The sequence below is a fragment of the Kitasatospora sp. NPDC098663 genome, assembly GCF_044760075.1.
GTDB lineage: Bacteria > Actinomycetota > Actinomycetes > Streptomycetales > Streptomycetaceae > Kitasatospora.
On record NZ_JBIWAP010000046.1, the window covers coordinates 1 to 57,671 of the forward strand.

At 74.4% G+C, this 57,671-nt stretch carries 45 protein-coding genes (1 of these 45 running past the window's edge); 34 read left to right on the forward strand and 11 right to left on the reverse strand.

Annotation, left to right across the window (positions count from 1 at the left end; translation table 11 throughout):
* Window positions 1-251: 251 nt before the first annotated feature.
* From ACIQVZ_RS34585 to ACIQVZ_RS34625, 9 genes are all read left to right on the forward strand, one after another.
* Window positions 252-1,661 (forward strand): histidine kinase, encoded by a 1,410-nt coding sequence (locus ACIQVZ_RS34585; protein ID WP_350885612.1) that lies wholly within the window; start codon window positions 252-254, stop codon window positions 1,659-1,661.
* Window positions 1,613-2,278: a response regulator transcription factor gene (locus ACIQVZ_RS34590; RefSeq protein WP_063347646.1), complete on the forward strand. Its 666-nt coding sequence runs from the start codon at window positions 1,613-1,615 to the stop codon at window positions 2,276-2,278. The genes ACIQVZ_RS34585 and ACIQVZ_RS34590 overlap by 49 nt, the downstream gene beginning before the upstream one ends.
* 201 nt (window positions 2,279-2,479) lie before the next feature.
* Window positions 2,480-4,063: a DUF2637 domain-containing protein gene (locus ACIQVZ_RS34595; protein WP_402455622.1), complete on the forward strand. Its 1,584-nt coding sequence runs from the start codon at window positions 2,480-2,482 to the stop codon at window positions 4,061-4,063.
* Between the two features lie 170 nt (window positions 4,064-4,233).
* A complete protein-coding gene (locus ACIQVZ_RS34600; protein WP_402455684.1) occupies window positions 4,234-5,490 on the forward strand; it encodes a DUF6986 family protein in 1,257 nt (418 codons plus the stop codon).
* A 111-nt stretch (window positions 5,491-5,601) separates the two neighbouring features.
* Entirely contained in the window at window positions 5,602-6,258 is a 657-nt protein-coding gene (locus ACIQVZ_RS34605) for a YigZ family protein (protein WP_350885618.1), read from the forward strand.
* Between the two features lie 124 nt (window positions 6,259-6,382).
* Entirely contained in the window at window positions 6,383-6,697 is a 315-nt protein-coding gene (locus tag ACIQVZ_RS34610) for a cupin domain-containing protein (protein ID WP_402455625.1), read from the forward strand.
* 250 nt (window positions 6,698-6,947) lie between these two features.
* The gene (locus ACIQVZ_RS34615; RefSeq protein ID WP_402455628.1) at window positions 6,948-8,855 is read left to right on the forward strand and encodes a hypothetical protein; all 1,908 of its coding nucleotides are present in this window, start codon (window positions 6,948-6,950) and stop codon (window positions 8,853-8,855) included.
* Window positions 8,856-8,969: 114 nt separating this feature from the next.
* Window positions 8,970-10,679: a restriction endonuclease gene (locus ACIQVZ_RS34620; RefSeq protein WP_402455631.1), complete on the forward strand. Its 1,710-nt coding sequence runs from the start codon at window positions 8,970-8,972 to the stop codon at window positions 10,677-10,679.
* 329 nt (window positions 10,680-11,008) lie between these two features.
* Complete coding sequence (locus tag ACIQVZ_RS34625) at window positions 11,009-11,737, forward strand: ZIP family metal transporter (RefSeq protein ID WP_350885686.1); 729 nt, start codon at window positions 11,009-11,011, stop codon at window positions 11,735-11,737.
* A gap of 79 nt (window positions 11,738-11,816) precedes the next feature.
* Here the strand turns inward: ACIQVZ_RS34625 and ACIQVZ_RS34630 are convergent, their stop codons facing one another.
* Window positions 11,817-12,419 (reverse strand): MarR family transcriptional regulator, encoded by a 603-nt coding sequence (locus tag ACIQVZ_RS34630; protein ID WP_350885626.1) that lies wholly within the window; start codon window positions 12,417-12,419, stop codon window positions 11,817-11,819.
* 167 nt (window positions 12,420-12,586) lie between these two features.
* Between ACIQVZ_RS34630 and ACIQVZ_RS34635 the strand changes: the two genes are divergently transcribed.
* Complete coding sequence (locus tag ACIQVZ_RS34635) at window positions 12,587-12,919, forward strand: DUF2218 domain-containing protein (protein ID WP_402455634.1); 333 nt, start codon at window positions 12,587-12,589, stop codon at window positions 12,917-12,919.
* On the opposite strand, the gene ACIQVZ_RS34640 is transcribed toward ACIQVZ_RS34635, so the two are convergent.
* Window positions 12,892-13,560: a phosphatase PAP2 family protein gene (locus tag ACIQVZ_RS34640; protein ID WP_350885630.1), complete on the reverse strand. Its 669-nt coding sequence runs from the start codon at window positions 13,558-13,560 to the stop codon at window positions 12,892-12,894. The genes ACIQVZ_RS34635 and ACIQVZ_RS34640 overlap by 28 nt on opposite strands.
* Before the next feature lie 489 nt (window positions 13,561-14,049).
* Complete coding sequence (gene gabT, locus ACIQVZ_RS34645; protein ID WP_363586509.1) at window positions 14,050-15,390, reverse strand: 4-aminobutyrate--2-oxoglutarate transaminase; 1,341 nt, start codon at window positions 15,388-15,390, stop codon at window positions 14,050-14,052.
* A 240-nt stretch (window positions 15,391-15,630) separates the two neighbouring features.
* Between gabT and ACIQVZ_RS34650 the strand changes: the two genes are divergently transcribed.
* From ACIQVZ_RS34650 to ACIQVZ_RS34660, 3 genes are all read left to right on the forward strand, one after another.
* A complete protein-coding gene (locus ACIQVZ_RS34650; RefSeq protein WP_402455637.1) occupies window positions 15,631-17,709 on the forward strand; it encodes an ATP-binding protein in 2,079 nt (692 codons plus the stop codon).
* Window positions 17,710-17,862: 153 nt separating this feature from the next.
* Window positions 17,863-19,428, forward strand: coding sequence for a PucR family transcriptional regulator (locus tag ACIQVZ_RS34655; protein WP_350885636.1), 1,566 nt, complete (start codon window positions 17,863-17,865; stop codon window positions 19,426-19,428).
* A 232-nt stretch (window positions 19,429-19,660) separates the two neighbouring features.
* Entirely contained in the window at window positions 19,661-21,103 is a 1,443-nt protein-coding gene (locus ACIQVZ_RS34660; RefSeq protein ID WP_350885638.1) for an aldehyde dehydrogenase family protein, read from the forward strand.
* 111 nt (window positions 21,104-21,214) lie between these two features.
* On the opposite strand, the gene ACIQVZ_RS34665 is transcribed toward ACIQVZ_RS34660, so the two are convergent.
* Complete coding sequence (locus ACIQVZ_RS34665) at window positions 21,215-21,883, reverse strand: NAD(P)H-binding protein (RefSeq protein WP_402455641.1); 669 nt, start codon at window positions 21,881-21,883, stop codon at window positions 21,215-21,217.
* A gap of 84 nt (window positions 21,884-21,967) precedes the next feature.
* On the opposite strand from ACIQVZ_RS34665, the gene dxr reads away from it, so the two are divergent.
* The 5 genes from dxr (at window position 21,968) to ACIQVZ_RS34690 (ending at window position 27,579) form a co-directional block, all read left to right on the forward strand.
* Window positions 21,968-23,197, forward strand: coding sequence for a 1-deoxy-D-xylulose-5-phosphate reductoisomerase (gene dxr, locus ACIQVZ_RS34670; RefSeq protein ID WP_350885642.1), 1,230 nt, complete (start codon window positions 21,968-21,970; stop codon window positions 23,195-23,197).
* A 119-nt stretch (window positions 23,198-23,316) separates the two neighbouring features.
* Window positions 23,317-24,621: a M50 family metallopeptidase gene (locus ACIQVZ_RS34675; RefSeq protein ID WP_402455645.1), complete on the forward strand. Its 1,305-nt coding sequence runs from the start codon at window positions 23,317-23,319 to the stop codon at window positions 24,619-24,621.
* A 143-nt stretch (window positions 24,622-24,764) separates the two neighbouring features.
* Entirely contained in the window at window positions 24,765-25,925 is a 1,161-nt protein-coding gene (ispG, locus tag ACIQVZ_RS34680) for a flavodoxin-dependent (E)-4-hydroxy-3-methylbut-2-enyl-diphosphate synthase (RefSeq protein WP_063347631.1), read from the forward strand.
* A 157-nt stretch (window positions 25,926-26,082) separates the two neighbouring features.
* Window positions 26,083-26,958 (forward strand): GNAT family N-acetyltransferase, encoded by an 876-nt coding sequence (locus ACIQVZ_RS34685; RefSeq protein ID WP_350885688.1) that lies wholly within the window; start codon window positions 26,083-26,085, stop codon window positions 26,956-26,958.
* A 69-nt stretch (window positions 26,959-27,027) separates the two neighbouring features.
* The gene (locus ACIQVZ_RS34690; RefSeq protein WP_063347629.1) at window positions 27,028-27,579 is read left to right on the forward strand and encodes a GNAT family N-acetyltransferase; all 552 of its coding nucleotides are present in this window, start codon (window positions 27,028-27,030) and stop codon (window positions 27,577-27,579) included.
* Window positions 27,580-27,596: 17 nt separating this feature from the next.
* Here the strand turns inward: ACIQVZ_RS34690 and ACIQVZ_RS34695 are convergent, their stop codons facing one another.
* Together ACIQVZ_RS34695 and ACIQVZ_RS34700 are read right to left on the reverse strand one after the other, a co-directional pair.
* Window positions 27,597-28,520, reverse strand: a complete 924-nt coding sequence (locus ACIQVZ_RS34695; protein WP_402455648.1) for an aminoglycoside phosphotransferase family protein — start codon at window positions 28,518-28,520, stop codon at window positions 27,597-27,599.
* 87 nt (window positions 28,521-28,607) lie between these two features.
* The gene (locus ACIQVZ_RS34700; protein WP_402455688.1) at window positions 28,608-29,042 is read right to left on the reverse strand and encodes a ferritin-like domain-containing protein; all 435 of its coding nucleotides are present in this window, start codon (window positions 29,040-29,042) and stop codon (window positions 28,608-28,610) included.
* A gap of 977 nt (window positions 29,043-30,019) precedes the next feature.
* Here ACIQVZ_RS34700 and rimP point away from each other — a divergent pair.
* The 10 genes from rimP to ACIQVZ_RS34750 all read left to right on the forward strand — a co-directional run bounded on the left by rimP (window position 30,020) and on the right by ACIQVZ_RS34750 (window position 43,501).
* The gene (gene rimP / locus ACIQVZ_RS34705; RefSeq protein WP_350885651.1) at window positions 30,020-30,574 is read left to right on the forward strand and encodes a ribosome maturation factor RimP; all 555 of its coding nucleotides are present in this window, start codon (window positions 30,020-30,022) and stop codon (window positions 30,572-30,574) included.
* Between the two features lie 57 nt (window positions 30,575-30,631).
* Window positions 30,632-31,642 carry a transcription termination factor NusA gene (gene nusA, locus ACIQVZ_RS34710; RefSeq protein ID WP_063347626.1) on the forward strand — a complete coding sequence of 337 codons (1,011 nt, stop codon included), beginning with the start codon at window positions 30,632-30,634 and terminating at the stop codon, window positions 31,640-31,642.
* Between the two features lie 145 nt (window positions 31,643-31,787).
* Complete coding sequence (locus tag ACIQVZ_RS34715) at window positions 31,788-32,036, forward strand: YlxR family protein (protein ID WP_350885654.1); 249 nt, start codon at window positions 31,788-31,790, stop codon at window positions 32,034-32,036.
* A 249-nt stretch (window positions 32,037-32,285) separates the two neighbouring features.
* Window positions 32,286-35,480: a translation initiation factor IF-2 gene (gene infB / locus ACIQVZ_RS34720; protein ID WP_402455651.1), complete on the forward strand. Its 3,195-nt coding sequence runs from the start codon at window positions 32,286-32,288 to the stop codon at window positions 35,478-35,480.
* 142 nt (window positions 35,481-35,622) lie between these two features.
* Window positions 35,623-35,919: a DUF503 domain-containing protein gene (locus tag ACIQVZ_RS34725; protein ID WP_063347622.1), complete on the forward strand. Its 297-nt coding sequence runs from the start codon at window positions 35,623-35,625 to the stop codon at window positions 35,917-35,919.
* A 153-nt stretch (window positions 35,920-36,072) separates the two neighbouring features.
* Window positions 36,073-36,513 (forward strand): 30S ribosome-binding factor RbfA, encoded by a 441-nt coding sequence (gene rbfA / locus ACIQVZ_RS34730; protein WP_350885658.1) that lies wholly within the window; start codon window positions 36,073-36,075, stop codon window positions 36,511-36,513.
* A gap of 2 nt (window positions 36,514-36,515) precedes the next feature.
* Complete coding sequence (locus tag ACIQVZ_RS34735; protein WP_380346383.1) at window positions 36,516-37,619, forward strand: bifunctional oligoribonuclease/PAP phosphatase NrnA; 1,104 nt, start codon at window positions 36,516-36,518, stop codon at window positions 37,617-37,619.
* Window positions 37,620-37,653: 34 nt separating this feature from the next.
* Window positions 37,654-38,583: a tRNA pseudouridine(55) synthase TruB gene (truB, locus tag ACIQVZ_RS34740; RefSeq protein ID WP_350885662.1), complete on the forward strand. Its 930-nt coding sequence runs from the start codon at window positions 37,654-37,656 to the stop codon at window positions 38,581-38,583.
* A gap of 287 nt (window positions 38,584-38,870) precedes the next feature.
* Window positions 38,871-42,491, forward strand: a complete 3,621-nt coding sequence (locus tag ACIQVZ_RS34745) for a serine protease (protein ID WP_402455654.1) — start codon at window positions 38,871-38,873, stop codon at window positions 42,489-42,491.
* A gap of 65 nt (window positions 42,492-42,556) precedes the next feature.
* Entirely contained in the window at window positions 42,557-43,501 is a 945-nt protein-coding gene (locus tag ACIQVZ_RS34750; RefSeq protein ID WP_402455655.1) for a bifunctional riboflavin kinase/FAD synthetase, read from the forward strand.
* A 51-nt stretch (window positions 43,502-43,552) separates the two neighbouring features.
* Here ACIQVZ_RS34750 and ACIQVZ_RS34755 read toward each other — a convergent pair whose 3' ends face one another.
* The 3 genes from ACIQVZ_RS34755 to eccE form a co-directional block, all read right to left on the reverse strand.
* Window positions 43,553-45,685, reverse strand: a complete 2,133-nt coding sequence (locus ACIQVZ_RS34755) for a MinD/ParA family protein (RefSeq protein WP_402455657.1) — start codon at window positions 45,683-45,685, stop codon at window positions 43,553-43,555.
* A gap of 129 nt (window positions 45,686-45,814) precedes the next feature.
* Window positions 45,815-46,582: a hypothetical protein gene (locus tag ACIQVZ_RS34760; RefSeq protein ID WP_402455659.1), complete on the reverse strand. Its 768-nt coding sequence runs from the start codon at window positions 46,580-46,582 to the stop codon at window positions 45,815-45,817.
* The gene (gene eccE / locus ACIQVZ_RS34765; protein ID WP_402455662.1) at window positions 46,582-48,027 is read right to left on the reverse strand and encodes a type VII secretion protein EccE; all 1,446 of its coding nucleotides are present in this window, start codon (window positions 48,025-48,027) and stop codon (window positions 46,582-46,584) included. Before eccE ends, ACIQVZ_RS34760 begins: the two co-directional genes overlap by 1 nt.
* Before the next feature lie 179 nt (window positions 48,028-48,206).
* On the opposite strand from eccE, the gene ACIQVZ_RS34770 reads away from it, so the two are divergent.
* The 6 genes from ACIQVZ_RS34770 (at window position 48,207) to ACIQVZ_RS34795 (ending at window position 54,124) form a co-directional block, all read left to right on the forward strand.
* Window positions 48,207-49,904, forward strand: a complete 1,698-nt coding sequence (locus ACIQVZ_RS34770; RefSeq protein ID WP_402455664.1) for a type VII secretion protein EccB — start codon at window positions 48,207-48,209, stop codon at window positions 49,902-49,904.
* Window positions 49,905-50,085: 181 nt separating this feature from the next.
* The gene (locus tag ACIQVZ_RS34775) at window positions 50,086-50,391 is read left to right on the forward strand and encodes a WXG100 family type VII secretion target (RefSeq protein ID WP_350885676.1); all 306 of its coding nucleotides are present in this window, start codon (window positions 50,086-50,088) and stop codon (window positions 50,389-50,391) included.
* Window positions 50,392-50,493: 102 nt separating this feature from the next.
* Window positions 50,494-50,790 carry a WXG100 family type VII secretion target gene (locus tag ACIQVZ_RS34780; protein WP_350885678.1) on the forward strand — a complete coding sequence of 99 codons (297 nt, stop codon included), beginning with the start codon at window positions 50,494-50,496 and terminating at the stop codon, window positions 50,788-50,790.
* A 100-nt stretch (window positions 50,791-50,890) separates the two neighbouring features.
* The gene (gene mycP / locus ACIQVZ_RS34785; RefSeq protein ID WP_402455667.1) at window positions 50,891-52,123 is read left to right on the forward strand and encodes a type VII secretion-associated serine protease mycosin; all 1,233 of its coding nucleotides are present in this window, start codon (window positions 50,891-50,893) and stop codon (window positions 52,121-52,123) included.
* Window positions 52,124-52,253: 130 nt separating this feature from the next.
* Window positions 52,254-52,796 carry a SigE family RNA polymerase sigma factor gene (locus ACIQVZ_RS34790; protein WP_350885682.1) on the forward strand — a complete coding sequence of 181 codons (543 nt, stop codon included), beginning with the start codon at window positions 52,254-52,256 and terminating at the stop codon, window positions 52,794-52,796.
* Between the two features lie 92 nt (window positions 52,797-52,888).
* A complete protein-coding gene (locus ACIQVZ_RS34795; RefSeq protein WP_402455670.1) occupies window positions 52,889-54,124 on the forward strand; it encodes a hypothetical protein in 1,236 nt (411 codons plus the stop codon).
* A gap of 70 nt (window positions 54,125-54,194) precedes the next feature.
* Here ACIQVZ_RS34795 and ACIQVZ_RS34800 read toward each other — a convergent pair whose 3' ends face one another.
* Both ACIQVZ_RS34800 and eccCa read right to left on the reverse strand, forming a co-directional pair.
* The gene (locus ACIQVZ_RS34800; RefSeq protein ID WP_350887449.1) at window positions 54,195-55,607 is read right to left on the reverse strand and encodes an APC family permease; all 1,413 of its coding nucleotides are present in this window, start codon (window positions 55,605-55,607) and stop codon (window positions 54,195-54,197) included.
* Between the two features lie 483 nt (window positions 55,608-56,090).
* Window positions 56,091-57,671: the 3' end of a type VII secretion protein EccCa gene (gene eccCa, locus ACIQVZ_RS34805; protein ID WP_402455671.1), read on the reverse strand. Its footprint extends 2,364 nt past the window's final position; the window shows 1,581 of its 3,945 coding nt (coding positions 2,365-3,945); the start codon falls outside the window, past its right edge; its stop codon occupies window positions 56,091-56,093.

Here is a 57,671-nt window from a genome sequence, read left to right on the forward strand (position 1 = left end):
CGATGGTACTGCAGGGGGGACCCTGTGGGAGAGTAGGACGCCGCCGAACAATCATTCACAGAGAACCCCCATCCGGGAAACCGGATGGGGGTTCTCTGCATTTCCGGGCAATCTCAGGAATCCGCTCGGGCTATGTCCACCCGCAGGTGGTGCTAGGACCACCTCGCAATTGGGGTGGCATGGCCAGTGCCTGGAGCGGGTCGTTCGTGAACACTTGTGGAGGACGATCGAGACCGGCATCAGGAGCTTCCGTGGCAACAGCGAGTCGAACGAGCGGCGCGACGGTGCGCGCGCAGGCCGAGGCGGCCGTCGCGTCGGGTGGGCAGGGGCTGGCGCGGCTGGCCCTCCTGGTGGTGGGCGCGGTGCCGGGGCTGGCGCTGCCGGTGGGGGCGGCGGTGGTGGCGGGCGGGCTCACGGCCTCGGTCTTCCAGGATTCCTACTACCCGGTGGTCCTGTTCGGCCTCGCGCTGGCGGCCGCCGCCGGCGCCCTGGTGGCGGCCCTGTTCGTGCGCCGCACGGCGAGCCGGACGCGCCAGCAGTTGGAGCGCTGGTACGGGATTCGCCTGCCGGCCGTGTACCAGCCCCGGCCCGCGCTGGAGCTGGACGAACGCGGGCACTGGTGGACGGGCTACTCGTACCACCGCTCCCGGACGGTCGCGAAGTACGCGCAGCTGCTGCACTGGGGCGCCCGGGACCGGACCACCCGGTCGGAGGTGGCCTGGCTGGCCGTCAGCCCCGCTCTGGTGGTGGTGCTGGCGGGTCCGGTGGCCGTCCTGATGGTGCTGGGCATGGCCTGCATCCTGACGCCGCTGCCCGTGGACGGGTTCGGGCCGGTGCCCGCACGCCTGGTGTCGGTCCTGCTGAGCGCCGCGCTCGGGCTCGGCATGGTGGCGGTCGGGGTGCTCGTGGCACCGTACGCGGTGCGAGGGTACGCGGAGGTGGCCCGCCGGGTACTGGACCAGGACGGCCGGGCGACGCACGCCCAGCTGACCAGGCGGGTGGCCGAACTGACCGAGACCAGGGCGGACGCGGTCGGCGACCAGGCGGCGGAGCTGCGGCGGATCGAGCGGGACCTGCACGACGGCGCGCAGGCGCGGCTGGTCGCGATAGGGATGACGCTGGGCACGATCGAGCACCTGATGGACACCGACCAGGCGGCCGCCCGGGAGTTGCTCTCCGAAGCGCGGCAGTCCTCGGCCCGGGCGCTGCAGGAGCTGCGGGACCTGGTCCGCGGCATTCACCCGCCGGTGCTCGCCGAGCGTGGACTGGGCGACGCCGTGCGCGCCTTGGCGCTGGACAGTGCCCTGCCGACCGAGGTGTGCGTGAGCCTGCCGGACCGTCCGCCGGCGCCGGTGGAGGCGGCGGCCTACTTCAGCATCTGCGAGCTGCTGGCCAACGCGGCGAAGCACTCCGGGGCGGAGCAGGTGTGGGTGGACATCCTGTACCGGGCCGGGCTCCTGCGGATCACGGTGACGGACGACGGGGTGGGCGTGGCGGATCCGTCCCGGGGCACCGGCCTGCGCGGGATCGAGCGGCGATTGGGTACCTTCGACGGTGTCCTCGCCATCGACAGCACGTCGGGCGGTCCGACCACCATCACCTTGGAGCTGCCGTGCGAGTTGTCCTCGCCGAGGACCTCTACCTCCTTCGCGAAGGCCTGATCCGACTGCTGGAAGCGCACGGTTTCACCATCGCCGCGGCCGTGGAGACGGGCCCCGAACTGCTGGAGGCGTTGCTGACCCACCGGCCGGACGTGGCCGTGGTCGACGTCCGGCTGCCCCCGACGCTCACCGACGAGGGGCTGCAGGCGGCGCTGAAGGCCCGCAAGGAGATCCAGGGCCTGCCGGTGCTGGTGCTGTCGCAGCACGTCCAGCAGCTGTACGCGCGGGAGCTGCTGGCCGACGGAACCGGCGGGATCGGGTACCTGCTGAAGGACCGGGTGTTCAACGCCGACCAGTTCATCGACGCGGTCCGTCGGGTGGCGGCCGGCGGAACGGCGATGGACCCGGACGTGATCGCGAAGCTGATGCAGATCACCTCACGTCGGCCCGGCCCGTTGCTGCGGCTGTCCCCGCGCGAGCGCGAGGTGCTGGAGCTGATGGCCGAGGGCTGCTCCAACTCGGCGATCGCCGCCCGCCTGGCGGTCTCCGACGGTGCGGTGGCCAAGCACATCGCCAACATCTTCACCAAGCTCGAACTGGCCCCCGCCGAGGACGCCAACCGCCGGGTGCTCGCGGTGCTGACCTACCTCAACGGAACGGCCGGGCCGAAGGGCTGACGATCCGCCCGGTCCACGGCGGGCGGGTCGTCAGCCCCGGAGGGTGACACGCCAGGCTGCGGAAACGCTGAAACAGGTGTACGAGTAAACTCCGGTGGGCCGAGCCCGGAGGTCGCTCAGCCGTCCGGCGCCCCGACAAGCGGGAACCGGCAGCCGAGGCAGCGTACGGCAGCAGCCGACATCCAGGGGTTGATAGACGTAATGGCACGCCCAACGCTCACCAAGGCCCATCGGGGCCTGCTCGGCCTGGTCGCGGCCGGCGCCTGCATCATCTCGGGCATCGGCTTCGCGGGCTCGTACAACGCGGTGCGCGAACTGGCCGAGGAGAAGGGCTTCGGGGCCTTCTCCTACGCCTTTCCGATCGGCGTCGACGCAGGCATCGTCGTCCTCCTCTCGCTCGACCTGGTACTGACCTGGCTGCGGATTCCCTTCCCGATGCTGCGGCAGACCGCCTGGGTGCTGACCGTCGCCACCATCGCCTTCAACGCGGCCGCCTCCTGGGGCGATCCGCTCGGCATGGGGATGCATGCCGTCATCCCGGTGCTCTTCGTGGTCGTGGTCGAGGCCTCCCGGCACGCGGTCGGCCGGATCGCGGCGATCACGGCCGACCGGCACATGGACTCGGTCCGGATGATGCGCTGGCTGCTCTCCCCGGTGCCGACCTTCAAGCTCTGGCGCCGGATGAAGCTGTGGGAGCTGCGCTCCTACGACGAGGTCGTCCGGCTGGAGCAGAACCGCCTCGTCTACCGGGCGCAGCTGCGCTTCCGGTACGGCCGCGGCTGGCGCCGCTCGGCGCCGATCCAGGCACTGCTGCCGCTCAAGCTGGCCAAGTACGGGGTGCCGCTGGACCCGACGCTGTTCGACCGTCTGGACGAGGAGGCGCGCGAGCGCGAGGCCCGGGAGGCTCTGGCGGAGAAGGAGGCACCGGAGCTCCAGCGGCAGGACGGCCGCGCCGCCACGGCCATCGCCCCGGCCGAGGCCGCCGCCCCCGTGGCTCCCGTCGCCGCCGCTCCGGCTTCCGCTCCCGCCCCCGCTTCGGCCCGCCCGGAGCCGAACCAGCAGCCGCAGCAGATACAGCAGGTCCAGGCCCAGATCCAAACCCAGCCCGAACCGGCCGCGGCCCCGGTCGCCGTCGCGCCGATGTCCGCCGAGGTGGCCGCGCCGATGCTGGCGAAGCTGGCGGCCGTCCGGCTGCGTGCCGCGCAGGAGCCGGACGGTGTGGCGGAGGCGGCCCCGCAACCGCACCGCGAGGAGCTGAACGTGTGGACCGAGCGCCCGGTGCGCACCACGGGCCACCCGTCCGACGCCGCCCCCGGCGGGCGGGTGCCCGGCCAGGCCTCGCCGTGGTTCAAGCCCCCGCGCCCGGTCGCCGAGGAGCCGGTCCTCCCGCAGCAGCCCCAGACCCAGGTCGCCCAGGCTGCGGGTCTCGCCGCCGAGCCTCAGCCCCGCCACCCCGGGCAGCCCGTCCCGGCTGGGCAGCCCGCCCAGGCCGAGCAGCCCGTCCACGGCGAGCAGTTCGCCCAGGCCGAGCAGCCCCCCGTCCACGACGAGGAGTCCGCGCCGCGCTCGGCTCCGTCCCGGCTGGACCCGGACCTGGCCTACGACGCCCTGGTCAGCTACATGGACAACCACGAGCACCAGCCCGATCCGCAGCGCCTCGCCGAGTGGCTGACCAAGCAGTACGGCGTCACCGGCAACCGCCCGGACGGCTCGGTCCACCCGAAGGACGTCGCCGAGCTCTACCCGCAGCTGCGCGACCGCTACGCCGCCGCCGGGAGGGACTGACCCGGGCCGCCTCGGCCGGACGCTCCGTCGAACGCTCCTCCGTCCACCGCTCGGTCGGCCATTGACGCCCGATCCGGCCGGAGCTACCTTCGCCTCAACAAACTGTTGAAGTGTTGGTCCGGCGTGGAGGAGTGCGGATGTCGCAGGTCGAGGTCGACGGTAACGGACCGATGGGCGGGGCCTCCTTCTCCGCCGCCGCCCGCGCCGCCGTGGAGGCGCTGCTCGCCCCGGTCGACGCCGACCTGGCGCGCCGCTACCCCGGCGACACCGGGACCAGGCAGCCGGTGCACACCGTCTACGTCCCGGCCGACGCCTTCGCCGCCGACACCGTGAGGGAGTGGGGCCGCCAGGCCCTGGAGGCCTTCGACACCCACGCCGGCACCCCCGCCGAGCTGGCCCGCGCCCTCGGCGTGGCCGACGACGAACTGCTCGCCGACGTGCACGCCCGGGTCCGCGCCAAGCTGGAGCGCGAGCCGGTCGAGGACCTGCGGATCGACTTCGAGGACGGCTACGGACCCCGCCCGGACGCCGAGGAGGACGCCGCCGCCGTCCGCGCCGCCGAACTGGTCGCCGCCGCCGTGGCCGAGGGCACCGCGCCGCCGTACCTCGGCATCCGGATCAAGTGCATGGAGGCGGCCGTCCGCGACCGCGGCATCCGCACCCTGGAACTGTTCCTGGCCACCCTGCTGGCCGGCGGCGGCCTGCCGGACGGCCTGGTCCTCACCCTGCCCAAGGTGACCTACGCCGAGCAGGTCACCGCGCTGGTCCGGCTGCTGGAGGACTTCGAGCGCCGTGCCGGGCTGCCCGCCGGCCGGATCGGCTTCGAGATCCAGATCGAGACCACCCAGGCCATCCTCGGCCCGGACGGCCGGGCCACCGTGGCCCGGATGATCGAGGCGGCCGAGGGGCGCGCCACCGGGCTGCACTACGGCACCTTCGACTACAGCGCCTCATGCGGCGTCAGCGCTGCCCACCAGAGCATGGACCACCCGGTCGCCGACCACGCGAAGGCGGTCATGCAGGTGGCCGCGGCCGGCACCGGCGTCCGGCTCTCCGACGGCTCGACCAACGTCGTCCCGACCGGCTCCACCGAACAGGTGCACGCTGCCTGGAAGCTTCACCACGACCTGGTCCGCCGCTCGCTGGCCCGCGCCTACTACCAGGGCTGGGACATGCACCCGGCGCACCTGCCGACCCGCTACGTCGCGGTGTACTCCTTCTACCGCGAGGGCCTGGCGGCCGCCGCCGCCCGGCTCGCCGCGTACGTCGCCAAGGCGGGTGGCGACGTGATGGACGAGCCGGCCACTGCCCGGGCGCTCAGCGGCTACCTGCTGCGCGGCCTGGACTGCGGTGCCGTCGACCCGGCCGAGGTCACCGCGCTGACCGGCCTGGACCGCGCCCGGCTGGACGCCCTGGCCGGGCGCTGACCCCGGGACCGGCCGACGAAGCCCGGCCACGCCCTAAGCTGGCGGTGCCGCCCCGGGACGCCCGGGGTGCGCGCCGCCAGCTGTCGCCGTTTCCGGGAGAACCACCGCGTCATGTCCGCCACGCCGGAACCGACCGCCAGGCCGTACCTCACCATCCGGCGGGCCGGCAGCCACGAAACCGAGATCAAGAAGTCCCGGTTCATCTGCCACCTCGCCCGGGTCGCCGACGAGGAGGAGGCGCAGGCCTTCATCGCCGGCATCCGCAAGCAGTACTGGGACGCGCGGCACAACTGCACCGCCTTCGTGGTCGGCGACGAGCAGCGCCGTGAGCGCTCCAGCGACGACGGCGAGCCCGGCGGCACCGCCGGCGTGCCGATGCTGGAGGTGCTGCGCCGACGCGGCCTCACCGACACCGCCGCCGTGGTGACCAGGTACTTCGGCGGCATCAAGCTCGGCGCGGGCGGCCTGGTGCGGGCGTACGGGAACGCGGTGTCCGAGGCGGTGGACGAGATCGGTCTGCTGGAGCGGCGGCCGGTGGCCCTGCTCGCGGTGACGGCCGACCACGTGCGCGCCGGGCGGGTGGAGAACGACCTGCGGGCGGCCGGGTACACGGTGAGCGACCTGGCCTACGAACCGGCCGGGGTGCGGATCGAGGTGGGCGTACCGCAGCCGGAGGTGCCGGCCTTCCACGCCTGGCTGGCCGAGGCGACCGCCGGCACCGCCGTCGCGGTCCCGGCGGGCCGGACGTACGTCGAGGTGCCCGTCTGATACCGGAGCAGCCGGGCGGCGGCGCTTTCGGCCACCTATTCGGCCAGATCGCGGCCGATTCGTTTCGGAGTCTTGCGGGGCGTGCCTAGCCTGGTCCGGTCGTCGAGCAGGAAGCCGCCCCGAGATGCCCGTCGTCCAGACCGTCACCCTGCCGCCGGGGGCCAGCACCGGCTGGCACTACCACCCGGGCCGGGTGGACGTGGTGGTGCTGTCCGGGACGCTGACCCGGACCCTGCACGACGGCCGGGTCGAGGTCAGCCGGGCCGGGGACTCGCTGGTCGAGGAGGCCGGCCCGGTCCACGTCCACGTGGGGCGCAACCTCGGGGACGAGCCCGTGGTGCTGATCGCGAGCTACGCGGCCCCGGCCGGCTGCCCGTTGGCGGTGCCGGTCGCGGAGCCCGAGTGGAGCCGCAGCGGCGCCCGGCCCGCCGGGGCCTGACCCGCTGAGGCCTGAGCAGGGCCGCCCCTGGGTTGTCCCCCTTCCGCCCGGCGATGAGGGAGGGTCGGACCGGGAGTCGCGCCACGCGGTGCACGGCTTGAGCAGATTCACCCGAACGTATTGACGTGGCCCGGAGTTGGAACTTCCGCTCCGGGCCGTGGCGTTTCCTGGGCAAGGATCCGGCCGAACCGGACGAATAACCCATCGATGGAGGACACCAGACCCCACCCCGCACCACGGAGGTATGCGCATGACCTCAGACCGCTTTTCGTCGCCCGCCGGCGCCGACCTGACCGGCCCCGCGACGCCCTACCGGATGACCGTCACCACCACTCTCCCGCACCGCGAGGCCGTCGCCCTGGCCGACGAGCAGCTCGCCGCCTGGCTGAAACAGGAAGGCTGCGAGGAGCCCCCGCCGGTTCCCCGTGCCCTCACCGGGCCGCCCCCGGCCGGACCGGCCTCGACGGGGACGGCTCCAACCCGACCGAAACCGCCCCAACTGACGGCCCCTGGGCTGACGACGTCCGGATCGGCGCAGTCCCGATCGGCCCCCGCCGCCGAACGACTGCGCCTGGGCGACCGGGTCCTGCTCGACCGCGACCAGGGCCCGTTGCGCAGCGGCCCGGCCGCCGGCCGCTACGACCGCCGCCGCCTGCGCACCCCGACCCCGCACGGCACCCAGCAGCTCACCCTGACCGTGGCCACCGCGGCCGACGGCCCCACCTGGGTCCGGCTGGAGGCCGAGACGCACAGCACCGGCAACGGCGTGCGGACCCCCTGCCGGGTGCCGGTGCCCGAACTCGCCCGCACCCTCCTGCCGCTGCTCGACGCCACCGACGGCCCGGCCGCCGTCCACCCGGCCCCCCGGGTGATCACCGCCGGCGAGGTCGACGGCCTGATCGACGAGCTCTGCGACCCGGAGCGCCGGCTGCCCGTCGTGGTCGCCAGCGTCCCGGTGAACCTCCCGCTCGACCGCTGGGTCGAGGACGTCGTCCGCCCGCTCTGCCACCAGCTGCCCGGCCTGGCCACCGCCTACGTCCTGGACCCGGGCGCCCGGACCGGGTTCAACGTCGCGCTGGAGTACCACAGCGTCTACGGCGGAGCGGTGCGCACCTACCTGCCCGAGGTCGACCCCGCCTCCCGGGGCGACGGTGCCCGGCACCCGGTGCTCGCCCGGGGGCGAATAGAGCAGGACCTCCGCCGTGCGGCCGGGCTGCTCGCCCGCGAGCCTCGCCGGCTCGCCGCCGACCTGCCGCTGCCGCCCCCGCTGGCGGCCGTCCCGGTGCTGCGGGTCGCCCCGGCACCTCCCCGCGCGGCCGCCAGCCCGGCCGGGGACCCGGCCGCCGCCCGCGCCGAGCTGGCCGCGCTCGTCCGGGAGGAGCAGCAGGACCGCGCCGAGCAGCAGGCCAGGGCCGACGAGCTGGAGCGGGTCCGGCGCACCCTGCGCCACGAGCGCCGGGACAACCGCGTGGGTCGGGACAGCCGGGACAAGCAGGACGGCCGCGAGGGTCATGAGGGCCGCGACCGTCCGGAGCTCCGCGAGCGCCACGACGGGCGGGACGGCCGGGACGGCCACGTACGGGCCGGCTCCCGCGGCCTCACCGGGCGCCACTGCATCCTCCAGGGCGCCGCCGGGCACTTCGCCGCCAAGCCGTTCGCCCGGCCCGCAAAGCCGGAGACCTTCACCGAACTCATGGCCAGGATCGACGAGTTCCCTCTGCTGACCTTCACCGGTGACCAGAAGAACGCGCTCGCCCTGGACGGGCTCCGGTGCTCCGGCGCGGGCTGGGCCCGGCTCGCCTGGGACGGGCTGACCGCCCTTCAGGAGTACGCCGAGGCGGCGGTCCGCGGCGCGGCCGGCGGCGACTTCAAACAGTGGTGCGAACACACCCCGGAGGGCTGCCACCACTTCCCGCCCCGCAAGGCGGTGCGCGGGGAGTCCCGGACGGTGTTCAGCCACACCAAGTGGAAGCGCGAGCGGATGCTGCCCGTCCCGGAGAGCGTGGACGTCTCCCGGCGCGCCTTCATGGGCGCGCACCTGCGGATCGGCGGCGGCCGTACCGCGCCCCGGCTGCACTACCTCGACGACTGCTCGGGCAGTGGCCGGATCTATGTCGGCTACATCGGCCTGCACCTGACCAACACCCGGACCAACTGAGAGGCTGGGCTGACCACTGCCGCCCGTTCGGTGGACAATGTCCGGCAGGGGCGGGCCGCAGGGTCTCCGGCCGCCCCGGGCAGGCGCCGGACGAGCATGGGGGAACGACGACCGATGCAGGACTCAGCAGACGGCCAGCCCGACGGCACCGCCACCGTCCAGTTCCCCCGGCCGGGCTTCCTCGCCTCGGTCTTCAGAGAGTTCCACCCCGACCAGGGCCAAGGTCAGGGTGGAGGTCAGGGGCAGGGCCTGGGCCCGGACGCCGCCGACCCCGGCCCTGCCGCCCCCGGTACGCCCGATGACGGCGCGCCCGGTGGCGGTTCGTCCGGTGGTGCCGCGTCCGGCGACGGCCCGGCCGAGCCCGAGGAGTCCATCGCGGCCCACGGCCGGGCCGCCGCCCTGACCCACCACCGCACGCTCACCGTCCAGGCCGAGCACGACCGGCTGGCCGACCTGCTCCGGCGGGCCGCACTGCCCGTCTCGGCCATGGACTTCGAGAGCCAGCTGCGCCACTACGAGCCCCGCCCCTACCCGGCCGACGGGCCGGAGACCGGCAGCGAGGCCGAGCCCCGCTGGGCGGACTTCGCGCCCGCCGGGCCGGCCACCGCCGACCCCGACGGCGCCCCGGCCCGCCGCCTGCTCGACTCCGGCTACCAGCGCGAACTCGCCCAGGCCCGGCTGGCCCACCAGCGTTCCCTGCGCGAGTGGCGCACCCGCCGGGCCGAGGCCGACAACCCGGCCGTCGACGAGTCCCGGCGCGTCCACGAGGCGGCCGAGGAGGCCCGGGCCCGCGCCGTGCGCGAGTACAACGAGAGCCTGGAGGAGTGCCGGCGGGCCTACCGGCTGTCCGAGCCGGCCGCCGTGGAGTCTCTGCTGGAGCGGGCGCTGGCCGCCGCCGAGACCGCCACCCAGGACCTGCCCGCCCCCTGCCGGGCGGTCTTCCGCCCGCTCACCCGCACCGCCGTGCTGGACCTCGACCTGCCGCCGCTCGACCTGGTGCCCTCGCTCACCGGCTACCGGCTCGCCCCGGACGGCGACATCGTCCCGGTCCCGCGCCCGCCGGCGGACCGGGCCACCGACTATCTACGCCTGGTCGCCCGGCTCGCCCTGCGCGCCCTCCAGGCCGCTGACGCCGTCGACACCGACGAGATACTCGCGGGCGTCGTGCTCAACGGCTGGCTGCGCGAGCCCGGCACCGCCGAGCCGCTCTGCCTGGTCAGCGTGGACGCCGACCGCGACGCACTGGCCCGCACCCGGCTGCTGCCGCCCGCCACCCCGTACGAGGAGCGCGACGACGAAGGCGTCTACGCCGACGCCGAGCAGGACGAGGCGCTCGTCCGGCTGCGTCAGCTCGGCGCCGCCGTCACCCCGGACCCGTACGGCCGTGTGGGCGTGCAGCCCGCCGCGCAGGCGGGTGCCGCCGTACCGGCCGCACCCGACCTGTCCGCGAACGAGTTCGCCCAGCTGGTGCGCGACCTGCTCACCCGCGGCGGGCTCGCCGAGTGGAGCGTGCGGCTGCGCGGTCCGGCCGGACTGGTCGCCACCGGCGAGGGGGCCCCGGGCAGCGCGCTGCCCGGCCGCTGGGTGGTCTGGGCCTCCCGGGGCGCCGAGCCGGTCAGCGCGGAGGAGATCGCCACCCTGGCCGAGGCCGTTCAGGAGGAGTCCGCCGAGCGCGGCCTGCGGCTGACCACCGGCCGCTTCGCCGACGAGGCCCTCGACCTCACCGGCGAGGAGAGCCACCGGCACATTCACCTGGTCGACGGCGACGGCGTGAGCGAACTCGCCCGCACCCACCTCGGCCTGCCCCTCGCCGCCGGCCGCTGACCCCGCCTCCGGGTCCCGGCCCCACCCCCGTACCCGTCCCCGTCTTCGCAGCTCACCCCGACGGACCGCCCGGCGGGCGCGCCCCCGCACCCGACCCGAGGCTGGGAAAACGGGCACCGGCGGAGCAGCGGCACCCCGGGCGATCACCGTCGAACGGTCGTCCGATACGGTCGGCGGTCGGCCCGGCCACGGGCGGACCCCAGGGGGAGAGGAATGGGCAGAGCGCCCGACAGACCACACGGCGGCACCCGCCGGCGCCCGCACGGCGGATCGACCCACCCGGAGGCGGCCCGGTGACCGCCGTCCTGGTCGCCGCCGGGGCGTTCCTGATGACCCTGATCGGCGGCTTCGTCGCCCAGCGCACCGGCGACCGCCGCCACCTCGTGCTCGGCTTCGCCGCCGGCCTCATGCTCGGCGTGGTCGCCTTCGACCTGCTGCCCGAGGCCATGCGCCAGGCACCGGACGAGGTGCACGGTGTGCCCCAGGCGCTGCTGATGTTCGCGGTCGGCTTCCTCACCATCCACGTGGTCGAACGCGCGGTCGCCATCCACCGCGGCCACGAGAGCGAGTACGCCGAGCACACCCACGGCCACCAGCACGCGCACGCCCACCGCGGCCGGCGCCAAGGCGTCGGCCTGACCGCCGCGCTGGCCCTGGTCGGGCACAGCGTGATGGACGGCTTCGCGATCGGCGCCGCCTTCCAGGCCGGCACCACGGTCGGGACGGTCGTCGCCATCGCCGTCGTCGCCCACGACTTCGCCGACGGCTTCAACACGTACACGATCACCCGGCTCTACGGGAACAACCGGCGGCGGGCGCTGACGTTGCTCGCGGCGGACGCGCTGGCCCCGGTGTCCGGCGCCGCGATCACCCTGGCCTTCACCATCCCCGAGCACCTGCTCGGCCTCTACCTCGGCTTCTTCTCCGGGTTCCTGCTCTACCTGGCCACCTCCGACATCCTCCCGGAGGCGCACAGCCCGCACCCCTCCCGCAGCACGCTGCTCTGCACCGTCGCCGGGGTGGGGTTCATGTGGCTGGTGATCGGCCTCGCCAACTAGGCCTGGCTCGGCAGGGCCAGGGCAGGCCGGGACGGGGCCTGACGCGACGGGGCGCCCGGCGTCGCCGACCGCTCCCGCATCACCGCGCCGCGCCCGGGGGCGCCGTCCGCGGTGACGGACCGGCTGCGAGGAAGCGGGCCTCGGCGGCGCGCAGCACTCGCAGCAGCACTTCCTGCTCGTCGGGACTGACCTCGCCGAAGTACTCCTGGGCCACCTCGTGCCGGACCTGCCCGATCCGTTCCACCGCTGCGCGGCCCGCTTCGGTCAGCAGGATCCGGACCGCCCGCCGGTCGGCCGGGTCGGGCCTGCGCTCGACTAGGCCTGCTTCCTCCAGCGCGTCGACCACGGTGGTCGCCGAGCGCGGCGCGATGTGCAGCCGCTCGGCGAGGTCGCTCAGCCGCATCGCGTGGTCCGGCAGCTCGCAGCCGGGCGCGTGGGCCAGGGTGTTCAGCGCCCGGGCCTGGCCGGGGGTGATGCCGTACGGCTCCAGCTGCCACCCGGTCTGTCGACGGATCCGCTTGATCGCCCTGGTCATCGTGTCGGCCAGCTCGGCGGCGGTGTCCGAGGCCGGGGAGTCCGAAGCCGTGGTGTCCGAGCCTGCGGTGTCCGAGGCGGCCGCCTCGGCAGGGGCGCCGGGCGGGCCGGGGGAGGGGTCCGCCGGGTCGGTCGGCGTGGTGGTCATCGGCGGTCTCCTCGGCAGGCGTCCGCCCCAGGGTATCGGCCGGTCCGGGGCCGGTGGCCGACAGCGGAGGACGCCCGGAGAAAAATGTTGAGCTTGGCTCAGTATCTGGGTTAGCGTAGCCCCGACTGAGGGGACCCTAAGTTCCCTCCCCCGATCCTGGAGGGCCCGTGCCCCGCTCCGAAGCCCGCGTCACCACCGACCGCCCCGCCCGCTACGCCAAGCAGCTCGCCGCCCACATGGGCCGCAAGATCGAGGCCACCTTCTCCGAGGAGACCGGCCGCGGCACCCTGGTCTTCGGCGCCGGCACCGCGACCCTGGAAGCCCAGGCCGACGCGCTGCTGCTCGCCGTCGAGGGCGAGCGGGAGAACCTGCCCGGCCTGGAGGACGTCGTCGGCCGCCACCTCGTCCGCTTCGGCGCCCGCGACGAACTCGTCATCGAATGGCACCGCGACAACGGCGAGACCGGCCTCGTTCACCGCAACGACGACCCCGAAGCCTGACCGCTGCCCCCGCCGCCCGGCCGGGGCAGCCATCGGGCCAGCCCCCACAGCACCAGGGCGGCCAGGCACCAGCTGGCCACCACGTCCAGCAGCCAGTGGAAGTCGCTCCACACCAGCCCCACGCCGACGCCCACCACCAGCAGAGCCGTGCCCGCCGTCAGCAGGCGCGCCGCCCACGGCCCCGCCACCCGCACCAGCAGCAGCGCCGCCACCCCGTACGAGAGCGACGCGGTGGCGGTGTGCCCGGACGGGTACCAGCCCCACTGCCCCGGCGTCAGCGGATCACCGAGCGGGCCCGGCCGGGCGAACGCCGCCTTGGCCGGTACCACCAGCAGCGGGATCAGCCCGGCGGTCAGCGCTGCCACCGGCAGCGGCAGCCACCAGCGCCCCGCCGCCCCCGACCGGCGCCACCGCCACGCGGCCAGCACGCCGACCGCCAGCAGCACCGGGATCGCGGGCACGCTGTCGCCCAGGTCGGACAGGATCCGGCCCAGTTGGTCCAGCAGCGCGCTGGGGTGGTCCCGGTGGGCGGTCCGGACGGCCCCGCGGACCGCGCGGTCCCAGCCGAGCAGCGGGCCGTCCACCGCCACCTGCCACGACACCAGCAGCAGGACGACCGCCGCCGTCAGCGGCACGGCCACCGAGCGGGCCACCCGGCCCGGAACGCCGGACAGCCGCCCCGGAGCAGGGGGGAGAGCTCCGGGGCGGCTTTGATGATCGCCGTTCCGTGCGCCCCGGGGGGTGTGGGTCGGACGGTCGGTCGATCGGTCTTCGGTGGGCGCCACCCCTCCCGGGGCGGCCTGGTCGTCCTCGCGGCACGCATGCGGACCCGCCGTCGGGGGCGACCCCGCAGGCGGCTCCGCCCATGGCTGCGGCTCGCTGTCCATCTGTGATGACACTACGTCAACAGCCCTTCCGTGCCGAGCGCCTTCAGCGATTCCCCACATCATCTTCACCCCGCCCCGGGCGGCCCTCCGGGAGCCCCGACGACCTGGCCCGACCAGGTGGCGGGCCCCTCCGACCGGTCCGCGACAACCGAACGGCCCGCGAGGACCAGAGGTCCCCACGGGCCGTTCAGCGCTGTCCGGACAACCCTCCGGAGGGGTTCACGACCTGACGGGCGACACCGCTCAGACGGCGGCGAAAGCGCCCTCCAGGATGTCCAGGCCCTCGGCCAGGAGGTGCTCCGCGATGACCAGCGGCGGCAGGAAGCGCAGCACGTTGCCGTAGGTGCCGGCGGTCAGCACCACCAGGCCCTCGGCGTGGCAGGCCTTCGCGATGGCCGCGGTGGCCTCCGCGTTCGGCTCCTTGCCGCCGGGCTTCACCAGCTCGACGGCGATCATCGCGCCGCGGCCGCGGACCTCGCCGATGATGTCGAACTTCTCCTGCATCGCCCGCAGGCGGCCCAGCATGATCTCGCCGATCCGCTGCGCCTTGCCGTTGAGGTCCTGCTCCTTCATCGTCTCGATGGCGCCCAGCGCGGCCGCACAGGCCACCGGGTTGCCGCCGTAGGTGCCGCCCAGGCCGCCCGCGTGCGCGGCGTCCATGATCTCGGCGCGACCGGTCACCGCAGCCAGCGGCAGACCGCCGGCGATGCCCTTCGCGGTGGTGATCAGGTCCGGGACGATGCCCTCGTCCTCACAGGCGAACCACTGGCCGGTACGGCAGAAACCGGTCTGGATCTCGTCTGCGACGAACACGATGCCGTTCGCCTTCGCGTACTCCACGATCGCCGGCAGGAAGCCCTTGGCCGGCTCGATGAAGCCGCCCTCGCCCTGGATCGGCTCGATGATGATCGCGGCGACGTTCTCGGCGCCGATCTGCTTGTTGATGACCTCGATCGCCTGCGCGGCGGCCTCGGCGGCGCAGTTCTCCGCACCCGTCAGCCAGCGGTACGGGTAGGCCACCGGCACCCGGTAGATCTCCGGGGCGAACGGGCCGAAGCCCTGCTTGTACGGCATGTTCTTCGCCGTCAGGCCCATGGTCAGGTTCGTACGGCCGTGGTAGCCGTGGTCGAACACCACGACGGCGGTGCGCTTGGTGTAGGCGCGGGCCACCTTCACCGCGTTCTCGACCGCCTCGGCGCCCGAGTTGAACAGCGCGGTGCGCTTGTCGTGGTCACCCGGGGTCAGCTCGTTCAGCTGCTCGGCGACCGCCACGTAACCCTCGTACGGGGTCACCATGAAACAGGTGTGGGTGAAGGCGGCCAGCTGCTCGCTCGCCTTCGCCACCACGGCCTCGGCGCTGTTGCCGACGTTCGTCACGGCGATGCCGGAGCCGAAGTCGATCAGCGAGTTGCCGTCCACGTCCTCCAGCACGCCGCCGTTGGCACGGGACACGTACACCGGCAGGGTGGTGCCGACACCGGCCGCCACCGCACCCAGCTTGCGGGCCTGCAGCTCCTGCGACTTCGGACCGGGGATCGCAGTGACCAGGCGGCGCTCCTGCGGGAGCGGCGTTGCGGCGCTCATGGGGTTCTCCAGACTTCTCGGCTCGGTGCTTCGCAGGCTACGGCCGCCCTCCCCGGCCGGGCATGCGCCACTCGGTAGCACTGAGCCGTCCGACTTGTCCGGCGCGGCCAGCGCGGGTGGTGCGACTACCAGCAGGCCCCGCTCCACTACATTGAGCGCGGGCGTGTCGCCGGTACGGCGGCATGGGTATGGCGGCACCGACGGCGATCGGGCCGGGCGGGCGAGGGAGCGGGGCCGTACATGGCGCACGACGGGGCACACCACCACACCGATCCGACCACCACCAGACCCCCGGCCCCCATGCCGCACCAGCGGCCCGGCACCCGCACCGACGGGGCCCCCGCCTTCGACCTCCCCACCTGGGCCGCAGCCCCGCGCCCGGAAGCCGAACCCGGCGTCTACCGGCTGGGCTACCGCCCGATCGACCCGGAACGGGCGGAGGCGGCCCGGGTCGCGGCCTGGCCGCTGCTCCTGCGGGCGGGACTCAACGCGGTGGTGGGGTGGTTCGCCTTCCTGTACGGGACCCAGTTGGTGCTTCGCCTGATCGTGGCGACGGTCTGGGTGAAGAATCCCACCGATACCGAAGTGACCGTGGTCGGCGTGTCCGTCAACCTCCTGGTGGCCGCGCTCGTCATCAAGCTCTTCGGCCGGATGGGCCGGTGGCCCGAGGTGTGGCGGCGGTACGTGTCGCCGTTGCTGTCGCGGGCGGTGACGCAGGAGCAGCCCGCGGAGGAGGACGTGGCGGTGGCCCCGGTGGTGCGGCGGCTGGATCCGTGGGGCGGGCTGCGGCAGGGCGGGGCGGCCGAGGCGGCGGGGCGGCTGGAGGGGGAGGCGGTCGGGGACGTCGACTACGTGCGGATCCAGCGGGCGTGGGAGTCGGCTCAGGCGGATCCGGCGTTCGTGCCGGCCTTCGTCGAGCAGGTGGCGGCGCGCGGTGGGGCGGCGTTCGCGCACCCTTCGGAGTCGCGGGAGCTGGCGGACCGGGGTGAGCGGCACGATCTGCTGCTGGGCCAGGTCTGCCTCGGGACCGCCCAGGACGTGCCGAAGAACCCGCTGAGCCATCGGGCGGCCGGTTTCGCGCTGGATCCGGCGCTGCTGGGCACGTCGCTGCTGGCGGTGGGCCCGGCGGGGACGGGGAAGACGGCGCGGCTGGCGCGGCCGGTGGCGGAGGCGCTGTGTCTGCAGGCGCTGGCCGGTACCGCGTGCGTGGTGGTGGTGGGGGCGGCGGACGCGGATCTCGGCCCGGACGCCTGGTACGACGTGGTGATCGCGCCCGGTGATCCGGCGTCGGTGTACGGGCTGGACCTCTACGGTGCGGCGCAGGATCCGGACGAGGCGGCCGCCCGGCTGGCCGAGGCGCTGCTGCCGGACGAGTTGACGGCGCGCGCGGAGAACGCCCGGACGGCGCTGCAGCAGGTGGTGGGCCCGTTCCACGCCGCGTACGCCCGCTATCCGGGGGTGCGGGAGCTGCGGGCGCTGCTGGCCGGTGAGCCGGACGTGCTGGCGGCCCTGGTGAAGGTGCTCGGGGTGGCGGGCCGGCTGGCCGTGTACGAGCGGGACCTGGAGCACCGGGAGCGCCAGCGCGGCCGGGCGGACGATCCCGGTGCGCTGCTGGCGGACCGGCTGGCGCTGCTGGACCGGCCGGCCTTCGAGGGCGCCTTCGCGACGGACGGGACCGGGCGGCCCCCGTTCGCGATGCGGGTGCTGGACCATCCGTTGCGGGTGCGGGTGAAGCTGCCGGAGCGCAGCCATCCGGAGGCCGCGCGGATGCTGTCCCGGTTGGTGGTGGGGCAGTTCGTGCAGGCGGCGGGGGCCCGTACGGACCGTTCGCTGTTCGCCGGCCTGGTGGTGGACGACGCCTCGGCGGCGCTGGACGCGACCGCCGTGCGCGGGGTGCAGCGGATGCGGGGGGCGAACGCGGGCGCGGTGCTGCTGCTGCGCACGCTGGTGGATCTGCCGGAGGCGTTGCGGGCGCCGTTGTTCGGCGCGGTCGGCTGCCGGATGGCGTTCCCGGGGATCGCGCCGTGGGACGGCCGGCTGTTCTCGGAGGCCTGGGGGACGCACCTGGTGCAGGAGACCGCGGTGACCCACACGCCCGACACCTCGGGCGGTGTGGTGCGGCGGGCCGGGCGGTTGGGGCGGCGGGCGTTGTCGGGGACGGCGGCGCAGACGGAGTCGGTGACGACGCGGGACGTGGAGCGCTTGCGCTGGTCGCCGTCGGATCTGGCGCACGCGCTGCCGGCGGGGCACGCGGTGGTGTCGTTGACCGCGGTGTCGGGGGAGCAGGTGCCGCCGTTGCTGGTGGATCTTCGGGGCTGACGGGGCGCGGGGCGGAAGCTCGCCTTCACGGTGGATTCGGCAGTGCCGGTTGTCCGGAGCGTCCATAATGAGGGGGAGAGACTCTCACTTGTCCCATTGCCCTCTCCTCGCCCGGCCGCAACGGCGCGGTCAGGTCGATCCCCCGAAGGTGCCATGCCCCCCACACTCGCCTCCGTTGTCCGCAACAGTTCGCTCCATCTGACGGTCCTCGCCGGCGCGGACCACCTGGAGCGGCCGGTCCGCTGGGTGCACACCAGCGAGCTGGACGACCCGACGCCGTTCCTGGAGGGTGGCGAGCTGCTGCTCACCACCGGGATCAAGCTGGGCCGTACGGCGGCCCGGTTGCAGGCGTACGTGCACCGGCTGGCCGATGCCGGGGTGGTGGGGCTGGGCCTGGGGGTGGGGCTGTCGCACACGGAGGTGCCGCAGCCGCTGGTGGACGCGGCCGCGCAGCGGGGGCTGCCGCTGCTGCGGGTGCCGGAGCCGACGCCGTTCATCGCGATCAGCAAGGTGGTGTCCGCGGCGCTGGCCGCGGAGCAGTACGAGGCGGTGACGACCTCCTTCGAGGCGCAGGAGGAGCTGACCCGGGCCGCGCTGGGCAAGGACGGTACGACGGCGGTGGTGCGTCGGCTGGCGGCCCGGCTGGGCGGCTGGGCGGCGCTGTACGACGGGTCGGGGGCGCTGTCGGTGGTGGCGCCGGACTGGGCGGCGCGTCGGGCGGGGCGGCTGGCGGCGGAGGTGGACCGGCTGCGCCGGCGTCCGGCGCCGTCGAGCGCCGCGTTGCAGGGGCGGGCGCCGGGGATCGACACGGCGGACGAGGACTACGTGGTGGTCCAGTCGCTGGGGGCGGACCGGCGGGCCCGGGGCTTCCTGGCGGTGGGCACCGAGGACCGGATCACCCCGACCGAGCGGTACGTGTTGAACGCGGCGGTGGCGCTGCTGACCCTGACGCTGGAGCGCTCGCGCGAGCTGCGCCAGGCCGAGGAGCGGATGGGCGCGGCGCTGCTGCGGATGGTTTTGGCCGGCGAGGTGGCGACGGCCCGCCAGGTGGCGGTGGGGCTGTTCGGCGGCATGCCGGAGGGGACGATACGGGTTCTGGTGGCCGGGGCCGGGCCGAACGCGGAGGCCGCGGAGGCGCTCGGGGAGCTGGGGGACCGGGCCGAGCAGGCGGGTGCCCGGGTGGGCGAGAAGCTGCTGGTGGCGCGGGAGGACGGCGCGCACGGGGCGCGGCTGATGGTGCTGGCGCTGGACAACGGGGCGGTGCACCGGGCCTGTCTGGGCGCGGTGGAGGAGCACGAGGGACTGTCGCTGGGCGTGTCGGCGCCGGCCGCGCTGGAGGACGCGGGGACGGCCCACGCGCAGGCCGAGCGGGCGCTGGCGGTGGCGCTGCGCGGTGGCCGGCGGTCGGTGGACCACGAGGAGGTCGGCGCGGGGTCGTTGCTGCCGCTGCTGGGCGAGGACGCGGTGACGGCGTTCGCCGAGGGGCTGCTGCGGCCGCTGCGCGAGCACGACCGGACGGCCCGCGGCGATCTGGTGGCCTCGTTGCGGGCGTGGCTGTCCCGGCACGGGCAGTGGGACGCGGCGGCGGCCGATCTCGGGGTGCACCGGCACACGCTGCGCTACCGGATGCGGCGGGTCGAGGAGCTGCTGGGGCGGTCGCTGGACGACACCGACGTGCGGATGGAGCTGTGGCTGGCGCTGCGCTCCGGCGAGGAGTAGGTCGCACCCGAGCCGTACCCGAGTCGCACCCGAGCCGCATCGGGTCCGCATCGGGGCCGTCCGGGCTGTGCCCGGGCGCGGCCAGGCCTGGGAGGCCCTGGACGGGATGGAGCAGCGTCGGGGGCGAACGCTCCGAGTCGGCCAATCCGGTCGGTGCGCCGCCCCACCTACCCTCGGGTTCGGGTCCCACACCCGTGGGCCCGATGACGACGAGGAGAGGGCCGGTACCACGGTGACCACCACGTACGATTTCTGGCTGGCCGGCCGACGGGCGAGCGGCGACGCCGACTTCGAGGTGCACAACAGCTGGGACGGCCGTCTGGTCGGCAAGGTGAGCATCCCGACCGAGGCTCAGGTCGAGGAGGCGCTGGACGCCGCCGTCGCCGCGCTGCCGGTGTTCGCCGCCACCCCGGCACACGTCCGCTCCGCCGCGCTGGACCACGTGGCCAAGCGCCTGGCCGAGCGCACCGAGGAGCTCGCCCAGCTGATCACCGCGGAGAACGGCAAGCCGATCAAGTGGGCCCGTGGTGAGGTCGGCCGCGCGGTGTCGGTCTTCCGCTGGGCGGCCGAGGAGGCCCGCCGGACCAACGGCGAGACGATGCGGCTGGACACCGACCCGGGCGGCGTGGGCCGTTTCGCGGTGGTGCGCCGCTTCCCGCGCGGTGTGGTGCTGGGGATCGCCCCGTTCAACTTCCCGCTGAACCTGGTCGCCCACAAGGTCGCCCCGGCGATCGCGGTCGGTGCCCCGATCATCCTGAAGCCGGCCCCGGCGACGCCGCTGTCGGCGATGGTGCTGGGCGAGATCCTGGCCGAGACCGACCTGCCGGCCGGTTCGTGGAGCATCCTGACGGTGCCGAACGACCGGATGCCGGCGCTGGTGCAGGACGAGCGCCTGCCGGTGATCTCGTTCACCGGTTCGGACAAGGTCGGCTACCAGATCATGGATTCGGTGCCGCGCAAGCACTGCACCCTGGAGCTGGGCGGCAACGCCGCGGCCGTGGTGCTCGCCGACTGGTCCTCGGAGGCCGACCTGGACTGGGCGGCCACCCGGATCGCGATGTTCGCCAACTACCAGGGCGGCCAGTCCTGCATCTCGGTGCAGCGGGTGATCGCCGACGCGTCGGTGTACGACGCGCTGGTGGAGAAGGTCGTGGCCAAGGTCAGGGCCCAGGTCACCGGTGACCCGAACGACGACGCGACGGACGTCGGCCCGCTGGTGGACGAGAACGCCGCGAAGCGGGTGGAGTCCTGGGTGGACGACGCGGTCGCCAAGGGCGCCAAGGTGCTCGTCGGCGGGGGCCGCGAGGGTGCGACCTACGCGCCGACCGTGCTGGCCGAGCTGCCCGCGGACGCGATCCTGGCCAAGGCCGAGGTGTTCGGCCCGGTCCTGTCGCTGCACCGGGTGGACGGCGTGGACGAGGCCTTCGCGGCCGTCAACGACTCGGCGTTCGGCCTTCAGGCGGGCGTGTTCACGCACGACCTGCAGACCGCCTTCCGCGCCCACCGGGAGCTGGAGGTCGGCGGTGTGATCATCGGTGACGCGCCGTCCTACCGCGCCGACCAGATGCCGTACGGCGGCGTCAAGGACTCCGGCGTCGGCCGTGAGGGCGTCCGGTACGCGATGGACGACTACACGGTCGAGAAGGTCCTGGTCCTCAGCGGCCTCGACCTCTGAGCCGAACCCGTGAGTGAAGGGCCCGGTCCGGTGACCGGGCCCTTCGCCCGTTCCGGGCCCGGTCGGCCCAGCCGTCGGGTCCGCTCGCGTCAGCCGTCGGGTCCGCTCGCGTCAGCCGTTGTGCCCGCCCGCGGCGGAGACGGCCTCCTCGACCGCGGTGTCGCCGGCGACCAGCTCCAGCGTCCGCCCGGCCGTGCCGGGTTCGCGCAGCAGCGCGGCGAGGACGGCGGCGACGTCGGCCCGGTCCACGGCGCCGCGCGCGACCGAGGCGGCGAGCCGGACCAGGCCGGTGCCGGGGCCGTCGGTGAGACGGCCGGGGCGCAGCACCGTCCAGTCCAGCGCCGCGCGGGCCCGGACGGCGTCGTCGGCGGCGCCCTTGGCCCGCAGGTAGGTCTCGAAGACCTCGTCGGAGGGGTACTGGGCGTGGGCGTCGGCGCCCATCGAGGAGATCATCAGGTAGCGCCGGACGCCCGCGAGTTCGGCGGCGTCGGCGAGCAGCACGGCGGCGTCGCGGTCGACGGTGTTCTTGCGGTCGGCGCCGCTGCCCGGTCCGGCGCCGGCGGCGAAGACCACCGCGTCGGCACCGGCGAGCAGTTCGGCGAGTCGCGGGGCGGTGGCGGACTCCAGGTCGAGCAGCAGCGGCTCGGCGCCGGCGTCGGTGAGGTCCCGGGCCTGTTCGGGGCGGCGGATGATCCCGGCGGGCCGGTCGCCGCGCGCGGCGAGCAGCCGTTCGAGTTTCAGCGCGATCTGTCCGTGGCCCCCGGCGATGACGGTACGCATGGCTCCGACGGTAGCCCGGGGCGCGGACCGGCGTCCTGTCGGGAGGCGTCCTGCGCGGGGCCCCGGGCAGGACACAATGGGCGCATGACTTCGCTCGCCCACCCGCAGCTGCGGTTCACGCCCACCGTGCAGGACCCTTCCGGCCCCCGGGAGCTGGTGATCCTCGGTTCGACCGGGTCGATCGGCACCCAGGCCATCGACGTGGTGCTCCGCAACCCGGACCGGTTCCGGGTGGTCGCCCTGTCGGCGGCCGGCGGCCGGGTGGAGCTGCTCGCCGAGCAGGCGCTGCGGCTGGGCGTGCACACGGTGGCGGTGGCGGACCCGGCGGCCGAGCCGGCGCTGCGCGCTGCGCTGGCGGCGAAGGCGGCGGGCGCCGCGCTGCCGGCGGTGCTGGCGGGGCCGGACGCGGCGACCGAGCTGGCCGCGATGGAGTGCCACTCGGTGCTGAACGGCATCACCGGGTCGATCGGGCTGCGGCCGACGCTGGCCGCGCTGAGGGCGGGCCGGGTGCTGGTGCTGGCCAACAAGGAGTCGCTGATCGTCGGCGGCCCGCTGGTGAAGGCGGTGGCGCGGCCGGGGCAGATCGTGCCGGTGGACTCCGAGCACGCGGCGCTGTTCCAGGCGCTGGCGGGCGGTACCCGGGCCGAGGTCCGCAAGCTGGTGGTGACGGCCAGCGGTGGTCCGTTCCGCAACCGGACGCGTGAGCAACTGGCCGGGGTGACGCCGCAGGACGCGCTGGCGCACCCGACCTGGGCGATGGGCCCGGTGGTCACGATCAACTCGGCGACCCTGGTGAACAAGGGCCTGGAGGTGATCGAGGCGCACCTGCTGTACGACGTGCCGTTCGACCGGATCGAGGTCGTGGTCCATCCGCAGTCGGTGGTGCACTCGATGGTGGAGTTCACCGATGGTTCGACGCTGGCGCAGGCCAGCCCGCCGGACATGCGGATGCCGATCGCGCTGGGTCTGGGCTGGCCGGAGCGGGTGCCGGACGCCGCCCCCGGCTGTGACTGGACCAAGGCGGCGACCTGGGAGTTCTTCCCGCTGGACGACGAGGCCTTCCCGGCGGTGGAGCTGGCCCGCGAGGTGGGCACCCTGGGCGGTACCGCGCCGGCGGTCTTCAACGCGGCCAACGAGGAGTGCGTGGAGGCGTTCCTGAAGGGGCGCCTCGCTTTCACGGGAATCGTGGACACTGTTGCCAAGGTCGTCGCCGAGCACGGCACGCCCGTGCCGGGAACTTCCCTGACGGTCGAGGACGTCCTGCACGCGGAGGACTGGGCTCGCGCCCGGGCCCGCGAGCTGGCGGCGGGCTGACGGCGGCGGGTTGACGGCGTGGGCCGTTTCCGGCCGGGTGCACCCGTTCCGGGTGTCCGGCCGGGCGTGACTGCGGTAAGACAAGACGACGAGCGGAGCGGCATGACGGAGGGCCAGCGGTGGCAATGGTTTTGACGGTGGTCGGCATCCTGGTCTTCGCGGTCGGGTTGCTCGTCTCGATCGCCTGGCACGAGCTCGGCCACCTCTCGACGGCCAAGCTGTTCGGCATCCGGGTGCCGCAGTACATGGTCGGCTTCGGCCCGACCGTCTGGTCGCGGAAGAAGGGCGAGACCGAGTACGGCTTCAAGGCGATCCCGCTGGGCGGCTACATCCGGATGATCGGGATGTTCCCGCCGGGTGCGGACGGCCGGATCACCAAGCGCAGCAGTTCCCCCTGGCGCACCATGATCGAGGACGCCCGGGAGGCCTCCTACGAGGAGCTCCAGGAGGGCGACGAGCACCGGCTGTTCTACACCCGCAAGCCGTGGAAGCGCGTCATCGTCATGTTCGCCGGGCCGTTCATGAACCTGGTCCTGGCCTTCGGCCTGTTCCTGACGGTCCTGATGGGCTTCGGCGTCTCGACGTCGGTGCCGACCATCGGCTCGGTCGCCCAGTGCGTGGTCAAGGCCGGTTCGCCGACCGACGTGTGCCCCGCGGACGCGCCCAAGACCCCCGCCAACGAGGTGGGGCTGCGGCAGGGGGACAAGGTCCTCTCCTTCGGCGGCGACCGGATCCGCGACTACGACCAGCTCCAGGCGGACATCCGGAAGTCGGCCGGCCAGCAGGTCGAGATCCTGGTCGACCGGGGCGGGCAGCAACTCGTCCTCAAGCCCGTCATCGCCGTCAACGACGTGCAGAAGTACGACGGCAACGGCGTGCCGCTCAAGGGCCAGACCGTGCAGGCCGGCTTCCTCGGCTTCACCCCCAAGCAGGGGGTCGTCCGGCAGAGCTTCGGGCAGTCCCTGGACCGGATGGTCGGCATGGCCGAGAACGGGGTGAAGTCGCTGGCCGCGCTGCCCGGCAAGATCCCCGGTCTGTGGAACGCCGTCGTCGGGGACTCCCCGCGTGACCCGGACTCGCCGATCGGCATGGTCGGCGCCGCCCGGGTCAGCGGTGAACTGGTGAGCATGGACCTGCCCGCCAGTCAGCGGGTGGCGATGTTCGTCAACCTGCTCGCCGGGATCAACCTCTCGCTCTTCCTGTTCAACATGCTGCCGCTGCTCCCGCTGGACGGCGGCCACATCGCGGGCGCGGTCTGGGAATCGGTCCGCCGCCGATTCGCTCAAATGTTCAAGCGGCCCGATCCCGGCCCCTTCGACGTCGCCAAGCTGATGCCGGTGGCGTACGTCGTGGCCAGCGTCTTCATCGGCTTCACCCTGCTGGTGATGGTCGCCGACCTGGTGAACCCGGTGAAGCTCAGCTAGAGCGTTCGGGTACGGCGGGTGTGCTGGGGTCCGGCGCCGTGCCGTACCGTGGAGGCCGGGTGCGCGATCGAGGCGCGCCCGGCCTCGGCCGTCCCACTGGCCGGGCGGTCGACCACACCTCAACCCCGGGGAACCCTGCGCACATGACCGCGATCTCGCTCGGTATTCCGTCCCTGCCGCTCAAGCCGCTCGCCAAGCGCCGTGTATCCCGGCAGATCATGGTCGGCAACGTGCCGGTCGGCGGTGACGCTCCCGTCTCGGTGCAGTCGATGACCACCACCGTGACCGCGGACATCAACGCCACGCTGCAGCAGATCGCCGAGCTCACCGCGTCCGGGTGCCAGATCGTCCGGGTCGCCGTCCCCACCCAGGACGACGCCGACGCGCTGCCGATCATCGCCAAGAAGTCCCACATCCCGGTGATCGCCGACATCCACTTCCAGCCGAAGTACGTCTTCGCCGCGATCGACGCCGGCTGCGCCGCGGTCCGCGTCAACCCGGGCAACATCAAGGCCTTCGACGACAAGGTCGGCGAGATCGCCAAGGCCGCCCGGGGCGCCGGCGTGCCGATCCGGATCGGCGTCAACGCCGGCTCGCTCGACAAGCGCCTGCTGGAGAAGTACGGCCGTGCCACCCCCGAGGCGCTGGTCGAGTCCGCGCTCTGGGAGTGCTCGCTGTTCGAGGAGCACGACTTCCGCGACATCAAGATCTCGGTCAAGCACAACGACCCGGTCGTGATGATCAACGCCTACCGCCAGCTGGCCGCCGCCTGCGACTACCCGCTGCACCTCGGCGTCACCGAGGCCGGCCCGGCGTTCCAGGGCACCATCAAGTCCGCGGTGGCCTTCGGCGCGCTGCTCGCCGAGGGCATCGGCGACACCATCCGGGTCTCCCTCTCGGCCCCGCCGGCCGAGGAGATCAAGGTCGGCAACCAGATCCTGGAGTCGCTCGGCCTGCGCCAGCGCGGCCTGGAGATCGTCTCCTGCCCGTCCTGCGGCCGCGCCCAGGTCGACGTCTACAAGCTGGCCGAGGAGGTCACCGCCGGCCTGGAGGGCATGGAGGTGCCGCTGCGCGTCGCCGTCATGGGCTGCGTCGTGAACGGCCCCGGCGAGGCCCGCGAGGCCGACCTCGGCGTCGCCTCCGGCAACGGCAAGGGCCAGATCTTCGTCAAGGGCGAGGTCATCAAGACCGTCCCCGAGTCGAAGATCGTCGAGACCCTGATCGAGGAGGCGCTCAAGCTCGCCGAGCAGATGCAGGAGGCGGGCGTCGAGGCCGGTACGCCGACCGTCGTCGCGGCCGACTGACCGCGCAGGGGCCGCGCGGTGCGCCGCGCGCAGTCTTCCGGAAGCGGGGCCGTCCGTTCGCGGACGGCCCCGCGGCCGTAGCCGGGTGGGGGCACGGAGTAGGGTGCGGCCAGATTCGTCTCAGTGAGGTGCTGTCTCGATGCTCGATCGAGGTGTGATGCTCCCCGGCTCGTTCCAGGCCGCCCGGGCCCTGGCCACCACCCGCGTGTTGGAGCCCCCCGACCTCGCGGACGCCTTGGAGATCCTCCACCGCGACCCGGTCGCCAACTCCTTCGTCGCCACCCGGGTCGAGGCCGTCGGCCTGGACCCCTGGCGGCTCGGCGGCGAGATGTGGGGCTGGTACGACGGGGACGGCGCCCTCGCCGCGCTCTGCTACGCCGGGGCCAACCTCGTCCTGGTCGACGCCGGGCCGGAGGCCGTCGCCGCCTTCGCCGAGCGGGCCCGTCGGCAGGGTCGCCGCTGCTCCTCGATCGTCGGCCCGGCCGGGGCCACCGCCGCCTTCTGGGCGCTGCTGGAACGCAGTTGGGGCCCGGCCCGCGAAGTCCGCGCCCACCAGCCGCTGTTGGCCACCGCCGTGCCCTCCGCCGAGATCGCGCCGGACCCGCTGGTGCGGCGGGTGCGGCGGGAGGAGATCGACGCGCTGATGCCCGCCTGCGTGGCGATGTTCACCGAGGAGGTCGGGGTCTCCCCGCTGGCCGGCGACGGCGGCCTGCTCTACCAGGCCCGGGTCGCCGAACTCGTCTCCGCCGGGCGGTCGTTCGCGCGTTTCACCGAGGACGGCGAGGTCGTCTTCAAGGCCGAGATCGGCGCCGTCACCGAGGGCGCCTGCCAGGTCCAGGGCGTCTGGGTCGCCCCCGGGTACCGGGGCCGGGGCCTCTCCGAGACCGGCATGGCCGCCGTCCTCGACCTCGCGCTGCGCGAGATCGCCCCGGTGGTCTCGCTCTACGTCAACGACTTCAACCTGCGGGCCCGGGCCGCCTACCGGCGGGTCGGCTTCCGCGAGGTCGGCGCGTTCATGAGCGTGCTGTTCTGAGCCCGCCCCCGGGAGTTCGGTTCCGATCTTCGCCCGCACGGGCGGCCCACGGGTAGTAACGTCCGAGGCATGGATCAGCTGACCGGGGTGACGATCGAGGCCATCGACCTTGCGGCCTGGGCGCCGCAGGCGCTGGAGGTCCAGGCGGTGGCGTTCGGCCTGACGGCCGAGGAGGTCGCCGTCCGGCTGCACATCGTCGGCCGGCACGCCCACCAGCCCGGGGTGATCGCGCTCGGCGCGATGAGCGGCGGCCGACTGGTCGGCTTCGGCTACGGGATGCCCAACCAGCGCGACCACTGGTGGAGCACGGTGATCGAGCCCTACCTGGACGCGCGCGGCCACGACGCCTGGCTGGACGACGTGTTCGCCGTCACCGAGCTGCACGTGCTGCCCGAGTACCAGGGCCAGGGCGTCGGCTCCCGGCTGATCCGCACCCTCTGCGAGCGCTCCGGGCTGGAGCGCAGCATCCTCTCCGCGATCGACGCGGAGACCCCCGCCCGGCGGCTCTACCGGGCGCTCGGCTACCAGGACCTCGCCCGTGCGGTGCGCTTTCCCGCCACGGACCGGCTGTACGCGGTGATGGGGGCCCGGCTTCCGCTGCGCGGGCCGGGCGAGGCGTAGGGCCCCCGGGGCTCGCGCTACAGCGCCCCGGCGAACTCCAGGTAGAGCTCGGCGTCCTCCCGGCGGCCGGCCGCCAGGGCCCGCAGGGCGAGGTCGACGGCCCGGAGCAGCGTCCAGCCGCGCAGCCGTTCCCGGTCCACCTCCAGCGCGTCCGCGAGCTGGTGCAGTCGGCGGCGGACGGCCGCGGCCACGCCGGGGGAGCCGACCAGGGTGTCCGCCCGGTCCAGCGCCAGCCGGGCCAGGTCGAAGGCGCGCTCACCGGCCAGCGGGCGCGGGTCGATCGCCAGCCAGGGCGCCCGGTCGGCGGCGAGCACGTTGCCGTGGTGGAAGTCCCCGTGGAGCAGGAAGGTCTCGGCGGCGGAGTCGGCCAGGCCGTCGGCGGTGTCCAGCGCCTCGGCGATCAGGGGTTCGGCCTCGGCGGCGCCGGGCAGGGCGCGGTGCCCGCGCAGCCGTTCCGCGGTGTCGGCGGTCCGGGCCGCGAGGGTCGGGAACGGGTGGCCCTCGGGCAGGGGGCTCCAGAGCCGGTGCAGCAGGCTGGTCGCCTCCAGCATCGCCTTCGCCTCGGCGAGCGAGCGCAGCGGGATGTCGCCGTGCAGCCGCTCCAGCAGCAGCACGCCCTCGGCGGGGTCGGCGTCCAGCAGCAGGACGGCCCCGCGCCCGGCCCAGTGGGCGAGCGCCGCGTGCTCCAGCGCGGTCTCGGGGGTCCGCAGGCCGGTCTTGAGGACGGCGGGGGAGAGGTCGTCGCGGTGGACGTAGGCGACCAGGCTCAGGCTGCCGCCGGGGTCGAGCACCCGTTCCAGGGTGAGGTCCCAGCGCGCCAGGTGGGCGGCCACCCGCGCGGGCAGCCCGGCCAGCCACTGCCGGCCCGGTTCGCCCTCGCTCGCCGCGACGCCGCGCGCCAGCCAGGCGGGGACGGTGATCTGCGGTGCTGCTCCCGACATGCCGACCTTCCGGTTGACGCTCCCCCGTTGGTGTTACCCGTCCATTGTCGGCCATGAACGGGAAACCGCAGGTCAGCGCCGCGGGCTCTAGGGAGTGGTGGCCGAGGGGGTGGGGAGGGGCTCGGGGATGCCGGGGAAGGCGGGGTCGGCCGCGCCCCAGCGGTGGGCGCGCAGGGCGCTGTCGCGCAGGGCGTCGGCGGCGGTGCCCCGTTGGGGGCCGGGGACGGCGGCGACCAGGTCGGCGTAGACGGCGGTGAGCCGGGTTTCGAGGTGGGCGGCGAGCTTGGTGGCGCCGGCCGCGTCGGTGACGGCGAACGGGAGCTGGTAGCCGGCGGCCGCGGCCGCCGGGGTGGCGCCGAGCGAGCCGATCAGCCGCTGCCAGGCGTCCCGCCGGGCTTCGTGGGCGGCGTAGGCGGTGCGGGCGTCGGTGCGCTGCTGGTCCTCGGGGAGCCGGGCGCCGACCACGCCGTAGCCGTAGACGGCGGCGTGTTCGGCGCCGAGGGCGCCTTGGAGGGCGGTCACCGCCGCGGTGGCGGTGGGGTCGGCCGACGGGCCGGCGGAGGGGGAAGCGGTGGGCTGGTCGCTCGGGGGCGCGGTCGATGCCTCGGTGGGGGTGGCGGCGGCCGGGGGCGGGGCGACCAGCGGGGTGGTGTCGCCGAGGGCGACGGCGTGCAGCACGTCGGAGGCGGCGACCGAGGCGAGCAGCCGGGCCAGTGGCGGCCGGGCCGCGGCCAGGTCGGCGAGGCGGGCCTGGGCGGTCTGCCGTTCGAGTGCGGCGAGCGCGGCGGGGGTGCCGACCGGCGTTCCGCTCGGCGCCCCACTCGCTGTGCCGCTCGCTGTCCCGCTCGGCGGTGCGCTCGGTGTCCCGCCCGGGCTGGTCGAGGGTGCGGCCGGGGGGACGGAGGCGGCCGGCAGCCCGTAGGCGAGGGCGGCGCGGTGCTGGGCCACCTCGGCCCGCAGCGGCTGCAGCACGGCGGTCTGGGCGCCGCCCGGGCCGGCGAGCAGCGCGTCGTAGCCGGCCAGCAGGGTGTCGGTGGCGGCGATCGAGCGCAGGATGACCGGTTCGTCCGGGTTCGGCAGCGGGCCGCGGTTGCCGGGAGCGGCGTCGCCGCCGTGGGAGCCGGTGCAGGCGGCGAGGGCGGTGAGGGCGAGCAGCCCGAGAGCCAGGAACGTCCGTCGGCTGGGCGGCTGCATGGGTGTCACTCCGGGGCGTGTGCGGGAGGGCGGCCTCCCCGCCTGCCCTTCGTAGGCGTGAATGATTACAGAATCCCCACGATTCCGGGCGGGGATTCGGATCCCGGGACGCCCCGGGAGCGGGTGTGAGCTTGCTCGCAGTGGGTGGCGTGCGCCCGGTCGGACGTGGTCCGGAATCGGTGGTTCGCGGCTTCACCGGCTAGGCTTTGGGCCGAGCTGCCGTGACCCGGTGTGCGCCGGACCGGCGCCGGAGGGCGCGGAGCGACCTTCTGACAACAGCAGACGCGGCCGAGGAGTCCACCCGGATGAGCACCACCCACACCGACCGGCTGCGCGCGTTGCTGGAGCCGCTGGCCGTGCAGGCCGGTCTGGACCTGGAGGACGTCAAGGTCACCAAGGCCGGCAGCCGCCGCCAGGTGCAGATCGACGTCGACACCGACGGCGGCGTGGACATGGACGCCATCGCCGAGTTCAGCCGGGTGGTCGGTGAGGCTCTGGACGAGTCGGACCTGATGGGCGACGAGCCCTACCTGCTGGAGGTCGGTTCGCCGGGCGCCGAGCGTTCGCTGGACCTGCCCCGGCACTGGCGTCGCGCGGAGGGCCGACTGGCCAAGATCCACCTGGTCGACGGCGGGGAGATCGTCGCCCGGGTGCTGGAGGCGGACGAGGACGGCGCGCTGGTCGAGGTGCAGCCGGTGAAGGGCCGCGGCCGTCCGAAGGAGCGCCGGCTGGCGTACGCCGAGGTGGACCGGGCGCGCGTGCAGGTCGAGTTCAACCGCAAGGACGACAAGCTCCTCGACGAGGCCGCGGACTACGCGGACGACGACGCCTCCGAGGAGGGGGACGACGGTGCGCTGTGACCTGCGCACCGCCCGGACCATGACGAACGTGACGAAAAAAGACGAGGAGGCGTAGCCGTGGACATCGACATGAGTGCCCTGCGCACGCTGGTCAACGAGAAGAACATCCCCTTCGACCTGCTGGTCGAGTCCATCGAGTCCGCCCTCCTCACCGCGTACCACCGCACCGAGGGCTCGCGCCGCCGCGCCCGGGTGCACCTGGACCGCAAGTCCGGCCACGTCACCGTGTGGGCGACGGAGGACCCGGCCGAGCTGGACGAGGGCGTCGAGCCCAAGGAGTTCGACGACACCCCGAACGGCTTCGGCCGGATCGCGTCCAGCATCGGCATCCAGGTGATGATGCAGCGCCTGCGCGACGCCGCCGACGACCAGACCTTCGGTGAGTACGCGGGCAAGGAGGGCGACATCGTCACCGGTGTCGTCCAGCAGGGCAACGACCCGAAGAACGTGCTGGTCGACATCGGCAAGCTGGAGGCCATCCTGCCGCCGCAGGAGCAGGTCCCGGGCGAGGACTACCGGCACGGCACCCGGCTGAAGTGCTACGTCGTGGCGGTGCGCCGCGGTGTGCGCGGGGCCTCGGTGACGCTGTCGCGCACGCACCCGAGCCTGGTGAAGAAGCTGTTCGCGCTGGAGGTCCCGGAGATCGCGGACGGCAGCGTGGAGATCGCCGCGATCGCCCGTGAGGCCGGCCACCGCACCAAGATCGCGGTCTGGTCGCGCCGGGCCGGGCTGAACGCCAAGGGCGCCTGCATCGGCCCGATGGGCAGCCGGGTGCGCGCGGTGATGGGCGAGCTGCACGGCGAGAAGATCGACATCGTCGACTGGTCGGAGGACCCCCGGGAGATGGTCGCCGCGGCGCTGTCCCCCGCACGGGTGACCAGCGTGGAGATCGTCGACCTGGCGCAGCGGTCCGCCCGGGTGATCGTGCCGGACTACCAGCTGTCGCTGGCGATCGGCAAGGAGGGGCAGAACGCCCGCCTCGCCGCCCGCCTCACCGGCTGGCGGATCGACATCCGGCCGGACACCGAGGGCCAGCCCGAGGACGGCGGTCGGGACACCGACCGCTGAGTGCGGCGCTGACCGGCCGTTCGCCCCGTCAAAGCCCCCCGCCGTTCCGCCCGGGATCGGCGGGGCGGCGCCATGTCCCTTCGGAGGGGTAGACTTGCCTTCGTCTGGCCGGACGCACGTCCGAGCACGCCCGGAACGCACCTGCGTGGGCTGCCGCAAGCGAGCGGCCAAGCACCAGCTGTTGCGTGTCACGGCGGTCGAGGGCGTCTGCGTCCCCGACCCCCGTGGCGCACTGCCGGGCCGGGGCGCTCACCTGCACCCCGATCCGGCCTGCCTCGACCTCGCGGTCCGCCGTCGGGCGTTTCCCCGGGCCTTCCGCCTCCAGGGGACGCTCGACACGGAGCGGCTCCGCGAGTTCATCGGGGAGCGGACCGTCGACACCCCGGAGCCCTGAGTCCCTCAGGCCGCCCGGTGGGGCGACGCCCGTGACGGCCGCCGCTCAGTGCGGCGGGAGAACCACCGCAACAAGCACGGTTCGCGGGCAGCCGCGTGCCGTGCCACCAGTCAGGTACCTCGCGATGTGGAAGTAGGTCGAGATTGCGATGAGCTCTCGATGAGTACGCGATGAGTACGCGATGGGTACGCCCATGAAGTAGCGACGGTCCGGCGGACGAGACACCCCGGACTCATAGACAGGAGTGAAGTGGCTAAGGTCCGGGTTTATGAACTCGCCAAGGAGCTTGGCTTGGAGAGCAAGGCCGTCATGGCCAAGCTCACCGAGCTCGGCGAGTTCGTCCGTTCGGCGTCCTCGACGATCGAGGCGCCGGTCGTACGCAAGCTGACTGACGCGCTTGGTGTGGCCCCCACCGGTGGTGGTTCCGCTGCCAAGCCGGGCCCGCGCAAGAGCGCGGCGCCCCAGCCCGCGGGTGGTTCCGCCGCCGCGGGTGCACCCAAGCCGGGTGCTCCGACCCCGGGTCCGCGCCCCAGCGCGACCCCTGGTCCCCGTCCCACCCCGGCCGCGGCTCCCGCGGCCCCTGCGGCCCAGGCCGCGCCCGCCGCCCCGGCGGCCCCCGCCGCCGCGAAGCCGGCGGGTGGCCCGACCCCGGGCCCGCGCCCGGCGGCGCGTCCCGCCGCTCCGGCGGCCCCGGCCGCGCCCGCGGCCGAGTTCTCCTCGCCGGCTCCGGCCGGTGACACCCCGCGTCAGGCTTCGTCGGCCCCGCAGGCCCCGCAGGCCTCGCGTCCGGCCGGTCCCGCCGCCGGCGGTGCCCGTCCGGGCCCGCGTCCGGCCGGCCCGCGTCCGGGCAACAACCCGTTCACCTCGGGCAGCGCGACCGGTATGGCCCGCCCCGGCGACCGCCGTCAGGGCGCGCCGGGTGCGCGTCCGGCCGGTCAGGGCGCCCCGGGCGGCGACCGTCCGCGTCCGGGTGGCGACCGTCCGCGTCCCGCCGGTGCTCCCGGTGCCGACCGTGGCGCCCCGCGTCCGGGTGGCGACCGTCCGCGTCCCGCCGGTGCTCCCGGCGCTGACCGTGGCGCCCCGCGTCCGGGTGGCGACCGTCCGCGTCCCGCCGGTGCTCCCGGTGCCGACCGTGGCGCCCCGCGTCCGGGTGGCGACCGTCCGCGTCCCGACGGCATGCCGCGTCCGGCCGGCCCGCGCCCCGGCGCCCCGTCCCCGTCCGGCATGCCGCGCCCGAACCCGGGCATGATGCCGCAGCGTCCGGCTCCGGGCCCGCGTCCGGGCCCCGGCGGCCGTGGCCCCGGTGGCCCCGGTGGCCGTCCGGGTGGTCCGGGTGCCGGTGGCGCCCGTCCGGGCTTCCAGGGTCGTCCGGCCGGTCCGGGCTCGCGTCCGGCCGGTGGCGGCGGCTTCGGCGGTCCGCGTCCCGGTGGCGGTGCCCCCGGTGGCGGCGGCGGCTTCGGCCCGCGTCCCGGTGGTTTCGGTGGTCGTCCCGGCGGCCCGGGTGCCCGTGGTGGCACGCAGGGCGCCTTCGGTCGTGGCCCGGGCGGTCGCCCGGCGCGTGGCCGCAAGTCGAAGCGGGCGAAGCGCCAGGAGTACGAGGCCATGCAGGCCCCGTCCGTCGGCGGTGTGATGCTGCCTCGCGGCAACGGCCAGACCGTTCGCCTGTCGAGCGGCGCCTCGCTGATGGACTTCGCGGAGAAGATCAACGCCAACCCGGCCGCGCTCGTCTCCGTCATGTTCAACCTCGGTGAGATGGTCACCGCGACGCAGTCGGTCTCCGACGCGACCCTCGAGCTGCTGGCCGGCGAGATGGGCTTCATCCTGGAGATCGTCAGCCGCGACGACGAGGACCGCGAGCTGCTGGAGTCGTTCGACATCGACTTCGGTGCGAACGAGGGCGACGAGGACCAGCTGGCCCCGCGCCCGCCGGTCGTCACCGTCATGGGTCACGTCGACCACGGTAAGACCCGCCTGCTGGACGCCATCCGCAAGTCCAACGTGGTGGCCGGCGAGGCCGGTGGCATCACCCAGCACATCGGTGCCTACCAGGTCGTCACCGAGGTGAACGGCGAGCAGCGCCCGATCACCTTCCTCGACACCCCGGGTCACGAGGCGTTCTCCGCCATGCGTGCCCGTGGTGCCAAGTCCACCGACATCGCGATCCTGGTGGTCGCGGCCAACGACGGTGTCATGCCGCAGACGGTCGAGGCGCTGAACCACGCCAAGGCCGCGGGTGTGCCGATCGTGGTCGCCGTCAACAAGATCGACGTCGAGGGCGCGGACCCGACCAAGGTCCGTGGTCAGCTGACCGAGTTCGGTCTGGTGGCCGAGGAGTACGGCGGCGACACCATGTTCGTCGACATCTCCGCGCGCCAGGGCCTCAACATCGAGCAGCTGCTGGAGGCCGTGGTCCTCACCGCGGACGCCTCGCTCGACCTGCGGGCCAACCCCGAGCAGGACGCGCAGGGTATCGCCATCGAGGCCCACCTCGACAAGGGCCGCGGCGCCATGGCGACCGTGCTCGTGCAGCGCGGTACCCTCCGCGTCGGTGACTCGATCGTGGTCGGCGACGCCTACGGCCGCGTCCGCGCGATGCTGGACGAGAACGGCAACAGCCTCGCCGAGGCCGGCCCGTCCCGCCCGGTGCTGCTGCTCGGTCTGACCTCGGTGCCCCGCGCCGGCGACAGCTTCATCGTCGTCGACGAGGACCGCACCGCCCGTCAGATCGCCGAGAAGCGCTCGGCCCGCGACCGCAACGCCGCCTTCGCGCAGCGTCGGGTCCGGGTGTCCCTGGAGGACCTGGACAAGGCCATCGCCGCCGGCGAGATCGAGCAGCTCAACCTCATCATCAAGGGTGACGTCTCCGGTTCGGTCGAGGCCCTCGAGGACGCCCTCGTCAAGCTGGACGTGGGCGAGGAGGTCGAGCTCCGCATCCTGCACCGCGGTGTGGGTGCGATCACCGAGTCCGACGTCAACCTGGCGATGGGTTCGGACGCCATCATCATCGGCTTCAACGTGCGCGCCGAAGGCCGTGCGCGTACCGCGGCCGACAAGGAAGGCGTGGACGTCCGGTACTACTCGGTCATCTACCAGGCGATCGAGGAGATCGAGAACGCCCTCAAGGGCATGCTCAAGCCCGAGTACGAGGAGGTGCGCCTCGGCTCCGCGGAGATCCGCGAGGTGTTCCGCTCCTCCAAGTTCGGCAACATCGCGGGTGTCATCGTCCGCGAGGGCCTGCTGCGCCGCAACGCCAAGGCCCGCCTCATCCGCGACGGCAAGGTCGTGGCGGAGAGCCTCACCATCGAGGGTCTGCGCCGCTTCAAGGACGACGCGACCGAGGTCCGCGAGGGCTTCGAGGCCGGTGTCACCCTGGGGTCGTTCAACGACATCAAGGTCGAGGACATCATCGAGACCTACGAGATGCGCGAGAAGCCGCGTTCGTAGTCGGTGAAAGCCGGGGCCGGTCGACGGGTGGTATTTCCGTCGACCGGCCCCGGTCTCGCTGTGTAGGGTCCGGGGTAGTTCACCCGCAGCCCGGTTCCGGGTTGCCCCCCGAGGCCTTCCAGGTCGGCGAGACCTGTCATACATGTTCGTGGGAACACTCACCTTCGACCTGCTGCTGGGCGACGTCCACTCGCTCAAGGAGAAGCGTTCGATCGTGCGGCCCATCGTGGCCGAACTGCAGCGCAAGTACAGCGTGTGCGCTGCCGAGACCGGGAACCAGGATCTGCACCGCAGGGCCGAGATCGGCCTCGCGGTGGTGGCCGGCGATGCCGGGTACGTCACCGAGATCCTGGACAGCTGTGAGCGGTTGGTCGCCGGCCGCCCCGAGGTGCAGCTCCTCTCCGCGAGGAGGAGGTACCACAACGACGACGACGAATGAGAGCCGTGGAGACGGTCGGCGGAAGTCGCCGTTCTCACACGGATCAGGACCCAGAGCGCCCGCAAGGCCGGGCGCGGGCCGGTACTTTGGGGCGTGGGCCCCGAAGGGTGCGTAGCTCACCCGAATGCCGGACCCACTGCACGAGGAGGCAACGTGACCGACACCGCAAGGGCGCGCAAGCTCGCCGACCGCATCCAGGTGGTCGTCGCCCAGACCCTGGAGCGGCGGATCAAGGACCCGCGACTGGGGTTCGTGACCATCACCGACACCCGGGTGACCGGGGACCTGCGCGAGGCCACCGTCTTCTACACCGTCTTCGGCGACGAGACCGAGCGCGAGGCCACGGCCGCCGCGCTGGAGAGCGCCAAGGGCGTCATCCGCTCCGAGGTCGGCAAGATCGGGGTGCGCTTCACCCCGACGCTGACCTTCGTCGCGGACGCGCTGCCGGACAACGCCCGGAACATCGACGACCTGCTCGACCGGGCCAAGGCCATCGACGCGGCGGTGCGCACCACCGCCGCGGGCGCGACCTACGCCGGCGAGGCGGACCCGTACAAGGTTCCGGCGGCCGAGCGTGACGACGAGGACGAGTAGTCATGGCGGGTGAGCCGGCGAAGGCCGCCTCGCGAGCCGGTTCGACCACGGGGGCGTCTTCCACCAGCACGGTGGAGGACGCCCTCGTGGCGCTCCCGGGGCCGCGCACCGAGGAGAGCGGTTTCGAGCTGCTCTGGCAGCAGGTGGTGGCGGAGATCGGGCGGGCCCGTTCGATCGACCTGATCTGCCACATCTGCCCGGACGGCGACGCCCTGGGCTCCTCGCTGGCGGCCGCGCTGGCGCTGCGCGGGCTCGGCAAGCGGGTGCGGGTCTCCTTCGGCGACGACCCGCAGATCGTGCCCGAGTCGCTGGCCTTCCTGCCCGGCCAGGAGCTGATCGTGCCGGCCGCCGAGGTGCCGGACGTCCCCGAGCTGGTGCTCTGCTTCGACGTGGCCGCGGAGAGCCGGCTCGGCCTGCTGCACGGCAAGGCCTTCGCCGCGCCGGTGCTGGTGGTGATCGACCACCACGCCTCCAATCCGGGCTTCGGCACCCACCAGCTGATCGACCCGACCGCGCCGGCCACCGCCGTCCTGGTCGACGAACTGCTGCGCCGGCTCGGCGTCGAACTCGACCAGGACCTGGCCACCTGCCTGTACACCGGCGTCGCCACCGACACCGGTTCGTTCAAGTACCGGGCCACCACGCCCGCCACCCACGAACTCGCCGGGCGGCTGCTGGCCACCGGCATCCGGCACGACCTGATCTCCCGGCAGCTGTGGGACACCTCCTCCTTCGGCTACCTCAAGGTGCTCGCGGGCGCGCTCGACCGGGCCGTCTACGAGCCGGACGCGGCCGGCGGGCTGGGCCTGGTGTGGACCTGGGTGCCGTACCAGGACCTGGTGCTGTTCAGCGTCACGGTCGAGGAGATCGAGGGGCTGATCGACATCCTGCGCCGCCCGGCCGAGGCCGAGGTGGCGCTGGTGCTCAAGCAGGACCCGGACGGCACGCTGCGGGGCTCCTCGCGTTCCAAGGGCGCGGTGGACGTCGCCGCCGCCTGCGCCGAGCTGGGTGGCGGCGGGCACGTCTTCGCGGCCGGGTTCAGCGCCCGGGAGGACGTGGCCGCGGTGGTCGAACGGTTCCGGAGCGCGCTGCGACCGGTACGTTGATCATCTCTTGACCGCTTTTTAGAGAAAGAACTTGATGAAGCGCAAAGGCACCGGCCCGGACGGCCTGGTGATCGTCGACAAGCCCGAGGGCATCACCTCCCACGGGGTCGTCGCCAAGCTGCGATGGCTGGCCGGGACGCGGAAGGTCGGGCACGCCGGCACGCTCGACCCGATGGCCACCGGCGTACTGGTGATCGGCGTCGAGCGGGCCACCCGGCTGCTCGGCCACCTGATGCTCACCGCCAAGACGTACGAGGCGACCATCCGGCTCGGCCAGACCACCGTCACCGACGACCGGGAGGGCGAGGTCACCGCGTCCGCTCCGGCCGACGCGGTGACCAGGGAGGCGATCGACGCCGGGATCGCCGCGCTCACCGGCGAGATCATGCAGGTGCCCTCCAAGGTCAGCGCGATCAAGATCGACGGCAAGCGGTCGTACGCGCGGGTGCGCGAGGGCGAGGACTTCGAGCTCGCGGCCCGGCCCACCACGATCCACTCCTTCACCGTGCACGGGCAGCGCGCGGCGCTCGCCGAGGACGGCACGCCGGTGATCGACCTGGACGTGACCGTCGAGTGCTCCTCCGGCACCTACATCCGGGCGCTGGCCCGCGACCTGGGCGCCGGGCTCGGCGTCGGCGGCCACCTCACCGCGCTGCGGCGCACCAGGGTCGGGCCGTACTCGGTGGAGTCGGCGCACACCCTGGAGCAGCTGGAGGCCGCGGTCACCGGCGAGTCCCCGACGGGGCTGCAGGTGCTGCCGATCGGGGAGGCCGCGGCCGCCGCCTTCCCGCGCTGGGACCTGGACGAGTCGGCGGCGGAGAAGCTGTCGCACGGCGCCCGGCTCAAGGCGCCCGGGCTGGGCGTGGACGGGCCGATCGCGGTGTTCGGGCCGGACGGGCGCTTCCTCGCGCTGGTCGAGGAGACGGGCGGGCAGGCGAAGCCGGTCGCGGTCTTCGTCGGCTGACGCCCCGCAGCGCACGCGCAACCCCCGTCGGGAGTCGGGGGTTTCGCCCGTTCGGGGGGTGTACCGGGAGGTGCTTCGCTCGTTCGGGGGTGTTCCGGCGAGGTGCGGGGGTTCGTTCCGGCGGGGTAGGCGTCACCCGCCCGGGGGAGCGCGCGAGGTGAACGCCCGTGGTGAGCGGCGCAGGCGCGGTGGGGCCGCCTCCCTGGCGGGCAGGCTCCCCGGCGGCGAGCAGGTCGCCGTGACGAGCCCGCCCCCGGGCCGTCCGGCCTGCGGGGAGGGCAGTGCGAATGCCGGGATTCCTGGACGGCGACGGCATGGCGGGAGACCCGGGGCGGTACCTGCTGCGGATTCGCGACCTCAACGGGCGACTGCACGGCTTAGGGTTCGTCGCCGACCCGCAGGGCACCGTCCTCACCGCCCACGAGAGCGTCACCGGCCTGGACCGGATCGTCCTGCACACCCCCGGCGGGCAGACCAGGGTGCTGGGCCCTGACGCCGTACTGCCGTTGCCCGAGCACGGGCTCGCCCTGCTGCGCACCGACGCGGTCGGCGGGCTGCCCGTGCCGCCGCTGCCCGTCGCGGCCCTCGGGGCCGGGCGCGAGGTGTTGCTGCCCGCGCTGGCCGGCGAGGACGGGCGGGTGGTGGCGCTGCGCTGCGGTCTGCTCGGTGCCGCCGGGGCCGGGTGCGGCGGGGTCGGCGGGGTGCTGCTGCTCGACCCGCCGGTGGTCGCCGGCGTCGCGGTGCCGGCCGGTTCGCCGGTGCTGGACGCCCGCAGCGGCGCCGTGGTGGCCCTGGCCGTGCCCGCGCTGCGCCGGCCGCAGCACGGCGGCGCGCTCCCGGCGGTGCCGGCCGGCGGCGGCGCGGTCGCGGTCGCCCCGGTGCTGGCCGAACTGCTGGCGCGCAACGGCGCGGCCGTGCCCGGCTACGGGCCCGCGCTCAACCTGGCCGGCGTGCTGCGGCTGACCGCCGCCCAGCTGGCCGCCGCCGGAGCCGGCCCGGACCGGGTCGCCGGGCTCGCCGCCGACCGCGTCGACCGGCCCGACGGACTGGCCGGGGACGAGCCGCAGGCCACCGTCACCGCCCTGGTCGGCGCCCCCGGCAGCGGGCGCTCCACCGAACTCGCGGCCCTCGCCGCCCGCCGCGCCGGCGGCGCCCGGCCGCTGCCCACCCTCTGGCTGCGCGGCGCCGACCTGCGCGCCGAGGACCGCTCGCTCGCCGCCCCGGTGGAACGGGCCCTGGCCGCCGTCGCGGCCGAGCTGGGCATCCCGGCGCCCGCGCCGGAACCGGTGGCGGCACTGTGCGCGGCGGCCGGGCGGCCGCTGCTGGTGATCCTGGACGGCCCCGAGGAGGCCCCGGCGCCGCTGGACCCGCGCTGGCTGCGCGGCGCGGGGGACTGGCTGACCGGCTGCGGGGCGCGGCTGCTGACCGCCTGCGGCGAGGAGGCCTGGGTGCGGCTGGCGGCCGAGAAGTGGGGCAGCGGCACCGGCCCCGCCCGGTACCCGGACCCGCCGGAGCCAGGCGGCGACCTGGCCAGCGCCCCCACCGTCCGGATGGACGGCGGCGGCCCCGGCGCCCCCAGCCTCGCCGGGCACCGGCTCGGCCCGCTCCCCGCCGAGGCGGCCGAGCGGGTGCGCCGCCGCTACGGGCTGCCGCCGGGCTGGCCGGCCGACGCCGACGCGCGGCACCCGCTGGCCGTCCGGCTGGCCGGCGAGCTGTGGGCGGAGGGCCTGCGCGGGGAGCCGGCCCGCCGGGGCGAACTGTTCGCCGCCTACCTGGACCTGCGCTGCCTGCGGGTGGCCGGGCGGCTGGCCGAGGACGGCCGGCAGCGCCGCCCGGGCGCCCACCGCCGGAGCTCCGCCCGCCCGGCCGGGCCCTCCCACGGGCGGGTGCGGCGGCTGGCGGCCGCGGTGGCCGGACGGGTGCACGAGGCGGCCCGGCGGATGCTCGGCGCCGGGCCGGGCGGGCTGGGCCGGGCCGCCTTCGAGGAGCTGTTCCCGGCGACGGGCGGCTGGGCCACGGCCGTCCTCGCCGAGGGCCTGTTCGTCCCGGCCGGGCCCGGATTCCGGTTCGCGCACGGGGAGTTCGCGGACTGGCTGCAGGGCCTGCACCTGGACCTGGACGCCGCGCTGCGGCTGCTGCTCGGCGAGGCCGCGGACACGCCCTCCTCACCCGCGAACGGACTGGAGGGCGCGCCTGCTCAGGGCCCCCCGCGCAGCGTTCCCCGGCACCGGATCGGCCCGGTCGCCGCCGCGCTGCGCCGACTGGCCGAGACCTGGGGCGCACCCGCCCTGGACCCGTGGCTGCACCGGCTCTGGCGCGCCCTGGACCTGCGCCCGCCCGGCAGCGAACCGGCCTGGTGGGCGGGCCGGCTGCTCACCGCCGGGCTGGCCGCCAGCCCCGATCCGTCCGAACACCTGGCGCTGCTCGACCAGTTGGCCGGTCGGATCGCCGAACGGGCGGTCGCCGAGGGCGGGTTGGACGTTCTCCCGGCCGACGGACTCGGCGCGTTCGGCCCGGCGTTCTGGACCGGCCTCGGCCTGCCCGCCGAGGCCGAACTCGCCCTGCTGCGACGCCTGGTGGCCGCCGACGGGCCCGGGCAGCCGTTCCTCGGCGCGGTGGCCGAGCGGCTGCGCGCCGCCCCCGTCGCGGTGTTCCCGCTGCTCTGCGCCTGGTTCGACGATCCGCGCGGCCTGCCCGGCCGCCCCGGGCACACCGTCGCCGACCTCGCCCACGACCTGCTGCACGCCCACCGCCGGCTCGCCCTGGACGAGTTGGCCGACGCCCTGGCCGACGCCGCGCACCCGAGAGCGGACGCGCTGCTCACCGTGCTCGCCGCCGAGGAGCCCTCCGCGCTCTGCCGGGCGGTGGACCGCTGGAGCCACGACGGGCGGCCCGAGCGGCACGTCGCCGCCGCCGTGCACGCCCTGCACGCCGCCCCGCACGCCGTCGGCGCCGCCGCCGGACTGCTGCGGTTCACCGCGCTGACCCTGCTCGCCCGCGAGGACGAACCGGGCCTGCACGGCGCCGCCCTCGCCCTGCTGGTCGGCGACCCGGCGACCAGGGCCGAGCACCTCCCCGCCGCGCTGGCCCTGCACCGGGCGGGCGGCGACGCCTTCCTCACCCCCAGGGCGCTGGCCCCCGCCCTGGAGAGCGACCCGGAACCCGTCCTGGCCGCGCTCGCCGACCGGCTGGCGGTCCCCGGCGCGGCCGCCGCCGAGACCCTGCGGATGCTCGCCGACGCCCGCACCCCGGTGGCCACCCGGCGGGGCGCCGAACTGGCCGCCCGGCTGCTGCGCGAGCACCCGGCACTGGCCGGCCCGGTCGCCGTCGACTACCTGGGCCGCCGCCTGGAGCGAGCCGCGACCGGCGGCCCGGCCGCCCGGCTGGAGCTGCGGGTGCTGCTCGGCGGCGCGCTGGCCGCCCGGACGGCGGGCGTGCGGCGGCCGTTCGCCCAGGTGCTGTCCGTCCCGGTGGCCGACCCGGCGGCGGACGCGCTGCGCTGCGAACTGCTGGACACCCTGCTCGCCATCGAGACCGACCCGGCGGTGCTGACCGCGGCCGTGGAGCGGCTGGCCGAGCACTGCGCGGCCGAGAATCCGGCCCGGGCCCGCGCGGTGCTGGCCCGGGCGACGCCCGCCCTGCCGGGCGCGGACGAACTGCTGGTGCGCTGGGCCGGTCGCTCGGCGGCGTTCGCGCAGTTGCTCGTCCAGTGGCCGCGGGACGCCGCCCCGACCGCGCCGGACGGGCCCGGGCTGGCCCGGATGCGGGCCCTGGCGGCCGCCGGCCGCGACCCGCAGTACGCGGCCGCCGAGGCCGAGCGGACCGCGCCCGGGCGGGCCGTGAACCCGCCGGTGCGCCCAACCCGTATTCCGGTGCCGGAGCAGGAGCAGGCGCATGGCACGCTATAGGGGTTCGGGTTTGAGCGTTTGAGCGTACAGAGGGTACGCGCCGTACGGAACAAGGAGCGGTCAGGGTGCAGCGCTGGCGTGGCCTGGAGGAGATCCCCGCTGACTGGGGACGCAGCGTCGTCACCATCGGCTCGTTCGACGGGGTGCACCGCGGGCATCAGCTGATCATCGGTCGGGCGGTCGAGCGGGCCCGCGAGCTCGGTCTCCCCGCGGTGGTGGTGACCTTCGACCCGCACCCGCGCGAGGTCATCCGCCCGGGCAGCCACCCGCCGCTGCTCGCCCCGCAGGCGCGCCGCGCCGAGCTGATCGCGGGCCTCGGCGTGGACGCGGTGCTGGTGCTGCCGTTCACCCCGGAGCTGTCCCAGGAGTCGCCGGAGACCTTCGTCCAGCAGGTCCTGGTCGACGCCCTGCACGCCCGGGCCGTCATCGAGGGCCCCAACTTCCGCTTCGGGCACCGGGCCGCCGGGGACGTCGCGCTGCTCGGCGAGCTGGGCCGCTCGGCCGGCTTCGACGTCGACGTCGTCGACCTCCAGGTGAGCGGCGCCGCCGGGGCCGGCGAGCCGTTCTCCTCCACCCTGACCCGGCGGCTGGTCGAGACCGGCGACATGGCCGGCGCCGGCGAGGTGCTGGGCCGCCCGCACCGGGTCGAGGGCGTGGTGGTGCGCGGCGCGCAGCGCGGCCGCGAGCTCGGCTACCCCACCGCCAACGTCGAGACCGTGCCGCACAGCGCGATCCCGGCCGACGGCGTGTACGCGGGCTGGCTGACCGCCGACGGCGAGCGCATGCCCGCCGCCATCTCGGTCGGCACCAACCCGACCTTCGACGGCACCGCCCGCACCGTCGAGGCGTACGCCATCGACCGGGTCGGCCTGGACCTGTACGGGCTGCACGTGGCCGTGGACTTCCTGGCCTACCTGCGCGGGATGGAGAAGTTCGACTCCATCGACGCGCTGCTCGACCGGATGGCCGACGACGTCAAGCAGGCCCGCGAGCTGACCGACGGCGTCTGAGCACCGCCGCAGCACGGGGAAGGGCCCGCCTGGTCGGCGGGCCCTTCGGCGTCACTGCGGGGGCTGCTGCGGGTGTCCGTAGCCGGGCGGCGGCTGGTAGCCGTCCGGCGGGGACGGCGGGGCGGGCTGCGGCGGCTGGCCCTGGGCGGGCGGGTAGCCGTAGCCCGGGCCCGGCTGCGGGGCCGGCTGCTGCTGGACGCCCGGCTGCGGCCAGGCCGTGGGGGCGGGCGGCTGCTGCGGGTAGCCGTAGCCCGGTGGTGGCGGCGGGGCCTGGCCGGGCTGCGGTGCCCACGGCGCCCCGGGGGCGGGTTGAGCGGCCTGACCCGCCTGACCTGGATAAGGCTGGGGCTGCGGCGGGTACGGCGTCGCCTGCGCCTGCTGCTGCCACCCGGACTGCTGGGCGGCGGCCTGCTGGGCCCGCACGATGTCCTCGCCGACCAGGGTGGCCAGCTCGAAGTAGGCCTCGCGGACCTTGGGCCGCATCATGTCGAGGTTGACCTCGGCGCCGGCCGCCAGGCTCTCGTCGAACGGCACCACGATCACCCCGCGGCAGCGGGTCTGGAAGTGCGCGACGATGTCCTCGACCTTGATCAGCTTGCTGGTCTCGCGCACCCCGGAGACCACCGTGATGCTGCGCTGCACCAGGTCCGCGTAGCCGTGCGCGGAGAGCCAGTCCAGGGTGGTCGAGGCACTGGAGGCGCCGTCCACGCTGGGGGTGGAGACGATGATCAGCTGGTCGGCGAGGTCCAGCACCCCGCGCATCGCGCTGTACAGCAGGCCGGTGCCGGAGTCGGTCAGGATGATCGGGTACTGGCGGCCCAGCACGTCGATGACCTGGCGGTAGTCCGAGTCGTTGAACGTGGTCGAGACCGCCGGGTCGACGTCGTTCGCCAGGATCTCCAGGCCCGAGTTGAGGTCCTGCGAGGTGAACTGACGGATGTCCATGTAGCTGCGCAGGTGCGGGATGGCCGTCACCAGGTCGCGGATGGTCGCGCCGGTCTGGCGCTTGACCCGGCGGCCCAGGGTGCCGGCGTCCGGGTTGGCGTCGATCGCGATCACCTTGTCCTGGCGCTCGCTGGCCAGGGTCGCGCCGAGCGCGGTGGTGGTCGTGGTCTTGCCGACCCCGCCCTTGAGGCTGATCACGGCGATCCGGTAGCAGCTCAGCACCGGGGTGCGGATGATCTCCAGCTTGCGCGACTTCTCGGCGGCCGCCGCCTTGCCGCCGAACTGGAACCGCGGCTGCTGGCGCTGCTGCTTGGGCTGGCTGCGCAGCAGCCGGTCCGAGGACAGCTCGACCGCGGCGGTGTAGCCGAGCGGCGCACCGTGCGCCACGGGCGGCTGCGGGGCGGCGGAGTGCGGGAACGCGACCGGCGGCGGCGCGGCGGCGCTCTGCGGCGGCCACGGCTGCACCCCGCCGGACTGCTCGTGCGGCGAGCCCGGCAGCAACGGCCGGTACTCGTGCGGCTGGGGCTGGGCCGACTGCGGGTAGGCGGGGGGCTGCGGCCAGCCGCCCTGGCGCGGATCCACCGGTGCGGGCTGCGGGGCCGGCTGCTGCGGCTGGGCGGCGGCCTGCTGGGCGGCCCACGCGGCGGCGGGCTGCGGGTCCTGCGGCGGCAGCGGCTGCTGCGGGGGCAGGTGCTGCGGGTACGGCTGCTGCGGGACCGGCTGGGCGGGCTGCGCCGGCGGCGCGGCCGGGGCCGGGTACGGCGGCTGCGCGGCCGGGGTGGGCTGCGGCTGCGCCGGGGCCTGCGCCGGCCAGCCCGGGACGACGGCCGGCGACTGCTCGAACGCCGGGGCGGGGGCGGGGACCTGGGCAGGGGCGGACGCCGGGAACGGGACGTGCTGCGCCTCGGCCTGGACGGGCTGTGCGGGCACGGGCTGCGCGGGTACGGGCTGTGCGGGTACGGGCGCCTGAGCCGGCGTCGGGGCCGGAGTCCGGGCGGGCACCGGCGCCGGAGCGGCGGCCTGCGGATCCTGCACCGCCGTCGGAGCCTGAACTGCCGGAGCCTGAACTGCCGGTGCCGGGGCCGCCGGAGCCTGCACCGCCGGGGCCGGTGCCGGGGCCGCCGAGGCGTCCGTCTGCACGTACCAGGACGGGGGAGTGTAGTCGGGCGCGTCGGACCAGTCGTCGTCGTCCTCTGCCGCGTTGTCGCCGACGTAGACGCCGTCCCGATCGCTGCTCACTAGGGCTCCCTCGTGTTCGCCGCCGCTTGTTCAGCGGTGCCGTTACCGCATCAAAGACTAGGCCGTGCGGCAACCCCCGTTGAAGGCGGCGTCGGATCCGGAGCGGCCCCCCGGGCCCGGCGCCGCCGCTCAGTCCATCCGGCGCGGACCGCCGAGAACCTGCTGCTCGGCCTGCCCGGCCACGGCCCGCACGTACTGGCGCCGCACCCGGGTGGCCCACAGCGTGAGGTCGTCGCCGAGGGTGGGCAGCGCGGCGACGTCCTCCGGCAGGAGCGACAGCACCCGGCCGGTCAGTTCCGCCTCCTGCGGGGAGATCCGCTGCACGCCCACCAGGTCGGCCGCGTTGAGCACCCGGGCCGCGTTCGGCCCCAGGTACGGCAGCAGGGTCAGGGTGGTCTGCCAGGGCGCGGCGGAGAGCCGGCTGCGCGGCGGGCGGGCGCCGAGGTCGCGCACCACCAGGACCGGCGAGGCCACCGAGGCGCCCTGCGGGCCGAGTCGGCCGACCTGGTGGACCGTCACGCACGGCTGCCCGCCGCCCGCGGCCTGCGCCAGCGGGCCCCACAGCTGCCCGCGCGCGGTCTCCACCGCGACCCGGGCGCCGATCGCGGCCGCCCGCAGCGCGACGACCTGCGCCGTCCACACGCCACCGACCAGCACCAGGTCGTACGCGCTGGGCCGGAACAGGCCGAGCACCGCGGGCAGCCCCTGCGGGTCGACGCCGATCACCACGCCGTCGTCGCCGACCGGGAAGGCCAACGCCCCGAGGTCCGCGGCGTCGAGCACGTGCTTCTCCCGGCGCGGGCCGCGCAGTCCGAAGCCGGGCAGGATCCGGGACCGCGCCCGGGGCCGTTCGGTGCCGTGCTGCGGGCCGGGGGCCGGATAGGTCTGGTACGCCATCAGGACGCTCCTCCCAGCGGCAGGGTGGCGAGCACCCCGGGGGCCTGTTCCAGGTCGAGCCGGACCAGGCCGAGTCCTGCGCCCTGCGCCCGAGCCTCCACCTGGCGGCCGACCTGCGTCACCTCGCTCTCGCTGCGCCCGGTCACCCGCAGGTGCCCGCTGACGGTCACCGAGCCGCCGGTGCCGCGCCCGGCGGTCAGGCTGAAGGTGCTGGCCAGCGCGGGGGAGCCGGTGACCAGGTTGACCAGGTCGGGCGCGGCGATCCGGCCGGGCGAGCCGCCGGGGCGGCTGAGCTGCGGCCAGCGGGAGATCCAGTAGGTGCTGTGCCAGCGGTCGTCGATCCGCCAGAACCGGCTGCCCTCCTGGGTGCGGCGGGTGGTCCCGCCGCCGCTGCCGGTGCCCTGGCGCCCGGCCACCGCGAGCGGGTTGGCGCAGGTGGAGATGGCCAGCGCGGCGATCAGCTCGCGCTCGTCCAGCACGGTCGCGTTGAACCCGGCGCTGTTGAGCCGCCCGGCCAGCTGGTCGGTCACCCGTTGCAGCGCCTTGCGGGCGCCCTCCTCGCCGCCGCCGCGGGCCCGGACGGCGGCCGCGGCGCGCTCCGGGTCGAGCTTGAGCGCCACCCAGGTCAGCCGCAGCCCGGGGGTGGCGGTGCCGTCCGGCAGCTCCCGGTAGGCGCGGGCGGCCAGCGACTGTTCGGGCAGGTGCGGGGCCGGGGCCGGCTGGGTGTGCTGGACGAGCTGCACCGACTCCAGGGTGATGTCGTCGACCTGGAGTGCCGAGCAGATCACGTCCAGGGGCAGCGGCAGCGCGGTGCGCACCGGGCGCAGCGGCTGGTCCTTGGCCTGGACGAGCAGTACCGAGCTGAGGAAGGTGCCGTCGCCGACCATGCCGGTCTCCCGGCGGACGGGGCGGCCGCCCAGGTCGGCCTCGGTGGCGTGGGTGCAGGTGCGCAGTGCCGGTTCGAGTTCCAGGGCGGGGGCCAGCGCCGGGTCGGTGCCGGCCGGCGGCAGCGTGCCGCGGGCCTGCCGGCGGCGGGACTTGAGGGCGGCGCGCACCCGCAGCAGTTCGGGGATGGTCCGGCCGCGCAGCGGGATCACGGCGAGCACCACCAGGACCAGCGCGACCGCGCCGAAGCCGGCGGCGACCGGCCGGCTGATCGTCCAGCCCACCGCGACCAGCGCGGCCGCGACCTCGACCAGGACGAGCTGTTGGAGCCTCAGCCGCCCGCCGAGCAGCCCGGGCCGGGGGTTGACCCGGATCAGGACGGGCCCGCCGCCACCACCTTCACCGCCACCCCCTTCACCGCCGCCGCTCTCGCCGGCGGGCGGCAGCGGCTGCCCGGGCGCGGTCTCGGGGGCGGGGCCGCCGCGCTGCGCCCGGCCGGAGCGGCGCGACCTCCCGCCCGTTGCCGGTCCGCGGCGTCCTGGAGCGGTCTGGCTTGGCATCCCCCGGGTGACCCTCTCTGATCAGTTGCCGCGGCCCGGCTGGCCGGTGCGCGGACCGTACCCGTACCGTACTCACCGTCTGCTGCCGCATCGTAGAGGGTTCGTACGGGTTCCCGCCCGGCGGGTGCGGGGGGTGGTGCAGGCCGGTCCGACACTGTCTGACGAGGGGGACGACGAGGATGGCATCGCGCCGGGACGAGCTGAACGCGTACACCTTCGCCCGCAAGCGCACGGTGGGGGCGTTCCTGCTGCCCGGTGGCGGCGGCAGCGACGAGGACGCGCCGCGCCCGGTGAAGGCGGTGCTGCCGAGCGTGCTGGCGGGGGCGGTGATCGTCGCCGGGTTCGGGCTGTGGGGGGTGTTCAAGCCGAGCGCGCCGCTGCACTGGGACGACGGCAGGAACGTCGTCCAGGGCAAGAAGTCGACCACCCGGTACGTGGTGCTGACCGACCCGGACGGCCGGACCAAGCGGCTGCACCAGGTGCTCAACATGTCCTCGGCGCGGCTGGTGCTGCCGGCCGACGCCAAGGTGGTGGTGGTCGACGACGGGGTGCTCGACAGCTACCCCAACCACGGTCCGACGATCGGCATCCCGTACGCGCCGGACAAGCTGCCGGCGAGGGACAACGCGGACAAGCCGATGAAGTGGTCGGTCTGCGACCGCCCGGGCTCGGACGACAAGCAGGAGACCGTCAACCAGGCGGTGTTCGTGGCGGCCGGCCCGGACGCGGCGGCGCTGGCGGCCAGGGACCGGATGCTCGGCCAGGACCAACTGCTGCTGGTGCAGCAGGCGGACGAGCAGCAGGTTTCCGCGCAGCCGGCGCCGGGCCGGCCCGCGGCCGGGCCGGGTGACGCGAAGGTGTTCCTGGTCGACGCGCAGGGCCGCAAGCACGGCATCGGCTCGCCGCAGGCGGACGACAAGGAGCGCAAGTCGCTGATCACCGCGGTCTTCGGGCCCAACGCGGTGCCGCAGCGCGTCAAGCGCGAGTGGCTGGACACCCTGGTGACCGGCAGCCCGATCACCTTCCCGAAGGTCGACGGGGTGGCGGACAGCCCGAACCCCAACTCCTCGGTGGAGCTGGGCAACCAGGCCGACCGCCGGATCGGCCGGCTGGTGCACTACCAGGACCGCCACTACGTGGTCGGCAAGGACCGGCTCTACCTGGTGACGCCGTTCCAGGCGGAGCTGATCCGGCAGAACCCGGACTACCAGGACCTCTACAAGTACGACGGCGACAAGCGGCCGCGCAGCGACGAGATGACCCCGGCCGACCACGCCAAGCTCGGCAACGACGTCCGGCTGCCGAGCACCGGGGACGACTGGCCGCTGAAGTCCGGTGCGCCGGCCAACAACTGGCAGGACCGGCAGGACGCGCGCCTGGTCGTGTGCAGCACCTTCGACGGCGTCGCCGAGGACGGCCGCACTCCCCGGCGCAGCGTGTGGGCCGGGACGTCCTACCCGGCGCCGTACAACAACGGCGCGGGCGCCGCGTACGTGACGCCCGGGCACGGCCTCTTCTACCGCGCGCTGGACAACGCGGCGGGCGGCTCCGGCACCGACTTCCTGATCACCGAGACCGGTCTGCGCTATTCGGTGCCGTCCAACGGCGACGGCGGCCGCGGCGCCACCACCCCGCCCACCCCGCAGCCGGGCCGGAGCGGACAGCCGGGCCAGGGCGCCGCCCCGAAGACGCCCACCCCGCAGCCGGGCGCCACCACGCCGGACCAGCAGCCGCCGCAGGACGAATCGGGCGCCAACCAGGCCAGGTTGGGCTACAAGGAGCTCCAGCCGCTCCCGGTGCCGCATGAGTGGTCGGACCTCGTCCCGGCCGGACCGCCGCTGACGGCGAAGAGCGCCGCCCAGCCGCAGAACGCCTGATCGACCAAGCCCGGCAACGGAATTGGCCCCGGTGTCATGGTCCGGTAACTGCGCCGAGTTCGGTGTTGGGCGAGCTGCGTGTGCCGACTACAGTGCTCCTGGACATCACTAGGGTGATGGGACGGTCGGGCCGCGCTGCCCTCCGTACACGCAATGTCTGTCTCATGGGGGATGGTGGAGCATGGCTCAGGGTCAGTTCACGATGACCGCTCAGGAGATGCTGGCTTTCGCCAAGCGGATCGAGGACGCGATCGGGAAGATCGAGGCTGAGCGGCAGAAGCTCATCAGCACGGTCGATGGCATCACCGGCGGCTGGCAGGGCCAGGCGGCGAACGCCTACAAGGCCTTGCAGGACCAGGTCAACACCGACATCGCGAAGCTGAAGGAGTCGCTGACCGCGATCCAGCACGCGATCGAGCTGACCACCAAGCACTACGCGAGCACCGAGGAAGAGCAGAAGGCGCTGTTCTCCAACGCCCAGGGCTGATCAGCCGCACCGCGCTGATCACCGTTCTGTTCCGACCTTCCGCTCGGTGGGGCGCCCGCGGCTGAGCGCGGGGTGCTCCGCATCCTCGTCAAGGGAGACATCGTGTCCGACCACATCCTCGTCAACTTCGAGACCGTCCACCACGCGGCCGAGGAAGTGCGCGCCTCGGCCGGTCGCATCGACCACCTGCTGAACGACCTCAAGGGCGACGTCAACCGCATCGCGTCCAGCTGGCAGGGCGCGGCCCAGGAGGGCTACCGGGCCCACCAGACCCAGTGGGACGCGCGCGCCGCCGACCTGCAGAAGGTCTGCACGCAGATCGCCTCCTCGCTGGACGGCGCCGCGCAGAGCTACCGGACGACCGAGAACAACAACGCCAAGCTGTGGGGGAACAGCTGACCACGCGTTCCCCAGCGGGAACGTGAGGGGGCGGGTGCTCGGACTGCGGGCACCCGCCCTTCGGCGCGCGGCACGGGTGGACGACATGAGGGGTGGCAGGGTGTCCGGACGCGGGTACCGGAAGGCGGCCGCGGCACTGGCCGCGCTCGCCGTGCTGGGCGGCCCGCTCGCCGCCCCGGCGCACGCGGACAGCGGACCAGGGCTGGCCGCCGCGGGCGACTGCCCGAAGAACGCGCCCGACGTGCCGACCGTGCCGTGGTCGCTGCAGCGCCTGCTGCTGGACGAGCTGTGGCAGGGCGGTCGGACCACCGGCGCGGGGGTGACCGTCGCGGTCATCGACACCGGCGTGGACGACCAGAACCCGCAGCTGGCCGGCAAGGTCCTGGAGGGCCGCAACCTGCTGGTCAACCGGGAGACCAAGGAGAAGGTCCCGGGCAGCTCCAAGGAGGACCCGGTCGGCCACGGCACCAAGGTGGCCGGCATCATCGCCGCCCGCCGTGACGACCGGACGGGCTTCGTCGGGCTCGCCCCCGACGCCACCATCCTGTCGATCCGCCAGAACGACAGCGACGGCAACGGCGACGTCTCCACCCTGGTCCAGGCCGTCAACGAGGCGGTCGGGGCCAAGGCGCAGGTCATCAACATCTCCCAGGACGTCCGCGGCGCCGGCGCCGCCGGCTTCGGCGGGTACCAGGAGCTGAAGGCCGCCGTCCAGGCCGCCGAGGACAGCGGCGTCGTGGTGGTCGCCTCCACCGGCAACGACGGCAAGGAGGGCGACACCTACCCCGGCGCGTTCCCGACCGTGCTCGCCGTCGGCGCCTCCGACCGCAACAACGAGCGCGCCCCGTTCTCCCAGTACGGCTCCTTCGTGAAGGTCGCCGCACCCGGCGTCGACATGCTCTCCACCGTCCCCCGGGGCGGCCAGTGCGTCGACAACGGCACCAGCTTCTCCGCCCCGTACGTGTCCGGGCTCGTCGCACTGCTGGTCGGCGCCCACCCGAACTGGAAGCCGGCCCAGGTGCGGGCCTGGATCGAGCAGACCGCCCAGCGCACCCAGCGCGATCCGGACCGGTTCGTCGGCTGGGGCGTGGTCGACCCGGTCAGGGCCGTCACCAAGGCCCCCGAGAGCGCGCCGTTCACCGCCACCCCGGACGCCCCCGTCCAACTGGCCGCCGCCCCGATCGTGCCCCGGCCGGTCGGCCTCGGCGAGACCCAGGCCGACCGCGACGGCCGCACCGCGACGTACGTCCTCGGCATCGGGGCGCTGCTGGTCGCGCTGCTCATCGGCGGCGGCGTCGTCCTGCGCGACCTGCGCCGCAGGTCCGCCGACTGATCCGGGTGCGCGGCACCTGCCCGGTGCCCGGGGAGTGCGCGGAGGAATCCTCCGCAACGGCTGTAACGTCGTGGGCCGCTCGCCGCATCCAAGAAGTGTCGGGGAGCGCGGACACGGGGGAGCGGTGGGCATGGGGTGGATCGGGGCGGGCCGGGAGGCCGAGGACGCCGAGTTCCTGGAGCTGGTGTCCGGCCGCACCGGCCACCTGTACCGCTCGGCCTGCCTGCTGACCAGCGGCGACACCCACTACGCCGAGGACCTCGTCCAGGAGGCCCTCAGCCGGATGTACGTGCTCTGGCGGCGCAGCGCCTGGACCGGCGGCCGGAACCGGATCGACAACCCGGCCGCCTACACCCACACGGTGATGGTGCGCACCTTCCTCGCCCAGCAGCGCCGCCGCTCCAGCACCGAGCGCCCCATCGGGGCGGTGCCCGAGTCGGAGGCGCGGGAGGCGGACGGCGCGCTGCGGATGACCCTGCTCGACGCCCTCGGCCGGATGCCGCCCAAGGACCGCGCCGTCCTGGTGCTGCGCTACTGGGAGGACCGCAGCGTCGCGGAGACCGCCGAGGTGCTGCGCTCCTCCCCGGGGGCGGTCCGCACCCGCACCACCCGGGCGCTGGCCCGGCTGCGCGGCCTGCTCGGCGACTCGCTGGCCGAGCTCGCCGCCCGCTGACCACTTCTCGCAGTCCGGGACGCGGTCCGTGGCGCGGTCCGTGACGCAACTTCGTGACGCAACTTCGTGACGCAAGGAGACGGTGACCACCCATGTCCGAACCGGACAAGTTCGAGGACGATCTTCTCTACGCCCTCACCCGTACGGGCGAGGGCTTCCACACCGAGCCGTCCGACCTGCTCGCGGGCGGGTACCAGCGCGGCCGCCGCCGCTGGCGCCGCCGCTCGACCGCCGCCGTGGTGGGCGGCGCGGCCGCGCTGGCCCTGGTGGGGACCGGCGCGGTGTACCTCACCGGCTCCTCGCCGCGCCCGAGTACGGTGCCCGCGGCCGCCCCGAGCACCGCCGGTGGCGGCGGGAGCGGCTCGGCGGCCCCGGCCGCGGCCTCCTCCGCGGAGCCGGGTGAGGTCACCGGCGAGGAGGTGCTGGCCACCCTGCGGGGTCTGCTGCCGAGCGGCCGGACCAGCGACGAGAACGCCGGCCAACGCCAGGGCGGCACGCTGGTCTTCGACGACGGCCGGGGCAGGGCCGCGATGGCTGTCTCGGTCAACCGGGTCGGGGCCGGCAGCCCGGTCCTGACGGAGAACGGCTGCCCGGACCGGAAGCTCGTCCCGTACGACGCCTGCACCACCACGGACCTGCCGGGCGGCGGCAAGCTGACCCTGTTCCAGGGCTACGAGTACCCGAACAAGCAGGCGGGCACCAAGAGGTGGTCCGCCTGGCTGGGCGGCGCCGACGGCCGTGTGATCGAGCTGACGGAGTGGAACGCCGAGGCGGAGAAGGGCGCGCCGGACAGCCGTCGGACGCCGCCGCTGTCGCCGGAGCAGCTGAGGGCGGTCGTCACCGACAAGGCCTGGGACGGGATCATCGCCAGGTTCCCCGAGCCGCGGCCGGAGCCGGGGCCGGACAACGGCAAGGAGTACGGCAAGGACGAGATCCTGGCGATCGTCGCCAAGCTGCTGCCGTCCGGGCTGACCGAGACGGAGACCGGGGGCCAGCCGGGCTACGCGAACTTCGTGGTCAACGACGGCAAGGGCAAGTCCCTGGTCGAGATCAACGTGCAGGACTGGTCCCGCGACGACAAGACCAAGGAGGAGCTGTTCGGCAGCGCTCAGGCGCAGCCGGACGGCACCAGGGTGGTGGTCGGCAAGCGCGGCTCCAACCCGGGCATGTGGACCGTCGACACCCTGCACGCGGACGGCCTGCGGGTGGTGATCAGCGCGTTCAACAGCGGCACCCAGCAGACCCCGGCGACCCGCAGCACCCCGGCGCTGAGCAACGACCAGCTGAAGGCGATCGCCACCGCGCCGGTGTGGAAGCTGAGGAAGTAGCGGCGCGGACGTGGCAGTGCCCCGGGCGAGGGGGAGCCCGGGGCACTGCCGTGTGGGGGAGGGGTGGGGGTCAGGACTGCTGGTCCTCGGGGAGGCTGATCACCCAGCGGGTGTCCTGGCGGGGGCGCAGGTAGAACAGCCAGTAGAGGGTGGCGGCGGCGGTGATGCCGCCGGTCCACAGCAGGGGCTCGGTGTCCAGCTGGGTCATCACGTAGACGAGGACGGCGATCAGCACCACCGGGACGGCCGGCCACAGCGGCATCCGCCAGGCGGCGGCGTGCTTGTGGTGGGCGCGGCGGGAGAGCAGCGCGGCGATCGCGACCAGCAGGTACATCCCGGTGACGGCGACGCCGGTGATGTTGCTGAGCAGTGCGCCCTTGACGAAGCAGAGCGCGGCGCCGGGCAGGCCGACGGCCAGGGTGGCGACCCACGGGGAGCCGAAGCGGCCGAGGGTGCCGAAGGCCTTGTTGACCGGCTCGGGCCAGGCCTTGTCGCGGGCGGAGGCGAACAGGACCCGGGAGTTCTGGATGACCATGACGATGCCGGCGTTGATGATCGCCAGCGCGACGCAGAGGCTGATGAAGGTGCCGACCGCGGAGTTGCTCCAGGCGGTGACCATGCCGGAGATGTCGCCGGAGCTCAGGGTCTGCAGGTCGGGGGCGCCCATGGTGATGGCGACGACCGGGACCAGGATGACGGCGGAGGAGATGCCGAGCGTCCACAGCACGGTGCGCGAGACGTTGCGGCGGGGGTTCTCCAGCTCCTCGGAGAGGTAGACGGCGGTGGAGAAGCCCTGGGTGATGAACAGGGCGATGCCGAGCGCGCCGACGATGGCGCCGATGCTCACCGTGGTGGTGGCGCCGCCGTCCCCGGTGACCACGCCGTGCAGCAGGCTGGGGGCGTCGCCGTTGGCGTGGGAGAACCCGAGCACCGAGACGACGCCGGCCGCGATGACCTCCAGCACCAGGAAGACGCCGGTGAGCCAGGCGTTGGCGCGCAGGTCGAGCAGGCCGGCCAGGGTGGCGGCGAGCATCACGGCGGCGCCGGTCATGGCCTTGTCGAGGTGCAGCACGGGGGCGAGGTAGTCGGCGGTGCCGAGGGCGATGACCGAGGGGACGATCATCACGACGATCAGCGAGAGCACGAAGACCAGCCAGCCGGCCAGCCGCCCGGCGAGGGTGCCGACCATCGCGTACTCGCCGCCGGCGCTGGGGATCAGGGTGCCGAGCTCGGAGTAGCAGAACGCGACGGCGACGCACAGCACGGTGCCGATGGCGATGGCCAGGGCGGTGGCGCTGCCGATGCTGGAGAACAGCTCCGGGACGATCACGAAGAGCGTGGAGGCCGGGGTGACGCAGGACAGTGTGAGCAGGGTGCCGCCCACCACGCCGATCGAGCGCTTGAGTTGCTGGGGCGCTGCGGCGGCGGCGGTGTCGGCCGTCGCGGGGGTCGCGGCGCGTGGCGGGCGAAGCGTGTCGGTCATGTGGCTTCCGATCGGCTCTGTGCGGTCCTGTGGGTGGGAGCGGTATCGCCTCCGCTGGCTGTCTGCTCGGGGTTCTGGTGGGGTCGCTCCTGGGTCGCAATGGAACCTGGGCGTATTGATTGCGTCAATGGCTGAAATGCTTCGGAATCCGTTGCGTGGAAGGGCATAGACATGCGATCTGATGATCACGTACGGTCATTGCGAGCTTTGTCCGACTTGTTACCTCTGCCACATTGCAACTGAATCCAAGGTAAACAGAGTGTTGCAAGCCGCCTTTCCAAGGTGTCCATGGAGTCGGACGGTGATACGCCCAGGTGCCCCCCTGTGTGGCCGCAACGCCCGGGCGGGGTGCGGGAACCGCAGCCCCGACCCGGAAAGATCTAGGTAACGTTTCGACACCTGGGACGCGAAAGGGGCCGGGCTCCCGCGAGCCCGACCCCTCGATCACTGTCCGTAGCCGCCGGCGCGGGCGCGCCGGAGCCCTCACACCAGCGGCAGCCAGCCCGTCTGGACCATCTGCCCGCCGGTCGCCCGGCGCGACACGTACACCCCGCGCCCCGGCGGCAGCGGCATCGGCTTGACCGTCCCCAGCAGCGCGCCCTCGTCCCGGTTCCCGGAGAGGATCACGCCCTGCCCGCCCAGCTCGCGCATCCGCTGCAGCACCGGCTCGTACAGCGAGCGGCCGGCGCCGCCCGCGCTGCGGGCCACGATCACCCGCAGCCCGATGTCCCGGGCGAACGGCAGGAACTCCGCCAGCGGCGCCAGCGGGTTGCCCGAGCCCGTCGCGACCAGCTCGTAGTCGTCCACGATCACGAACATGTCCTTGCCGCTGTACCAGCTGCGGTTGCGCAGCTGCTCGGCGGTGACGTCCGGGCCGGGCAGGCGGCGCGCGCAGGCCCCGCGCAGCATGTCCACGATGGTCGCCATGGCCGGCTGCGCGGCCGCGTACTCCACCAGGTACTCCGGCGGCACGGTGCCCAGCAGCGCGCGCCGGTAGTCGCCGACCACGATGCCCGCCTGGTCCGGGGTGTACCGCTCGGTGATCTGCTTGATCAGCATCCGCAGCAGCGCCGACTTCCCCGACTCGGTGTCGCCGAAGACGATGAACAGCGGGTCGGTCTCGAAGTTCACGAAGGCCGGCGCCAGCTCGGCCTCGTCCACGCCGAAGGCGATCCCGCGCTCCGGGCGCTCGAAGCCCTTCGGCAGCGAGTTCCCGTCCAGGACGGCCGGCAGCATCCGCACCTGCGGCGCGCGCGGGCCGGTCCAGGCCCCGTCGACGGCGGCGACCAGGCCGGCCACCCCGTGCTGGAGGTCGTCCACCGCGTGGGAGCCGTCCAGCCGCGGCAGGCCGGACAGGAAGTGCAGCCGCTCCGGGGTGATGCCGCGCCCGGCCAGCGGCGGGACGTTCTGCGCCACCCGGCGGTCCACCTCGGACTCCATCGGGTCGCCGAGCTTCAGCTCGGTCCGGTTCTGCAGCAGGTCCTTCAGCGCCGGGCGCACCTCCGCGTACCGGGCCGCGGTGATGACCAGGTGGACGCCGTAGCCGAGGCCGCGCTGGGCGATGTCGCCGATCACCGGCTCCAGCACCTCGAACTCCTGCTTGAAGGTGTTCCAGCCGTCGATCACCAGGAACACGTCGCCGAACGCCTCGTCCGGCAGCTGCCCGGCCGCCCGGCGGGCCCGGTAGGTGCCGATGGTGTCGATCCCGGCGGCCCGGAACAGCTCCTCGCGCCGGTTCAGCACCCCGTGCACCTCGGAGACCATCCGGCGCACCTTGTCGACGTCCAGACGCCCGGCCACCCCGCCGACGTGCGGCAGCCCGGCCAGCGACTGGAAGCTGCCCGCGCCGAAGTCCAGCAGGTAGAACTGCACCTCCCGCGGGGTGTGGGTGAGCGCGAACGAGGCCACCGTGGTGCGCACCACCGTCGACTTGCCCGAGCGCGGGCCGCCCACCACCAGGCCGTGGCCGGCCGCCCCCGCGTAGTCGACCTCCAGGACGTCGGTCTTCTGCTCGCGCGGCTTGTCCACGATGCCGATCGGCACCCGCAGCCGGCCCGCCGGGAA

What these genes read in the sequence shown, in the direction of transcription:
- ACIQVZ_RS34595 (WP_402455622.1), top strand. Translation starts at nt 2,480, where the DNA reads ATGGCACGCCCAACGCTCACCAAGGCCCATCGGGGCCTGCTCGGCCTG.
- ACIQVZ_RS34600 (WP_402455684.1), top strand. Translation starts at nt 4,234, where the DNA reads ATGGGCGGGGCCTCCTTCTCCGCCGCCGCCCGCGCCGCCGTGGAGGCG.
- ACIQVZ_RS34605 (WP_350885618.1), top strand. Translation starts at nt 5,602, where the DNA reads ATGTCCGCCACGCCGGAACCGACCGCCAGGCCGTACCTCACCATCCGG.
- ACIQVZ_RS34610 (WP_402455625.1), top strand. Translation starts at nt 6,383, where the DNA reads ATGCCCGTCGTCCAGACCGTCACCCTGCCGCCGGGGGCCAGCACCGGC.
- ACIQVZ_RS34615 (WP_402455628.1), top strand. Translation starts at nt 6,948, where the DNA reads ATGACCTCAGACCGCTTTTCGTCGCCCGCCGGCGCCGACCTGACCGGC.
- ACIQVZ_RS34620 (WP_402455631.1), top strand. Translation starts at nt 8,970, where the DNA reads ATGCAGGACTCAGCAGACGGCCAGCCCGACGGCACCGCCACCGTCCAG.
- ACIQVZ_RS34625 (WP_350885686.1), top strand. Translation starts at nt 11,009, where the DNA reads ATGACCCTGATCGGCGGCTTCGTCGCCCAGCGCACCGGCGACCGCCGC.
- ACIQVZ_RS34630 (WP_350885626.1), bottom strand. Translation starts at nt 12,419, where the DNA reads ATGACCACCACGCCGACCGACCCGGCGGACCCCTCCCCCGGCCCGCCC.
- gabT (WP_363586509.1), bottom strand. Translation starts at nt 15,390, where the DNA reads ATGAGCGCCGCAACGCCGCTCCCGCAGGAGCGCCGCCTGGTCACTGCG.
- ACIQVZ_RS34650 (WP_402455637.1), top strand. Translation starts at nt 15,631, where the DNA reads ATGGCGCACGACGGGGCACACCACCACACCGATCCGACCACCACCAGA.
- ACIQVZ_RS34655 (WP_350885636.1), top strand. Translation starts at nt 17,863, where the DNA reads ATGCCCCCCACACTCGCCTCCGTTGTCCGCAACAGTTCGCTCCATCTG.
- ACIQVZ_RS34665 (WP_402455641.1), bottom strand. Translation starts at nt 21,883, where the DNA reads ATGCGTACCGTCATCGCCGGGGGCCACGGACAGATCGCGCTGAAACTC.
- dxr (WP_350885642.1), top strand. Translation starts at nt 21,968, where the DNA reads ATGACTTCGCTCGCCCACCCGCAGCTGCGGTTCACGCCCACCGTGCAG.
- ispG (WP_063347631.1), top strand. Translation starts at nt 24,765, where the DNA reads ATGACCGCGATCTCGCTCGGTATTCCGTCCCTGCCGCTCAAGCCGCTC.
- ACIQVZ_RS34685 (WP_350885688.1), top strand. Translation starts at nt 26,083, where the DNA reads ATGCTCCCCGGCTCGTTCCAGGCCGCCCGGGCCCTGGCCACCACCCGC.
- ACIQVZ_RS34690 (WP_063347629.1), top strand. Translation starts at nt 27,028, where the DNA reads ATGGATCAGCTGACCGGGGTGACGATCGAGGCCATCGACCTTGCGGCC.
- ACIQVZ_RS34695 (WP_402455648.1), bottom strand. Translation starts at nt 28,520, where the DNA reads ATGTCGGGAGCAGCACCGCAGATCACCGTCCCCGCCTGGCTGGCGCGC.
- rimP (WP_350885651.1), top strand. Translation starts at nt 30,020, where the DNA reads ATGAGCACCACCCACACCGACCGGCTGCGCGCGTTGCTGGAGCCGCTG.
- ACIQVZ_RS34725 (WP_063347622.1), top strand. Translation starts at nt 35,623, where the DNA reads ATGTTCGTGGGAACACTCACCTTCGACCTGCTGCTGGGCGACGTCCAC.
- ACIQVZ_RS34735 (WP_380346383.1), top strand. Translation starts at nt 36,516, where the DNA reads ATGGCGGGTGAGCCGGCGAAGGCCGCCTCGCGAGCCGGTTCGACCACG.
- truB (WP_350885662.1), top strand. Translation starts at nt 37,654, where the DNA reads ATGAAGCGCAAAGGCACCGGCCCGGACGGCCTGGTGATCGTCGACAAG.
- ACIQVZ_RS34745 (WP_402455654.1), top strand. Translation starts at nt 38,871, where the DNA reads ATGCCGGGATTCCTGGACGGCGACGGCATGGCGGGAGACCCGGGGCGG.
- ACIQVZ_RS34760 (WP_402455659.1), bottom strand. Translation starts at nt 46,582, where the DNA reads ATGGCGTACCAGACCTATCCGGCCCCCGGCCCGCAGCACGGCACCGAA.
- eccE (WP_402455662.1), bottom strand. Translation starts at nt 48,027, where the DNA reads ATGCCAAGCCAGACCGCTCCAGGACGCCGCGGACCGGCAACGGGCGGG.
- ACIQVZ_RS34770 (WP_402455664.1), top strand. Translation starts at nt 48,207, where the DNA reads ATGGCATCGCGCCGGGACGAGCTGAACGCGTACACCTTCGCCCGCAAG.
- ACIQVZ_RS34775 (WP_350885676.1), top strand. Translation starts at nt 50,086, where the DNA reads ATGGCTCAGGGTCAGTTCACGATGACCGCTCAGGAGATGCTGGCTTTC.
- ACIQVZ_RS34790 (WP_350885682.1), top strand. Translation starts at nt 52,254, where the DNA reads ATGGGGTGGATCGGGGCGGGCCGGGAGGCCGAGGACGCCGAGTTCCTG.
- ACIQVZ_RS34795 (WP_402455670.1), top strand. Translation starts at nt 52,889, where the DNA reads ATGTCCGAACCGGACAAGTTCGAGGACGATCTTCTCTACGCCCTCACC.
- ACIQVZ_RS34800 (WP_350887449.1), bottom strand. Translation starts at nt 55,607, where the DNA reads ATGACCGACACGCTTCGCCCGCCACGCGCCGCGACCCCCGCGACGGCC.